The organism is Halobellus rufus, assembly GCF_000739575.1.
Taxonomy (GTDB): Archaea; Halobacteriota; Halobacteria; order Halobacteriales; family Haloferacaceae; genus Haloquadratum; species Haloquadratum rufum.
The window spans coordinates 1-55,879 of sequence record NZ_BBJO01000047.1 but is presented as its reverse complement, the minus strand read 5'-3'; the positions used below and the strand labels follow the sequence as shown (position 1 = coordinate 55,879).

Annotated in this window: 55 protein-coding genes, 1 tRNA gene and 4 pseudogenes (1 of these 60 cut by a window edge); 34 read left to right on the top strand and 26 right to left on the bottom strand. The window is 68.1% G+C overall.

What is annotated here, in order from left to right:
* Together ACP99_RS16505 and ACP99_RS16500 are read right to left on the bottom strand one after the other, a co-directional pair.
* A protein-coding gene (locus ACP99_RS16505; protein ID WP_081927548.1) for an MBL fold metallo-hydrolase crosses the window boundary here: on the bottom strand, positions 1–448 show its 5' portion. Its footprint begins 356 nt before the window's first position; only the first 448 of its 804 coding nucleotides appear in the window; the start codon lies at positions 446–448; the stop codon falls past the left edge of the window.
* Positions 449–599: 151 nt separating this feature from the next.
* On the bottom strand, positions 600–872 hold the full coding sequence (locus ACP99_RS16500) for a winged helix-turn-helix domain-containing protein (RefSeq protein ID WP_049987647.1): 273 nt from the start codon (positions 870–872) through the stop codon (positions 600–602).
* A gap of 211 nt (positions 873–1,083) precedes the next feature.
* Between ACP99_RS16500 and ACP99_RS16495 the strand changes: the two genes are divergently transcribed.
* Positions 1,084–1,806, top strand: a complete 723-nt coding sequence (locus tag ACP99_RS16495; RefSeq protein WP_049987646.1) for a class I SAM-dependent methyltransferase — start codon at positions 1,084–1,086, stop codon at positions 1,804–1,806.
* A gap of 104 nt (positions 1,807–1,910) precedes the next feature.
* Complete coding sequence (locus ACP99_RS16490; RefSeq protein ID WP_049987645.1) at positions 1,911–2,813, top strand: glycosyltransferase family 2 protein; 903 nt, start codon at positions 1,911–1,913, stop codon at positions 2,811–2,813.
* Positions 2,814–2,948: 135 nt separating this feature from the next.
* Here ACP99_RS16490 and ACP99_RS16485 read toward each other — a convergent pair whose 3' ends face one another.
* Complete coding sequence (locus ACP99_RS16485) at positions 2,949–3,779, bottom strand: amidohydrolase family protein (RefSeq protein WP_049987644.1); 831 nt, start codon at positions 3,777–3,779, stop codon at positions 2,949–2,951.
* 213 nt (positions 3,780–3,992) lie between these two features.
* Here ACP99_RS16485 and thsA point away from each other — a divergent pair, with 213 nt between their 5' ends.
* Positions 3,993–5,561: a thermosome subunit alpha gene (thsA, locus tag ACP99_RS16480; RefSeq protein ID WP_049987643.1), complete on the top strand. Its 1,569-nt coding sequence runs from the start codon at positions 3,993–3,995 to the stop codon at positions 5,559–5,561.
* A 96-nt stretch (positions 5,562–5,657) separates the two neighbouring features.
* The gene (locus ACP99_RS16475) at positions 5,658–7,016 is read left to right on the top strand and encodes an APC family permease (RefSeq protein ID WP_049987642.1); all 1,359 of its coding nucleotides are present in this window, start codon (positions 5,658–5,660) and stop codon (positions 7,014–7,016) included.
* Between the two features lie 25 nt (positions 7,017–7,041).
* Here the strand turns inward: ACP99_RS16475 and ACP99_RS16470 are convergent, their stop codons facing one another.
* Positions 7,042–7,851, bottom strand: coding sequence for an SAM hydrolase/SAM-dependent halogenase family protein (locus tag ACP99_RS16470; RefSeq protein ID WP_049987641.1), 810 nt, complete (start codon positions 7,849–7,851; stop codon positions 7,042–7,044).
* A gap of 10 nt (positions 7,852–7,861) precedes the next feature.
* On the bottom strand, positions 7,862–8,389 hold the full coding sequence (locus ACP99_RS16465; RefSeq protein WP_049987640.1) for a nicotinamide-nucleotide adenylyltransferase: 528 nt from the start codon (positions 8,387–8,389) through the stop codon (positions 7,862–7,864).
* A gap of 166 nt (positions 8,390–8,555) precedes the next feature.
* Here ACP99_RS16465 and lonB point away from each other — a divergent pair, with 166 nt between their 5' ends.
* The 3 genes from lonB to ACP99_RS16450 all read left to right on the top strand — a co-directional run bounded on the left by lonB (position 8,556) and on the right by ACP99_RS16450 (position 12,071).
* Positions 8,556–10,721 (top strand): ATP-dependent protease LonB, encoded by a 2,166-nt coding sequence (gene lonB, locus ACP99_RS16460; protein WP_049987639.1) that lies wholly within the window; start codon positions 8,556–8,558, stop codon positions 10,719–10,721.
* Between the two features lie 6 nt (positions 10,722–10,727).
* Positions 10,728–11,654 carry a CPBP family intramembrane glutamic endopeptidase gene (locus ACP99_RS16455; RefSeq protein WP_049987638.1) on the top strand — a complete coding sequence of 309 codons (927 nt, stop codon included), beginning with the start codon at positions 10,728–10,730 and terminating at the stop codon, positions 11,652–11,654.
* Positions 11,655–11,723: 69 nt separating this feature from the next.
* A complete protein-coding gene (locus tag ACP99_RS16450) occupies positions 11,724–12,071 on the top strand; it encodes a hypothetical protein (protein ID WP_049987637.1) in 348 nt (115 codons plus the stop codon).
* Positions 12,072–12,123: 52 nt separating this feature from the next.
* On the opposite strand, the gene ACP99_RS16445 is transcribed toward ACP99_RS16450, so the two are convergent.
* Complete coding sequence (locus tag ACP99_RS16445) at positions 12,124–12,585, bottom strand: MGMT family protein (protein ID WP_049987636.1); 462 nt, start codon at positions 12,583–12,585, stop codon at positions 12,124–12,126.
* A 114-nt stretch (positions 12,586–12,699) separates the two neighbouring features.
* Between ACP99_RS16445 and trpC the strand changes: the two genes are divergently transcribed.
* The 6 genes and pseudogenes from trpC to ACP99_RS16415 form a co-directional block, all read left to right on the top strand.
* Positions 12,700–13,515 carry an indole-3-glycerol phosphate synthase gene (gene trpC, locus ACP99_RS16440; protein WP_049987635.1) on the top strand — a complete coding sequence of 272 codons (816 nt, stop codon included), beginning with the start codon at positions 12,700–12,702 and terminating at the stop codon, positions 13,513–13,515.
* Positions 13,512–14,759, top strand: a complete 1,248-nt coding sequence (gene trpB / locus ACP99_RS16435; protein WP_049987634.1) for a tryptophan synthase subunit beta — start codon at positions 13,512–13,514, stop codon at positions 14,757–14,759. The genes trpC and trpB overlap by 4 nt, the downstream gene beginning before the upstream one ends.
* Position 14,760: 1 nt before the next feature.
* Entirely contained in the window at positions 14,761–15,630 is an 870-nt protein-coding gene (trpA, locus tag ACP99_RS16430) for a tryptophan synthase subunit alpha (protein ID WP_049987633.1), read from the top strand.
* Positions 15,631–15,657: 27 nt separating this feature from the next.
* A complete protein-coding gene (locus ACP99_RS16425) occupies positions 15,658–16,452 on the top strand; it encodes a 2-amino-3,7-dideoxy-D-threo-hept-6-ulosonate synthase (RefSeq protein WP_049987632.1) in 795 nt (264 codons plus the stop codon).
* A gap of 55 nt (positions 16,453–16,507) precedes the next feature.
* Complete coding sequence (locus ACP99_RS20675) at positions 16,508–16,666, top strand: DUF7559 family protein (RefSeq protein WP_197052501.1); 159 nt, start codon at positions 16,508–16,510, stop codon at positions 16,664–16,666.
* Positions 16,663–17,073 (top strand): annotated as a pseudogene (locus ACP99_RS16415) (Hsp20/alpha crystallin family protein); the annotation flags it as partial. The gene ACP99_RS20675 and the pseudogene ACP99_RS16415, both read left to right, overlap by 4 nt.
* A gap of 27 nt (positions 17,074–17,100) precedes the next feature.
* On the opposite strand, the gene ACP99_RS16410 reads toward ACP99_RS16415, so the two are convergent.
* The 4 genes from ACP99_RS16410 to ACP99_RS16395 form a co-directional block, all read right to left on the bottom strand.
* Positions 17,101–17,700 (bottom strand): NUDIX hydrolase, encoded by a 600-nt coding sequence (locus tag ACP99_RS16410; protein WP_049987629.1) that lies wholly within the window; start codon positions 17,698–17,700, stop codon positions 17,101–17,103.
* A gap of 76 nt (positions 17,701–17,776) precedes the next feature.
* The gene (locus ACP99_RS16405; protein WP_049987628.1) at positions 17,777–18,253 is read right to left on the bottom strand and encodes a DUF7109 family protein; all 477 of its coding nucleotides are present in this window, start codon (positions 18,251–18,253) and stop codon (positions 17,777–17,779) included.
* A complete protein-coding gene (locus ACP99_RS16400) occupies positions 18,250–19,392 on the bottom strand; it encodes a glycosyl transferase family 2 (RefSeq protein WP_049987627.1) in 1,143 nt (380 codons plus the stop codon). The genes ACP99_RS16405 and ACP99_RS16400 overlap by 4 nt, the downstream gene beginning before the upstream one ends.
* Before the next feature lie 348 nt (positions 19,393–19,740).
* Entirely contained in the window at positions 19,741–20,868 is a 1,128-nt protein-coding gene (locus ACP99_RS16395) for an MFS transporter (RefSeq protein WP_049987626.1), read from the bottom strand.
* Positions 20,869–21,034: 166 nt separating this feature from the next.
* Between ACP99_RS16395 and ACP99_RS20670 the strand changes: the two genes are divergently transcribed.
* Complete coding sequence (locus tag ACP99_RS20670) at positions 21,035–21,205, top strand: HVO_0758 family zinc finger protein (RefSeq protein WP_197052500.1); 171 nt, start codon at positions 21,035–21,037, stop codon at positions 21,203–21,205.
* 66 nt (positions 21,206–21,271) lie between these two features.
* Here the strand turns inward: ACP99_RS20670 and ACP99_RS16390 are convergent, their stop codons facing one another.
* The 4 genes and pseudogenes from ACP99_RS16390 to ACP99_RS16375 all read right to left on the bottom strand — a co-directional run bounded on the left by ACP99_RS16390 (position 21,272) and on the right by ACP99_RS16375 (position 25,126).
* Positions 21,272–22,366, bottom strand: a complete 1,095-nt coding sequence (locus tag ACP99_RS16390; protein WP_049987625.1) for an aldo/keto reductase — start codon at positions 22,364–22,366, stop codon at positions 21,272–21,274.
* A 75-nt stretch (positions 22,367–22,441) separates the two neighbouring features.
* Positions 22,442–23,633: pseudogene (locus ACP99_RS16385) on the bottom strand (DHH family phosphoesterase).
* 150 nt (positions 23,634–23,783) lie between these two features.
* On the bottom strand, positions 23,784–24,695 hold the full coding sequence (locus ACP99_RS16380) for an NAD-dependent epimerase/dehydratase family protein (protein ID WP_049987624.1): 912 nt from the start codon (positions 24,693–24,695) through the stop codon (positions 23,784–23,786).
* The gene (locus ACP99_RS16375) at positions 24,695–25,126 is read right to left on the bottom strand and encodes a DUF5791 family protein (protein WP_049987623.1); all 432 of its coding nucleotides are present in this window, start codon (positions 25,124–25,126) and stop codon (positions 24,695–24,697) included. The genes ACP99_RS16380 and ACP99_RS16375 overlap by 1 nt, the downstream gene beginning before the upstream one ends.
* Positions 25,127–25,281: 155 nt before the next feature.
* On the opposite strand from ACP99_RS16375, the gene ACP99_RS16370 reads away from it, so the two are divergent.
* The 4 genes from ACP99_RS16370 to ACP99_RS16355 all read left to right on the top strand — a co-directional run bounded on the left by ACP99_RS16370 (position 25,282) and on the right by ACP99_RS16355 (position 26,686).
* Positions 25,282–25,773, top strand: coding sequence for a rubrerythrin (locus ACP99_RS16370; RefSeq protein ID WP_049987670.1), 492 nt, complete (start codon positions 25,282–25,284; stop codon positions 25,771–25,773).
* A gap of 34 nt (positions 25,774–25,807) precedes the next feature.
* A complete protein-coding gene (locus ACP99_RS16365) occupies positions 25,808–26,257 on the top strand; it encodes a metal-dependent transcriptional regulator (RefSeq protein ID WP_049987622.1) in 450 nt (149 codons plus the stop codon).
* 67 nt (positions 26,258–26,324) lie between these two features.
* Positions 26,325–26,558 (top strand): hypothetical protein, encoded by a 234-nt coding sequence (locus ACP99_RS16360; protein WP_049987621.1) that lies wholly within the window; start codon positions 26,325–26,327, stop codon positions 26,556–26,558.
* Positions 26,559–26,613: 55 nt separating this feature from the next.
* A tRNA-Gln gene (locus ACP99_RS16355) sits at positions 26,614–26,686 on the top strand.
* 166 nt (positions 26,687–26,852) lie between these two features.
* Here ACP99_RS16355 and ACP99_RS16350 read toward each other — a convergent pair.
* Positions 26,853–27,251 (bottom strand): DUF7344 domain-containing protein, encoded by a 399-nt coding sequence (locus tag ACP99_RS16350; RefSeq protein WP_049987620.1) that lies wholly within the window; start codon positions 27,249–27,251, stop codon positions 26,853–26,855.
* Between the two features lie 1,105 nt (positions 27,252–28,356).
* Here ACP99_RS16350 and ACP99_RS16345 point away from each other — a divergent pair.
* The 4 genes from ACP99_RS16345 to ACP99_RS16330 all read left to right on the top strand — a co-directional run bounded on the left by ACP99_RS16345 (position 28,357) and on the right by ACP99_RS16330 (position 32,952).
* Positions 28,357–30,750 (top strand): DUF7827 domain-containing protein, encoded by a 2,394-nt coding sequence (locus tag ACP99_RS16345; RefSeq protein WP_049987619.1) that lies wholly within the window; start codon positions 28,357–28,359, stop codon positions 30,748–30,750.
* A gap of 232 nt (positions 30,751–30,982) precedes the next feature.
* Positions 30,983–31,693 carry an HD domain-containing protein gene (locus ACP99_RS16340; RefSeq protein WP_049987618.1) on the top strand — a complete coding sequence of 237 codons (711 nt, stop codon included), beginning with the start codon at positions 30,983–30,985 and terminating at the stop codon, positions 31,691–31,693.
* Positions 31,694–31,791: 98 nt separating this feature from the next.
* Complete coding sequence (locus ACP99_RS16335; RefSeq protein ID WP_049987617.1) at positions 31,792–32,163, top strand: ATP synthase subunit I; 372 nt, start codon at positions 31,792–31,794, stop codon at positions 32,161–32,163.
* 57 nt (positions 32,164–32,220) lie between these two features.
* A complete protein-coding gene (locus tag ACP99_RS16330) occupies positions 32,221–32,952 on the top strand; it encodes a diphthine--ammonia ligase (RefSeq protein ID WP_049987616.1) in 732 nt (243 codons plus the stop codon).
* 45 nt (positions 32,953–32,997) lie between these two features.
* Here ACP99_RS16330 and ACP99_RS16325 read toward each other — a convergent pair whose 3' ends face one another.
* Entirely contained in the window at positions 32,998–33,957 is a 960-nt protein-coding gene (locus ACP99_RS16325) for a sugar phosphate nucleotidyltransferase (RefSeq protein WP_049987615.1), read from the bottom strand.
* 130 nt (positions 33,958–34,087) lie between these two features.
* Here ACP99_RS16325 and ACP99_RS16320 point away from each other — a divergent pair, with 130 nt between their 5' ends.
* On the top strand, positions 34,088–34,390 hold the full coding sequence (locus ACP99_RS16320) for a transcriptional regulator (RefSeq protein WP_049987614.1): 303 nt from the start codon (positions 34,088–34,090) through the stop codon (positions 34,388–34,390).
* A gap of 35 nt (positions 34,391–34,425) precedes the next feature.
* Here the strand turns inward: ACP99_RS16320 and ACP99_RS16315 are convergent, their stop codons facing one another.
* From ACP99_RS16315 to ACP99_RS16275, 9 genes and pseudogenes are all read right to left on the bottom strand, one after another.
* The gene (locus ACP99_RS16315; RefSeq protein WP_049987613.1) at positions 34,426–35,253 is read right to left on the bottom strand and encodes an alpha/beta fold hydrolase; all 828 of its coding nucleotides are present in this window, start codon (positions 35,251–35,253) and stop codon (positions 34,426–34,428) included.
* Positions 35,254–35,320: 67 nt separating this feature from the next.
* Complete coding sequence (locus tag ACP99_RS16310; protein ID WP_049987612.1) at positions 35,321–36,694, bottom strand: ABC transporter ATP-binding protein; 1,374 nt, start codon at positions 36,692–36,694, stop codon at positions 35,321–35,323.
* An 8-nt stretch (positions 36,695–36,702) separates the two neighbouring features.
* Positions 36,703–37,635: pseudogene (locus tag ACP99_RS16305) on the bottom strand (ABC transporter ATP-binding protein); the annotation flags it as partial.
* A 3-nt stretch (positions 37,636–37,638) separates the two neighbouring features.
* Positions 37,639–38,877 carry an ABC transporter permease gene (locus ACP99_RS16300; RefSeq protein ID WP_049987610.1) on the bottom strand — a complete coding sequence of 413 codons (1,239 nt, stop codon included), beginning with the start codon at positions 38,875–38,877 and terminating at the stop codon, positions 37,639–37,641.
* Positions 38,877–39,860 (bottom strand): ABC transporter permease, encoded by a 984-nt coding sequence (locus ACP99_RS16295; RefSeq protein ID WP_049987609.1) that lies wholly within the window; start codon positions 39,858–39,860, stop codon positions 38,877–38,879. Before ACP99_RS16295 ends, ACP99_RS16300 begins: the two co-directional genes overlap by 1 nt.
* A gap of 33 nt (positions 39,861–39,893) precedes the next feature.
* The gene (locus ACP99_RS16290; protein WP_049987608.1) at positions 39,894–41,753 is read right to left on the bottom strand and encodes an ABC transporter substrate-binding protein; all 1,860 of its coding nucleotides are present in this window, start codon (positions 41,751–41,753) and stop codon (positions 39,894–39,896) included.
* Between the two features lie 167 nt (positions 41,754–41,920).
* On the bottom strand, positions 41,921–42,487 hold the full coding sequence (gene hpt, locus ACP99_RS16285) for a hypoxanthine/guanine phosphoribosyltransferase (protein WP_049987607.1): 567 nt from the start codon (positions 42,485–42,487) through the stop codon (positions 41,921–41,923).
* Positions 42,488–42,600: 113 nt separating this feature from the next.
* Positions 42,601–42,792, bottom strand: coding sequence for a hypothetical protein (locus ACP99_RS16280; RefSeq protein WP_049987606.1), 192 nt, complete (start codon positions 42,790–42,792; stop codon positions 42,601–42,603).
* 175 nt (positions 42,793–42,967) lie between these two features.
* Positions 42,968–43,396, bottom strand: a complete 429-nt coding sequence (locus ACP99_RS16275; RefSeq protein ID WP_049987605.1) for a type IV pilin — start codon at positions 43,394–43,396, stop codon at positions 42,968–42,970.
* A 245-nt stretch (positions 43,397–43,641) separates the two neighbouring features.
* On the opposite strand from ACP99_RS16275, the gene ACP99_RS16270 reads away from it, so the two are divergent.
* From ACP99_RS16270 to ACP99_RS16220, 11 genes and pseudogenes are all read left to right on the top strand, one after another.
* Positions 43,642–44,739: a monovalent cation/H+ antiporter subunit E gene (locus ACP99_RS16270; RefSeq protein ID WP_049987604.1), complete on the top strand. Its 1,098-nt coding sequence runs from the start codon at positions 43,642–43,644 to the stop codon at positions 44,737–44,739.
* Complete coding sequence (locus ACP99_RS16265; protein WP_049987603.1) at positions 44,739–45,023, top strand: cation:proton antiporter; 285 nt, start codon at positions 44,739–44,741, stop codon at positions 45,021–45,023. Before ACP99_RS16270 ends, ACP99_RS16265 begins: the two co-directional genes overlap by 1 nt.
* Positions 45,024–45,377, top strand: coding sequence for a monovalent cation/H(+) antiporter subunit G (gene mnhG / locus ACP99_RS16260; protein ID WP_049987602.1), 354 nt, complete (start codon positions 45,024–45,026; stop codon positions 45,375–45,377).
* Positions 45,374–45,916, top strand: a complete 543-nt coding sequence (locus ACP99_RS16255; RefSeq protein ID WP_049987601.1) for a DUF4040 domain-containing protein — start codon at positions 45,374–45,376, stop codon at positions 45,914–45,916. The genes mnhG and ACP99_RS16255 overlap by 4 nt, the downstream gene beginning before the upstream one ends.
* Positions 45,913–46,343: pseudogene (locus ACP99_RS21440) on the top strand (MnhB domain-containing protein); the annotation flags it as partial. The gene ACP99_RS16255 and the pseudogene ACP99_RS21440, both read left to right, overlap by 4 nt.
* A 119-nt stretch (positions 46,344–46,462) precedes the next feature.
* Positions 46,463–46,822 carry a cation:proton antiporter subunit C gene (locus ACP99_RS16245; protein ID WP_049987599.1) on the top strand — a complete coding sequence of 120 codons (360 nt, stop codon included), beginning with the start codon at positions 46,463–46,465 and terminating at the stop codon, positions 46,820–46,822.
* On the top strand, positions 46,815–48,416 hold the full coding sequence (locus ACP99_RS16240; protein ID WP_049987598.1) for a monovalent cation/H+ antiporter subunit D family protein: 1,602 nt from the start codon (positions 46,815–46,817) through the stop codon (positions 48,414–48,416). Before ACP99_RS16245 ends, ACP99_RS16240 begins: the two co-directional genes overlap by 8 nt.
* The gene (locus ACP99_RS16235) at positions 48,413–50,359 is read left to right on the top strand and encodes a proton-conducting transporter transmembrane domain-containing protein (RefSeq protein ID WP_049987597.1); all 1,947 of its coding nucleotides are present in this window, start codon (positions 48,413–48,415) and stop codon (positions 50,357–50,359) included. The genes ACP99_RS16240 and ACP99_RS16235 overlap by 4 nt, the downstream gene beginning before the upstream one ends.
* On the top strand, positions 50,359–52,176 hold the full coding sequence (locus tag ACP99_RS16230; RefSeq protein WP_081927547.1) for a Na(+)/H(+) antiporter subunit D: 1,818 nt from the start codon (positions 50,359–50,361) through the stop codon (positions 52,174–52,176). Before ACP99_RS16235 ends, ACP99_RS16230 begins: the two co-directional genes overlap by 1 nt.
* A 291-nt stretch (positions 52,177–52,467) precedes the next feature.
* Entirely contained in the window at positions 52,468–54,540 is a 2,073-nt protein-coding gene (locus tag ACP99_RS16225; protein WP_156105780.1) for an amino acid permease, read from the top strand.
* A gap of 253 nt (positions 54,541–54,793) precedes the next feature.
* Positions 54,794–55,276 (top strand): Lrp/AsnC family transcriptional regulator, encoded by a 483-nt coding sequence (locus tag ACP99_RS16220; protein WP_049987596.1) that lies wholly within the window; start codon positions 54,794–54,796, stop codon positions 55,274–55,276.
* 6 nt (positions 55,277–55,282) lie between these two features.
* Here ACP99_RS16220 and ACP99_RS16215 read toward each other — a convergent pair.
* Positions 55,283–55,879, bottom strand: a 597-nt coding sequence (locus tag ACP99_RS16215) for a phosphopantothenoylcysteine decarboxylase domain-containing protein (RefSeq protein WP_331280789.1), incomplete at its 5' end; no start/stop codon positions are given.

The window sequence follows — 55,879 nt, the reverse complement described above, 5'->3', positions numbered from 1 at the left end:
CCTGCCCGATGGCGACGTCGCCGCAGACCGTGCCGAAGTCGGCCTCGAAGGCGACGTGATCCGGGGCGTGGCCGGGGACGTCGAGGACGTCGAGTCCCCCCGCGACGGGGAGCGTCGACCCCTCGACGAACGTGCGGTCGGGTTCGATACCGGTGAACTCGGCGAAGCGGTCCTCGCGACCGCGCCGACACCAGACGGTCGCACCCGTCTCCTCGGCGTACGCGGCGACCCCGCCGACGTGGTCCGGGTGCGTGTGCGTGAGCGCGAGGTGTTCGACGTCGCGCTCGTCGACGGCCTCGTCGAGTTCGGCCGTCCGACCCGGTGGGTCGAGCAGGAGCGCCCCGTCGTCGCCGACGAGGTACGCGTTGGTCGAGCCGGTCGGGATCGGCTTGTCGAGCGGTACCGGAACGCGGCGTATCGGGACGAGATCAGCAGACGCGGCAGTCACATTCGGGATTCAGTTCGCGTGTAGAAAACGTTGCCGCAGACGCTGTCGGGTTGCGGGGATCGTCGGTCCGCCCGGACGAGCCGGCCGCGCTCCAATCCGTCATTCTGGGGACGATCCGTCGTCCGGGGTGCGATCGGTCGTGCAGACTCGATCAGGTGTGCAGGTAGTAGACCTGCTTGCGGGCGTCCTTGAAACTGTAGCGCGAGCCCACGAGTTCGGCGTCTTCGAGGCGGTTGAGCGCGTAGCGTACCGTCCGGTCCGGCAGCAGCGACTCTTCGGCGAGTTGACCCTGCGAGAGCGGCGCGTCGCTTTCGAGGACCTTCGCGACGAGTTTGGCGCTCGGCGGAAGCTCCCGGAGGCGGTCGCGGTACTCCGATTCCGTGAGGAGGTGATCCCCGTCTAACTCTGCGGTACTGGTGCTCATACTCCCGAAAACCGATTCGCGCTTGGTAAAGGTTGCCTACAAGTGTGTCAATACAATCCGTAGACCTTATACGCATACAAGGGTGCGGGGTATTCACATCGTCGCGCAGCGAGCGTAGCGGCGATCGGGCTTCGGTGACGTCGAGGGCGGACGCGGGGACCGGCACGCATCCAGTACGGTTTTAGTCTGCGAGCGAGGACGGGGAGATAGCGTGAAAGGAAAGGAGTGGTACCAGGCCGATGAGGTCGCCGAGGAGTACGACTCGAAGCGGTTCTCTCGGGGCGGGAGACTCATCGACGACCGCGAAAAGCGCGCGGTCCTCGAAGCGATCGGACCGGTCGAGGACAAGGAGATCCTCGAGATCGCCTGCGGCACGGGGCGGTTCACCGCGATGTTGGCCGAGCGCGGCGCGGACATCATCGGACTGGACATCTCCAACGCGATGCTGGCGCAGGGCCGCGAGAAGGCCCGACGGGCCGGGGTCGCTGACCACATCGAGTTCCTCCGCGGGGACGCGGCCCGACTGCCCTTCCCCGACGACCACTTCGACGCCGTCTTCGCGATGCGGTTTTTCCACCTCGCGGACACCCCGGCGAAGTTTATGGCCGAAATGGCCCGCGTCTCGAAGGACCTCGTCTTCTTCGACACGTTCAACGGCCGCAGCACGCGCGTGGTCTACAACTGGCTGCTGCCGATGGGGTCGCACCTGTACTCCGGATCGCAGGTCTCGCGGCTGGTCGAGGACGCCGGAATGCGACTCGTGAAGGGCGAGCACGACTTCCTCCTCCCGTACGGTTTCTACCGGAAGATCCCCAACGGGGTCGCGAGGGAGTTCCGCGACCTCGACACGTCGCTCGGCTCGACGTCCGTGGGGGACGCGCTGGCGTCGGTGTCCTACTGGACGGCGACGGTCGACGGCGACGAGGACCGCTGAGGGCCCGCGAGCCGCCGATCCGCCCGTGAGCGTCCGCTGAGACCGTTTCCGGGGCGATCGCTCCGAGGTGCGACATTTAAGTTCTCGTGTCGCAACCGACCGGTATGGAGCTCTCGGTAGTGATCCCGACGCTCAACGGCCGGGATCACCTCGGGGCCACGCTCGACGGAGTGGCCACGCACGCCCCGGACGCCGAAGTCGTCGTCGTCAACGGTCCCTCCGCCGACGGCACGACCGGGATGGTCCGAGAGCGCGGCGACGTCGACGTGTTAGTCGAGGTGTCGGACCGGACCCTCAACGTCTCGCGGAACGCCGGCATCCGCGCCGCCTCGGGCGACGCCGTCGCGTTCCTCCGGCACGACCTCGTCGTCGAGGAGACGTGGCGCGACGCCATCGAAACGGGGCTCGAACGCGACCCCGTCGTCACCGGGCCGGTCCACGAGACGCTACCGGCGGGGATGACGACGACGTCGCCGGAGACGCGCCGGATCCGGAACCGCGCGGTGACGTACTTCAACGGCGGCAACGTCGCGTTCCGGGCCGAGGTGTTGGACGACCTCGACGGCTTCGACGAGTACCTCGAAACCGGCGGCGCGCGCGACGCCGCCCACCGCTTGGCGGGGCTCGGCCACGACGTCGGCTGGGAACCGGAACTCTGCGTGCGGACCGAGTACGAGGCCGACGGCGGCATCGACACGCGGAGCCACGGCTGGAAGTACCGCGCGCTGACGTACCGACTGATCAAGAACTACGGGCTCCGGCCGACGATCGTTCGGCGGATCGCCTCGCACGCGGGCCGCGACGCGATCTCGGCCGCCCGCGACGTCCTCGGCGGCGAGGCGACGCCGTCGGGGTGGGTCGGAACGGGTCGGGACGTCGTCGGCGGCGTCGCGACCGGCTGGTCGGACGGCCTCGTCGCTCGCGCGAGAGACAGGACCCCGACGCGCAACCCGCACGGCTGCTCGAAGCGGGCCGACCGGGCGGTCGCGAAGTACGACTGGCGCTGAGTGGGACGAACACCGATCGGGAACCGGGCTTATAGTAGCGTTTGCAACTGATTGCGCAGCCGATCGCACGACTGCGTGCGATCGAGTGAGTGAAGACTTGCAAACGCTACTATATTGTTTCCGGGTATCACGCCCCTACGTCTCGCCGGGGGCGAGTTCCGGAACGACGCGCGCGGGGTTCGTCGAGAACGCCCGACGCATCGCGTCCTCGCTCACGTCGAGCGTCAGGATCTCCATCACGCCGACGTTCGGATGCGTCTCCGGCGCGCCGCTGCCGAACAGCACGCGGTCGGGGTGCTCCAACAGCGCGCGCTCCAGCACGCTCCGGAACCGGACGTAGCGCGTGTCCAGATACAGCTGGTCGTACTCGCCCAGCAGATCGATCGCTTGGGACATCAACTCGCGGTCGAGCGGATACCCGCCGAACCCCGCGAGCACGACGGGGAACGCTCGACCGAGCAGCGTCTCGGCCACCGCCGACGGCGGGAAGGACCGGCCGGCGCGCACGACGACCGGGAGGCCGACGTCGTCCAGTTGGTCCAGCGTCTCCGCGTCGGGGAGGCCGTCGCGCTCGGGCGCGAGGGTGAACCCGTGGAACCGGTCGTCGTAGGCGTACTGCTCGATGTCCTCCGGACTGGTGTGGTGGGGCGCGCGCGAAGCGGTGAGATTCCTGAGGCGGGACGTCGCGCGCGATCCGGGGTCCCGCGGCCCGTCGATCCGGGCGAACGCGAGGAACGGACGGTCGACGCTCAGCCGAGCGACGGCGTTGTTGGCGCGGAGGTAGCCCTCGCCCTCGGGGCGGCGACCCGGCGAGACCACGGCCCTGACGACGCCCGCCTGGTGAAGTTCGCGTTCGAGCGCCTCCGGCGTCGTCTCGCGGCCCCGGCTCGCGACCTCCGCCTGGTCGCTCGGGTCCAGTCGGGCGTGGAAGTCGACGACCCGGAACCCGTGGTTCAACTCCAGCATCGTCGAAGACTGACGCGTCGACCTAAATATACCTTGTCGACATCGGGGCGGCGCGGCCGAGACCGGCCCGCGACCGCCCTCCGGTTCGCGCTCATCAATTGCCAAAACACGGCCGTTTAGCGTGTTAGCGAAGCTCTATGGGCTTCTACGGGCGCCATTTCCGAAATCTATATATAGAACTGCTAACGTCAGTTTTCGTGAGGATTCATAACTATGTCGACACGTATGCAGCCACTGTACGTTCTTTCCGGAAACAGCGAGCGGACCCGCGGCGGCGACGCCCAGAGCTCGAACATCCGAGCGGGCAAGGCCGTCGCGAGCGCGGTACGCACCACGCTCGGGCCGCGCGGGATGGACAAGATGCTCGTCGACTCCAGCGGTAACGTCGTGGTCACCAACGACGGGGCGACGATCCTCGAGGAGATGGACATCGAGCATCCCGCCGCGCAGATGATCGTCGAAGTCGCCCAGACGCAGGAGGACAGCGTCGGCGACGGCACCACGACCGCCTCGGTCCTGACGGGCGAACTGCTCGCGTACGCCGAGGACCTGCTCGACGACGACCTCCACCCGACGGTCATCGTCGAGGGGTACAACGAGGCCGCGCGCTTGGCGCAGGAAGCGATCGACGAGCAGGTACTCGACGTCGAACTCGACGACGACGTGCTCGCCTCGGTCGCCGAGTCGTCGATGACCGGGAAGGGGACCGGCGACGTCACCGCCGACGTGCTGGCACACCACGTCGTCGACGCCGTCCGCGCGGTCCACGACGGCAGCGGCCGCTTCGATCCCGACGACGTCCGCATCCTGACGCGCACCGGCGCGTCCTCCTCGGCGACGGAACTGGTCGAGGGCGTCGTCATCGACAAAGAGCGCGTCAACGACGGGATGCCCCGAACCGTCGAGGACGCCGCCGTCGCCGTCCTCACGACGAAGCTCGACGTCCGCGAGGGCGAGGCCGACACGGAGTACACCATCTCCTCGGTCGACCAGCTCGAAGCGGCCATCGAGGCCGAGGACGCCGAGCTCCGCGGCTACGCCGACGCGCTCGCCGACGCGGGCGTCGACGTCCTCTTCTGCACGAAGAAGATCGCAGACCGCGTGCAGGACCGCCTCGCGAAGCACGGCATCGTCGCCTTCGAGAGCCTGAAGTCTTCGGACGCCCGCGCCATCGCCCGCGCGACCGGCGCGAAGCAACTCGGCGACGTGACAGACCTCGAAGCGGCGGACTTCGGTCACGCCGAGCGCGTCTCGATCCGCCGCTTCGGCGAGGACGAACTCACCTTCGTCGAGGGCGGCGAGGCCGCGAAGACGGTCACGCTCCTGCTTCGCGGCGGCACCGAGCACGTCGTCGACGAACTCGAACGCGCGATCAACGACGCCGTCGACGTGACCGTCGCCGCCATCGATTCCGGCGGCGTCGTCCCCGGCGCGGGCGCGACCGAGGTCGCCATCGCCGAGTACGTCCGCTCGCACGCTGGCGGCGTCGAGGGGCGGAAGCAACTCGCCGTCGAGGCGTTCGCCGACGCCGTCGAGGCGATCCCCCGCACGCTCGCGACGAACACCGGGATGGACCCGATCGACGCCGTCGTCGAACTCCGCTCGACGTTCGACCGCGAGGGGATCGCAGGCATCATCTCGGAGGGCCGCACCGGGACCATCGGCGACCCGATCGAGGCCGGCGTCTTCGATCCCGCAGCGGTCAAGCGCGAGGCCGTCACGGCGGCGACCGAGGCCGCGACGATGATCGTCCGCATCGACGACGTCATCGCCGCGAAGTGAGGCGACTGGTCGAGGCCGGATCGGCTGCACCCGGCCGCGACGGGGGCTGACCTCCGGGAACAAGACACTTCATCCTCGATCGTCGATGCCCGAGAGATGGCAGAGAGCCTCGGGTTCACCGAAGCCGTCTCCATCGCGCTCGGCGGGATGATCGGCGGGGGCATCTACGCCGTCCTCGGCGTCGTGACGAGAATCACCGGCGCGGCCACGTGGGCGGCGTTCGTCCTCGCGGGCGTCGTCGCTCTGTGCGCCGGATACTCGTACGCGCGGCTGAACGAACTCGCCGATCAGGGCGGCGGTTCGGTCACGTACATCCAGTGTTTCACCGGCAACGACACGCTCGCCGGGATGGCGGGCTGGACGCTGCTCTTCGGGTACATCGGCTCGATGTCGATGTACGCCTTCGCGTTCGCGGAGTTCGCGATCTCGGTTCCGACGGTCCCGGCGTCGATCGCCGGCCTGCCGCTCCGCCCGGTCGTCTCGGTGATCGCGATCGGCGGGTTCGTCGCGCTGAACCTCCTCGGCGCGCGGGCGACCGGAACCACCGAGAACGTGCTCGTGGTCGCGAAAGTGGGCGTGCTCGTGCTGTTCGGCATCGGCGGCGTCGCCTTCGCTCGGTTCGTCGCCCCCGGCACCGTCGACGTCGGCACGGAACGGTTGCTCACGACGGGGCCGCTGATGGCGGCGGGCGTCTCCTTCGTGGCGTTCCAGGGCTGGCAACTGCTCTTCTACGACCAAGAGCGGATCGAGGACCCGACGCGGACCGTCCGGCGGGCGGTCGCGCTTTCGATACCCGCGGCGGTCGCGATCTACGTGATCGTCGCGCTCGCGACCGTGAACCTCGCGCCGGAGGCGTTGACGAACCAGCCGCACACCGCACTGAAGGTCGCCGCCGAGCGGATCCTCTCGCCGGTCGGCTTCGGGTGGGTCGGGGGGCTCGTGATCGCGCTGTCGGCGCTGTTCTCCACGGGCAGCGCGATCAACGCCACGCTCTTTTCGTCGGGGTACTTCGCGAAGGGGCTCCTCTCGAAGGGGTACCTCCCCGACCGAGTGTCAGATCCCGACGCCGAGGACGACGGCGTGCCGTCGCGCCTGATCCTCGGAATCGGCGCGGTCACGGCCGCGTTCTCGGCGTGGGGGAGCCTGGACGCGGTGACGAGTTTCGCCTCGGTGGCGTTCATCGTGGTGTTCGGCGGGGTGAGCTACCTCGCGTTGCGGCAGCGTTCCCGGGAGGAGGTCCACCCGCTCCCGCCCGCGGTCGGCCTCCTCGGAACGGCGGGATTCCTGCCGGTGATGCTGTACCACCTCTATTCGGCCGAGCGCGGTACGTTCTACGCCGTCTGCGCGCTTGCGCTCGGCGTCCTCGCCGTCGAACTGCTCTACTTCGAGCGGGAGGTCCTCCGCGAGGAGATCACGGAGTTCGAGGAGGTCGTCGGCCTCGAAGGGCGCGAGTGACCGCGCTCGCGACGAGTCGGCGGGATCACACCGAAATGACGACCTCGTCGCCCGTCGCGAGGCCGAAGGCGTCGTCGCCGCGACCCCGATTGACGTCGCACTCGACGTAGCCGTGACTGCCGACGGTGAGCAGGCGCTCGCCCGGACCGACCGCCGCGAACGCCGTCACGACCGGTGCCGGCGCGCCGTTCACGTCGAGCGTCTCGCCCTCGCGTCCGTCGAGGAAGGAGCCCGGAACGTTCGTGATCGCGTTCCCGAAGTCGTCGACGACCAGCACCTCACCGCGGGCCGTTCCGGCGTCGGAGTCGATCGTCGGCTCCGGGAAGCGGCAGTCGACGACGGACTCCGCAAAACCATCGGCACCGAACGACTCGACCGGAGAGACGGCGTACAGCGACTCGACCGCGTCGACGCCGACCTCGTGGACCGCAGCGGCCGCGGGCGCGAACACGTCCCGGCCGTGGAACGTCGACGACGCGGGGTCGTCGTACTCGTAGGCGAAGCACTCGACTGTCGGGGACGTCCCCGCCGCCTCCGCGGCGATCCGGCGGGCGGCCGGGAGCAACACGCCGTTGTCGGGACCGACGAGGGCGTGCTCGCCCGCGCGGACGACGAGCGCGTCGCGGTCGGTGCCGACGCCGGGATCGACGACGACGAGGTGGGTGGCGGGCGGGAAGTACGGGAGCGTCTCGCGGCACCAGAACGCGGCCGCGCGGACGTCCTGACGAGGGAGGTCGTGGGCGACGTCGACGAGGCGCGCGTCCGAGCGGCGCAGGATGACGCCCTTCATCGCGGCAGGGTACGGCGAGCCGAAGTCGGAGGCGAGCGTGATCATCGGCGTTCGCTCACTCGTCGGACGCGTCGCCGTTGGCGTCCGTCGCGCTGACGCGCTGGATGCGCTCGATGCCGCCGATCTCCTCGACGACGTCGACGACCGCGTCCGGGACGAGATGCCGCCAGTCGTCGTCGCGGATCATCCGCGCGCGCAACTCGGTGCCTTCGAGAACGTCGCGGTTGAACATCGGCGACTGTCGGACGTCGACGCCCGCCTCCGAGAACAGTTGGATGACGAGCGGGTTGTTCGAGTAGGCGACGTCGAACGCCGGGGACATACTCTGGACGTGGCTCACCCACACGGAGTTCCGATCGAGGTCCTCGATCGGCACGGCGTAGGTGGTGACGTCGAGGTCGGCGACGGACTTCGTGACCATCATCACGCGCTCGCCGGCGGTGAACGGATTCCGGGGGCTGTGTGAGTCGCCCGCCGATCCGATGCCGAGGACGAGTTCGTCGACCTCGTCTGCGATCTCCTCGACCATCCGGTGGTGCCCGTTGTGGTAGGGCTGAAACCGGCCGATGTAGAACCCCCGCATACCTCACCGGTCGGTCGCGTCGCTTATAAATACCCCGAGATACCCGTAGTCGAGAGAACGGGTTATAAACCGGCCCAAGTGCTCGATTTCGGCGATGCAGGGGGAACACACGCGAGGAGAAAGTATATCAGTCGCGCGACCCTCCGTTGCGGTAGCGAACAATTCTATGAGTAACGACACGGAAGCCGACGAGAACGCCCCCGAAGAGGGGGGCGGCGCCGCCGACGAGGGCCGCGAGTCGCCGCCGTCAGACGGCGGTGACGAGACGCCCCGCGGCGTCGCCGACGAACCGTCCGACAGCCCCGTCGGACCCGACGAGCGCGGCGACCTGCCCGGGGGGCAGAACGGGCAGGTCGAAGAGCCCGCCGAACGGACCATCGACGACCTCGGCAGCGACGTCGAAGTCGACGCGGAGGTCGCAGAGGACGTCGACGAGGACGACCTCCTCGGCGGGCTGCGGATCGACTCCACCGAGGAGATCGACGTCCCCGACCGGCTCGTCGACCAAGTCATCGGGCAGGAACACGCTCGCGACGTGGTGATGAAAGCCGCCAAGCAGCGGCGGCACGTGATGATGATCGGTTCGCCCGGGACGGGCAAGTCGATGCTGGCGAAGGCGATGTCCGAGCTCCTCCCGCCGGAGGAGCTACAGGACGTCCTCGTCTATCACAACCCCGACGACGGTAACAACCCGAAGGTCCGGACCGTCCCGGCCGGAAAGGGAGATCAGATCGTCGAGGCCCACAAGGAGGAAGCCAGAAAGCGCAATCAGATGCGCTCGTTCCTCATGTGGATCATCATCGCGATCGTCATCGGCTACTCCTTCATCATCGCCGGGCAGGTCCTCCTCGGGATACTGGCGGCCGGCGTGATCTACCTCGCGTTCCGCTACGGCTCCCGCGGCGGCGACGCGATGGTGCCGAACCTCATCGTCAACAACGCCGAGACGACGACCGCGCCGTTCGAGGACGCGACGGGCGCGCACGCCGGTGCACTGCTCGGCGACGTCCGCCACGACCCGTTCCAGTCCGGTGGGATGGAGACGCCGAGCCACGATCGCGTCGAACCCGGCGCGATCCACAAGGCGAACAAGGGCGTGCTGTTCATCGACGAGATCAACACGCTCGACATCCGCAGCCAGCAGCACCTGATGACGGCGATCCAGGAGGGCGAGTTCCACATCACGGGCCAGTCCGAGCGCTCCTCGGGCGCGATGGTCCAGACCGAGCCCGTCCCGACGGACTTCATTATGATCGCGGCGGGGAACCTCGACGCGATGGAGAACATGCACCCCGCGCTGCGCTCCCGTATCAAGGGCTACGGGTACGAGGTGTACATGGACGACACCATCGAGGACACGCCCGAGATGCGCCGGAAGTACGCCCGCTTCGTGGCCCAGGAGGTCGCGAAGGACGGCCGACTGCCGGAGTACTCCGCGGAGGCCATCGAGGAGGTCATCCTCGAGGCGCGGCGGCGCGCCGGCCGCAAGGGCCACCTGACGCTCAAACTGCGTAACCTGGGCGGACTGGTCCGCGTCGCGGGCGACATCGCCCGCTCCGACGACGCCGACTTCGTCACGCGCGATCACGTCCTGCAGGCGAAGGGTCGGAGCCGCTCGATCGAACAGCAGCTCGCGGACGACTACATCGAGCGCCGCAAGGACTACGAACTGCAGGTCTCGGAGGGCTACCAGGTCGGCCGCGTCAACGGGCTCGCCGTGATGGGCGAGGACTCGGGCATCATGCTCCCCGTGATGGCCGAAGTGACGCCCTCGCAGGGGCCCGGTGAGGTCATCGCCACCGGCCAGCTGAAGGAGATGGCCCAGGAGGCCGTCTCGAACGTCTCGGCGATCATCAAGAAGTTCTCCGACGAGAACATCTCCGAGAAGGACATCCACATCCAGTTCGTCCAGACCGGCCAGCAGGGCGTCGACGGCGACTCCGCGTCGATCACGGTCGCGACCGCGGTCATCTCCGCGCTCGAAGACGTCGGCGTCGACCAGTCGCTGGCGATGACCGGCTCGCTGTCGGTCCGCGGCGACGTCCTCCCGGTCGGCGGCGTCACCCACAAGATCGAGGCCGCCGCGAAGTCCGGCTGCACCCGCGTCATCATCCCTGCGGCCAATATGCAGGACGTGATGATCGAAGAGGAGTACGAGGAGATGGTCGAGATCATTCCGGTCTCGCACATCAGCGAGGTCCTCGACATCGCCCTCGAAGGCGAGCCGGAGAAGGACTCGCTGGTCGACCGCCTCAAGAGCATCACCGGCTCGGCGCTCTCGGGCACCCAGAGCGAGAACGTCTCCGGCCCGTCCAGCCCGAGCCCACAGTAGTCTCGAATGCCCCAGTGGGCGACGTTCGCGGGGTTCGCGATCGTCGTCACCGCGGGCTTGCTGCTTCTTTCGCACGCGTCTCGCGCCGTCATCGACGAACGAAAAGCCGATAGCGACGGGTTCGACGACGGGGACGACGGGCCCCGACCGGACCGCGAGGAGACGATCGTGCTCCCGAAATCCGGCGTCGAAGTCCGCGTTCGCGATTCGAGCGGCGTCGACGGCGACGGTTCGTCCACGGGAGACGACGCCCATTCACCGGATCCGTCGGAACCGACGACAGCGGCGTCGACGCCGACGGAGCCATCCGCGACAGCAGCGGCGGCGGCGGAACCGACACCCGAACTCTCGACGGCGTCGCTGCTCGCGAACGTCGTCGTCTCGCAGGGGCTGTTCGGCGTCCTCCTCCTCGTTGGGGCGTGGTACGCCGAGATTCCCGCGTGGGCCTTCGGCGTCGCCGGCGACGCGCTCGCGCCCGAGACGCTGCTGCTCGGCGTCGGCCTCGGGCTCGCGCTCTACGTCGCGAACGAGGCGGGTGCGACCGTCGGCGCGCGGTTCGGGCTCGGTGACGGCGAGCGGCTGCGGAGCGCGCTCGCCCCCGACTCGCTCCCCGGATGGGCGGCGCTGCTGTTCGTCGTGCTGCCGATCATCGCCGGGTTCGAGGAACTCCTCTTCCGCGGGGCCCTGATCGGGGCGCTGGCGGCCGGATACGACGTCTCGCCGTGGCTACTCGCACTCGGCTCCTCGGCGGCGTTCGGCGTCGGCCACGGCGCGCAGGGACGGATCGGCGTGCTGGTGACCGGCGCGCTCGGGTTCGCCCTCGCGGCGGCGTTCGTCGTAACGGAGAGCCTGCTCGTCGTCGTGATCGCGCACTACCTCGTGAACGCCCTGGAGTTCGTCGTCCACGAGGGACTCGACGTCGAGTTGACGTGAGCCGGTGTCCGGAGACGACGCACGGTGAGAACACCGATACTTTTTGTCGCTCGGGGGGTCTGAGAGCGTATGGAATTCCGTTCGCGCTCGCTCCTTCAGTCGGTCCTGCTCGGCTATCTCGTGTTGCTCGTCCTGTCGATCCTCACCGGGAACCCGATCGTCTCGCGGGCCACCGACTTCGGCTTCGCGATCGTCTCCGCGCTCTTCGGATACGTCATCTACACGAGCCGTTCGCCCGGGGACGACGAACGCGTCGTCCGACTCACCGCGGGGGCGTTCGCCATCGCGGCCGTCGCGCAGGTGATCGGGCTGCTCCCCGGATTCGGCACCGCCGCGCTGGCGGCGACGGCGTTCTTCGTCGTGGGGTTCGTCGGGTACTTCTACCTGCGTCGTAGCTCCCGGCGGCGACCGATCTGAGCCCCCGCGTTCGATCGGCGTGCGGCGAAGCGTCGGCGTCGACCCGGACCGGTCAGCCGGATTCCAGCGCCCGCAACCGCCGCGCGATCGAGTCCGGCGTCGCGCCGGGCGCGCCGGTGACGCGGTGATCCGGGACGAAGATCGGAGCCGGATTCTCCGCGAGCGCCGACCGCGCGGTTTCGAGGTCGTCCGCGTCCTCGGGGTCCATCCCAGCCATTCGGGCCACCCGATCGATCGAGACCGTCTCGCCGTGCGGGACGTTGCGAGCGGCCTCCAGCACGCGCCGCCGGTCGGTCGGTACCGTCAGCGCCACGTCGACGTCTGCGAAGTGGTCGGCCTCGCCGTCCAGATACGCGAAGACGCGGTCGAGCAGCGGGTGATCGGTCTCGGCGTCGTCCGGAAGCGACGACGGGAACGACACGCCGACGACGCGGCCGCTGGCGATGCCGATTTCGACCGCACGCTCCAACAGTTCCGACTCGCGAGCGAAGATGCCGACGTCCGAAGCGTCCATACCCGCGAGTTCTGCCGGGCCGGACTTCAACCCTTCTCAGCGCGCGCTGTGGAGTCCCGAGTCCGGCCTCGACGCGCAAGCCTTATGTGCAAAAGCGTCCGTTAATGAACATAGATGAACGCTAGTGAGGACAAACTTGCCCCCGAGGTGCGATCGATCCTCGCGGCGGCGCGCGAGCGGCCCGGCGGCGAGACGCGCGTCGACGTGGACGCGCGCTCGTTCCCCGAGGCGGTCGCGGCGACCGAAGCGGCGGATCGCGTGCCGGTCGTCGCGGAAGTGAAGCCGACGAGCCCGACGACCGACGGCGAGCGGACCGACGACGCGGTCGATCTCGCCGAACAGATGGTCGCCGGCGGCGCGACCGCGCTCTCGGTTCTGACCGAGCCGGAGCACTTCGGCGGGTCGACGGAGAACCTTCGGCGGGTCAGAGAGGCGGTCGACGTCCCCGTCCTGCGGAAAGATTTCGTCGTTCGCGAGGCGCAACTCGACGCCGTCGAGTCCGACCTGGTCCTGCTCATCGCGCGCTTCCTCGACGAGGACGGCACCGACTCGCTCGCGACGCTGTACGAGGCCGCGCGCGATCGAGGATTCCAGCCGCTCGTCGAGGTCCACACCCGCGAGGAACTGGAACGCGCCCTCGACGTCGGCGCGGAGATCGTCGGCGTGAACAACCGCGATCTGGGGCAGTTGGAAGTCGACCTCGGCACGTTCGAGGCGATCGCCCCGCACGTCCCCGACGACGTGACCCTCCTCGCCGAGAGCGGCGTCTCGACGGTCGCGGACGTAGAGCGGATGCGCGCGGCGGGCGCGGACGCGATCCTGATCGGGACCGCGATCATGGACGGCGACGTCGAATCGAACACCGAACGACTCACGGCGGAGGCGACCGACACGGAACCACAGGCGGAACACACCGACTCAACACGATGACACAGACATACGCGGACGGCAAGTTCGGCGAGTACGGCGGACAGTACGTTCCGGAGGCGTTGATGCCGGCGATCGAGGAGCTGACGGACGCCTACCAGCGGTACGTACTGGAGAACGAGGACGGATTTATGGACGACTTCCGGGCGCGACTGCGGGACTTCGGCGGGCGACCGACGCCGACGCAGTACGCCGAGCGGCTCTCGGAGCGCTACGACCGGGAGGTATACCTCAAGCGCGAGGACCTGCTGCACGGCGGCGCGCACAAGCTCAACAACGCGCTCGGGCAGGTACTGCTCGCGAAGTATATGGGCAAAGAGCGGATCGTCGCCGAGACGGGCGCGGGCCAGCACGGCACCGCGACCGCGATGGCGGCGGCCCACCTCGATATGCCCTGTGAGATCTACATGGGCGAGACCGACATCAACCGCCAGCGTCCCAACGTCTTCCGGATGCGGCTCAACGGCTCGGAAGTGAACCCGGTGACGACGGGGCGCGGAACCCTCAAAGAGGCCATCTCGGAGACGATGCGCGACTGGGCGACGAACGTCGAGGACACCCACTACGTCATCGGCTCGGTCGTCGGGCCGCACCCCTTCCCCGCGATGGTCCGGGACTTCCAGGCCGTCATCTCGGAGGAGGCCCGCCGGCAGGTACGGGAGAAGACGGGCGGCCTCCCCGATTCCGTCCTCGCGTGCGCGGGCGGCGGCTCGAACACGATGGGCGCGTTCGCGAACTTCGTCGACGACGAGGGCGTCGGCCTCTACGCCGTCGAGGCGGGCGGCTCCAGCCTCGACGTCGACGAGGAGGCCGGCGTCGCGCCGAACTCGGCGTCGCTGTCGACGGGCGAGGAGGGCGTGCTCCACGGCGCGCGGACCAAGATCCTCCAGGACACCGACGGCCAGATCATGGAGAGTCACAGCGTCTCCGCCGGACTCGACTACGCGGGCGTCGGCCCGGAGCTCGCGCGACTCGTCGACGACGGCCGGGTGAACGCGGTCAATGTCGACGACGACGGCGCGTTGGAAGCGTTCCACCGGCTCTCCCAACTCGAAGGGATCATCCCCGCGCTGGAGTCGGCGCACGCGTTCGGGTACCTCGAAGAGAACTACGACGACCTCGGCGACGTCGTGCTCGTGAACGTCTCGGGGCGCGGCGACAAGGACCTCGAAACCGTGATCGAGGAGACCGAGAAACGCGACATCGACGCGGCGCCGTCGCTCGCGGAGTTCTCGGGGGGGTTCTGAGATGGGTGACGAGAGCGAGAATACGACGGCCGCGAACCCGGAGCTCGCGGCGGCGTTCGCCGACGGCCCGGCGTTCGTCCCGTACCTCGCGGCGGGCGACCCCGACTACGAGTCGTCGCTGCAATACGTCGAGGCGCTCGAACGCGGCGGCGCGGACGTCATCGAACTCGGTCTGCCGTTCTCGGAGCCGATCGCCGAGGGGCCGACGATCCAGAGCGCCGTCGTGCGTGCGCTGGAGGGCGGGATGACCCCCGATCGGTTCTTCGAGTTCGTTGAGGACCTCGCTGTCGACGTGCCGCTGGTCTGTATGACCTACTACAACCTCATCTACCAGTACGGAGACGAACCCGGCCCGCGCCCGTTCGTCGAGCGCGCCGCCGAGGTCGGCCTCTCGGGCTTCGTCGTCCCAGACCTCCCCGCCGAGGAGGCGGACCCGCTCCGGGAGGCCTGCGACGAGTTCGGCCTCGACCTGGTGTTCATCGTCGCGCCGACGACGCGCGGGGAGCGGCTGGAGCGGATCATGTCGCAGGTCTCGGGGTACGTCTACGTGCAGGCGCGGCTGGGCGTCACGGGCGCGCAGGACGACGTCTCCGGACAGACCGAACAGAGCCTGGACCGACTCGCAGACTACGACGTCCCGAAGGCGGTCGGCTTCGGGATCAAGACGGGCGAGCACGCCGAGCGGATCGTCGCCGGCGGCGCGGACGGCATCATCGTCGGGAGCGCGCTCGTTGACATCGTCGCCGACGGGGCCAAAGACGGAGAATCGGCCGACGCCGTCGCCGAGCGCCTCGAATCGAAGGCCCGAGAGCTGAAGCAGGGGGCGCTGCGCGGATACGATCAACGTGTGCCCCAAGCGGAAGGCAAATAACCACCGGTTGCCACAGGATAACACACGATGAACGCAGGACTCTCCGCGCGGCTCAGCCGCATCTCGACAGGGGGGCGATACCTCGTCGTCCCGATGGACCACGGCATCACACTCGGGCCCGTCGCCGGGCTCGTCGACATCGAATCGACCGTCGACGCGATCACTCGCGGCGGCGCGGACGCCGTCCTCACGCAGAAGGGTATCGCGCCGCGCGTGCACCCGAACAAGAACGGGAAGGGCTACATCGTCCACCTGAACGGGTCGACCTCGATCGGCCCCGACTCCAACGACAAGCGGCGGACCGGAACCGTAGAGGAGGCGCTTCGGGCGGGCGCGGACGCCGTCTCGTTCCACATCAACGTCGGCAGCGACCACGAGCCCGACCAGTTGACCGAACTCGGCGATCTGACCGAGACGGCCCATCAACTCGGGATCCCCGTGCTCGCGATGAGCTACGCGCGGGGGCCGGGCGTCGACGAGCACGACGCCGACAGCCTCGCGCACGCCGTCCGCATCGCCGAGGAACTCGGCGCGGACGTCGTCAAGACCGCCTATTCCGGCGACGCCGACTCCTTCGAGCGGGTCTGTGAGGCGACGCGACTGCCGGTCGTCATCGCCGGCGGCAGCCGCGGGACCGACCGCGAGACCGTCGAGATGGTCCGCGGCGCGATGGACGCCGGCGCGGCCGGCGTCTCGATGGGCCGGTCGATCTTCCAGCACGAAGAGCCCGAGTCGATCACCCGCGCGGTCAGCGCCATCGTTCACGACGACGACGGCGTCGACGCCGCGATCGCGGCCGCCGGACTCGGACTCGAAGCCTAGTTCTCTCTTTCCCCGAGCCCGCGCGCTTATGAGCGTGGCGGGCCAACCCGCGGATATGCCCACGACGCTCGAAGTTCGCTGCACCGACGACGAGTGCGAGCTGGATATGTTCGAGTTGCACTACACCTACGACATGCCCGAATCGGTCGGCGTCGCGGACTTCGTCTGCCCGTACTGCCGGGGGAGCGACTGTCTGGAGGCGATCGAGCTATGACCGAACACGACCAAATCACCGCGCCGGAGGACGCGCCGCGCCGACTGAAGGAACTCGGCGAGTCGATCGCTACCAACGCGCTCGAACGCGTCGGTCGCGGCGTCGCGCGGTTCCACGAGCGGACGCCGCTGCCGTCCGACCTGTTGGAGAGCGACGACGCGTTCCTCGTCGTCTTCGACGCGCCCGGCGCGCGGCAGAAAGACGTGCAGGTGCGGTTCGTCGACAACGAGGTGCGCGTGGCGATCGATCGCTTCCGCGACTTCCACGAGGGGTACGAGATGCGGTTCCCGGGCCGCGGGCTCTCCTTGGACGGCGCGGTCGCCCTTCCCGAGGGCGTCGCGGTCGACCCCGAGGGCGCGACGGCGACGGTCACCCGGTCGGGAACGCTCGAAGTGGTCGTTCCCAAACGCGGCGGCGGCGAGTAAAGCTCTCTTTCACACCGGAAGTTCCGCGTCGGGGTCGACCACGCGGTCGGGTTCCTCCGGAACGGTCCAGTCGGTCGTCAGTTCGAGCAGTTGCAGCAGCATCACGCCCGTCGCCCCCCAGACCGTGTATCCGTCGACGTGGAAGAAGTGGATCCGGCGCGCGCCGTAGGTCGGGTGCTCGCGTCGCTCGGACTCGTAGTTGTCGAGGTCGGTGAGCCCCGACACCGGGAGCGCGACGACCTCGGCGACCTCGCGTTCGTCGGGATCGTACTCGCGGTCGGGGACGCGCGCGACGTACGGGCGCACCGAGTAATCGGTGACCGTCTCGATGTCGTCGATGCGGCCGACGACCCGCGTCTCCTCGGCCCGCAGTCCGATCTCCTCGTCGGCTTCGCGGAGGGCCGTCGCGCGCAGATCGGGGTCGACGGGCTCGCGCGACCCGCCCGGGAAGCTCATCTGCCCCGGGTGCTCGCCGAGGTGATCCGCGCGCCGCGTAAAGAGGACGTGCGGCTCACCGCCCCGATCGAGGATGGGCGCGAGCACCGCCGCCTGCTGGCCCGCACCGTCGACCGCGTCGGGTGCGTGGGCCGCCACCCGCGAGAGATCCATATTCGCGGACACGTACGATCTGAAGGGGCTTATACTGTGTGCTGAGGATTGATGAAGAATTCCATCAGATCGCGGGTCACTCCGAGAGCGCGTCGTCGAGCCGCGCCCGCACGTCGTCGACGGCGACCGCGTCGGACCACACCGCCACGTCGTACGTCACGTCGAGGAGTTCCCGCATCGTCGACTCCTCGCCCGCGTCGACGGCCCGCGCCGCCTCCGCTCTGAGCCGCGACGCGACCGCCTCGCCCGCGGCCTCCCGATCGACGTCGCGCTCCGGAACGTCGAGGATGTGCGGCAGATCTTCGGCGTTCTCGGGGAGCGTGGGAAACGCCGTCGGGCCGGGGGCGAGGAGCGCCTGTCCGTCGCGTTCGTAGCGAACGAGCGCGTAGGCGTCGAGGGCGTCTTCGACGGCGGCCTCCGCCGCCGACGCCTCGATCTCCCCGCCCTGCTTGAACGCCAGTTCGTCGAGCGCGCGGGTCGTTTCCGCGGGCGTGAGCGCGCCGAAGAGATCGACGACGCCCGCCAGTTCGTCGATCTGAAGCTCCGTCGTCATTCGCCGAACCCCCGCGCGTCCGCGGCGGCGACGTCGCGGCTCCCGGTCGTCGCCTCCTCGACGTCGGCGGCGGCCGCCTCCGCCAGCGCGTCCGTCGACAGCGACGTCTCCGTCCAGGCGGGCAGGCGGTCGTCGGTCGGAGACGGCTCTGCGACCGCGTCGGCGTACTGCGACACCTGCGAGCGCTCGTGCTCCCGGTCGAAGGGGAGGTCGTTGAACGCCGCGTCCATCGCGTACTGCTCGACGAGCGTCTCCGCGGTTGCCACGTAGCGCTCCCGGAGCGTCGCGAAGTCGACGTCGACGCCGCGTTCGACGACGCTCCGCAGCAGCGTTTCGCCGACCGACCGGCTCATGTCCGAGAGCCCGGTCGAACCGCCGACCGCCCGGTGGTCGTGTTCGTAGCGGCCGAGGTCGACCTGAGCGGTCCCGTCGAACCCGGCGACGTCGAACACGTCCGCCAGCGTCCCGACTTCGAGCCCCCACTTTCGAGGGGGTCGGAGCCGCCGGGCCATCTCGGCGGTCGCGGCGAACTCGCCGGCGAGCGCGTACCGGAAGGCGTCGAGGTACCGGAGGTACGGCTCCGAGTGGGCGTCGGCGAGCGTCCGCACCAGCGGGACGTAGAAGAGCCGGAAGAGCCGCCCGTAGAGGCCGTCGTCTTCGACCCGAGCGTAGTAGCCCTTCGCGAAGTCGTAGCCGTGCGTGAGCGGGAACAACAGCCTGCGGACGAACGACTCGTCGTACGTCGTCGTGTCGGCGTCGTGGACGACGACGAACTCCTCCTCGGCGGCGCGCCCGAGGCCGAGCCACACGTCGCGGCCCTTCCCGCGCGCGCCGTCGACGCCGGCCGCAGACAGCAACGACGCGACCCGCGGGCCGTCACACCACAGCAGTTCGAGGCGGAGGTCGAACCCCGAGAGCCACTCCCGAACTTCGCCGACGCGGTCGGGAGCGGCGCGCAGCGGCACGACGACGCGAGCGGGATCGAGTCCCTCGAGCACCCGGAAGACCCGAGTCGCGGCGGGAGCCCCGCACTCCCGCTCCGCCATCGGGACCAGGACTGCCGCCCGGTCGGTCGGGGCGACCGGGAACGGATCGACGAGGTCGTGAAGCGTCGTCACCCGCGATTGCACGTACTCCATCGAAGTCCCCTCAGGACGGCACGAGCAAAAGCGCGGGGGTTCCGGTGACCCGCTTCCGGGACCGTCGGCCGTCGAGATCGGACGCGATTGCTCGTCGTTGGGTGCGGGTGCAGGTCGACGATCGTTTATATACTAGGGCGGGGCCAGCACCCCCGTGACGTGAGGATCACTCCGCGTCGGGCCGCGGTCGCTCGGCACGTCGACGCGGATCGAACGGCCATACGGACTGCGGATCGGGCGACGACAGTCCGTAGCGATACGTGATCGGGAGTGTCGCGGCCGTCGCGGGTGCCGACTGCACGCAACAGAGAACGGACCGAAACCGGGACGGAGGCGGCGGTCGATCCGTTACTGCGGAAGCCGTCCGGTGCGCTGGAGCACGAGGAGGCCGGCGACGACGGCGAGCAGGCCGAGTGACAACTGTGTGAAGATGGCGTCGTACGCCAGCCCCGTCTCGCGGAGCGCGCCGACGGCCGAGGAGCCCGTGGCTTGGATCACCATCATCCCCCCGGAGTACCAGGCGTAGGCGCTCGCGCGCGACTCGTCCGGGAGCGAGTCGAGCAGGTAGGTGTCGACCGCCGGAAACAGGCTGTGGAGGACGTAGCCGATCACCGCCGTCAGGGCGACGATCGGGACGAGCCCGGTGGTGACCGTCAGCGCGAGGACGCACGCGGTGAAGCCGGTGATGATCGCGAGGATGTAGGGGACGCGAGGGAGCGCGTCCACCAGCCGACCGGAGACGAAGAACGCCGGGACGCCGGCGGCGAAGATCACCGTCAGGAGGTTCTTCGCGGTCGGTTCCGAGAGCCCCTTCGTGACCATATACAGCTCGTAGAAGTTGAACAGCCCCTGCCAGACGAAGCCGGTCGCGCCCACGACGACGACGCCGAGCCCGACGACGCGCCACTCCGAGCGGATCGCGGCGATCACGTCGCGGTCGGCAGCGCCCGCGTCGGGCAGCGTCGTCGACCGCGCCACGAAGAACAGCGTGAGCGTGACGGCGGCGGCGGCGACGGCGATCGTCACGAACACGATCCGCCAGTCGAGAAAGAGGGTCAAGACGAGCGTGACCAACGGCGCGGCGGCCGCGGCGGCGATCTGGCTCGTCATCCCGTGGATACCGATCGCCCAGCCGACGCGCTCGGGGTAGAGTTCGCTCACCAGCGGGTTGGCGGCGACGAAGTAGACGCCGGAGGCGAGGCCCATCGAAAGCGCGCCGACGGCGACCATCGCGACCGACGTCGCGCTGGCGATGAACAGCGACGCGGCCGTGAGGATCGCGCCCGTGGCGAGGATCACGCGGTGCCGCGGAACGCGTGTGAGCAGCCACCCCGTCGGGACTCGCGGGATCGCGCTGCCGAGCCACGCGAGCGTCGCGATCATCCCGACCGTCCCCTCGCCGATCCGGAACACGGTGATGAACTCGCCGAGCAGGGGCGCGAAGACGACGCGCCCCAGGTTGACGAGGAAGATCATCGAGCAGAGCGTACCGAAGAGGCGGCGCCGGGACACGGAGGCGCTTCGCCGTCGGGGGACTTCATACTGAGTATTGTCGATGCCCGTCAGGGGCACGCGAATCGATCGACGCGAGGGATGCTCGGACATACCGATCTTTTTACCCCGTGGGCACCAGTGGGCGAGTATGAAGACGACGCGGAAGGGGCTTCGAGCGGGGGAGTTGGAGAAAGACACCTACGGTCGGTTGAACTGCAAGGAGTGCGGAGAGTCGCTGAAGACGAAGAACGATCCCGACGAGGTATACACGGTGCGGCGCTGCCCCGACTGCGAACAGGAGTGGAAGGAGCTTCGATAGCGTCCGGATTCGAGGGCGCGTCGGCGTCCGCCCGCGAACGGTAGCGTCGGTTGCGACGATACCCGCTCACTCGAACACGGCGTCGAACGCCCGCGCGCCGAGCGGTTCGAACGTCCCCGCGGCGACGTTTTCCGGAACGTGCGCGGGCGAACTCGTGCCCACGAGCGCCGTCGTGACGCCCGGGGCGCTCCGCGCGAAGTTGATCGCCCGCTGGGCGGGCGTGTCGCCCCTCAACTCCGCGTCGACGGCCTCCGGAATCGACGCCGCCAACTCACCCTGTGCGAGCGCCGCGCTCGCGACGACGTCGAGCCCCACCGCCTGCGCGTATTCGAGCGCGCTTACGTCCCGCTCTTCGGTCGGATGTCGGTGCGCCGACACGGTGAACGCGTCCGCCATCGCGACGTTGAACGGGAGCTGAACCGCGAGGAGCCCGACGTCGTCGACGCCGACGGTTTCGGCCGCGGCCTCCGCGCGGGCGACGACTTCGGGGAGCGACAGGTACGCGTCGTGACCGCGCGGCACCCGAAACGCCTCCCACGTGGCGACGCCGTAGCCGCCGACGTCGCCCACGGCGCGGCGTCGTTCGAGGCGCTCGAACGCGGCTTCGAGGGCGTCGTACACCGCTTCACGGCTTCGCGCGTGAAGCTGCGTCTCCGGGTTGTGAACGTAGTAGCAGTCGACGGTGTCGACGCCGAGATTCGAGAGCGATCGGTCGAGCATCGCGTCCAGAAAGTCGGGTGCGATCGCGTGGCTTCCGCGCGCGAGGTCCTCGGAGTCGAGGAGGCCGGCGTCGAGGAACTGCTCGCGGACGTACGCGGCGGGGTCCTCGGGGCGGGAGCCGTCGAACGGGAGGAAGCCGCCCTTCGTCGCGACGACCACTTCCTCGCGGTCGACCGACGCCCGTCGGAGCGCGTCGCCGACGGCCCGCTCGCTGCGCTGACAGCGGTAGTTGATCGCCGTGTCGACGACGTTGATTCCCGATTCGAGCGCCTCCGCGATGCACTCGCGGTAGCGGTCGTCTCGCTCGTCCGTCGGCTCGCCGAGATACGTCCCGAGGCCCACGCTGGACGCGACGCCGGGACCGAACCGTCGGAAGTACGTCCGCGCGAAGGCGTCACCGAAGCGGTCGCGGTAGCCCCACGTCCCCTGACTCGTCGCCATAGCGGCCCTTCGTGTTCGTCGGGTAAACGGGCGTCGGATCCTGGGCCGCGGGAACCGACGCGGGACCGGGCGAACTCAGACGTCGCCCGACAGCGACTCGAAGAGGCGCTCGCGGAGGTCGTCGCGGGAGATCGTTCCGCCGAACGCGGTGTGGATCGATCCGTTCGACAGCGAGAGCTGTCCGCCGCCCATCCGCGCGTGGCCGCCGCCCGAGGCGTCGCGGAGTTCTTCGAGCGCCGACCCGAGCGCCCGTCCCATATGCACGCGGTCGTCGCGAGAGCGACCCGAGAGGTGGATCGTGCCGTTCCGCTCGCCGAGGACGACGACGGCGGTGACGCCCTCCAACTGGACGAGTTCGTCGGCCGCCTGCGGGATCGCGTCCGCGTTCGAGACGCGGCCCACGTCGCTGACGGCGAACGCACCACGGACGTCGCGACCGGCGATCGCGCGGGCTTTGAGCTCTAACACCTCGGTCGACACCTCGGGGTTGGCGATCCGATCCAGCCGGTCCTCGTCGACGCCGGTGTACAGATAGCCCGCGGCGGCGAAGTCCGCCGCCGAGCAGCCGGCGGTGAGCCGCTTGGTGTCCGTCAGGATTCCGTACAGCAACCCCGTCGCGATCGCCGAGGGCACGGTGTAGGGCGCCTCGATCTCGCTGGCGTGCTTCGCGGGGGGGACCGGCTCGCCGTTCACGTCCTCGAAGTACTCGGCGACGATGCTCGAAGCGGCCCCGTAGTCGGTTCTGACGTCCGTGACGCCTCGCCCGTGCCGTCCCCGGGGTGGTGATCGATGACGGCGAACGGGAGGACGCTGTCGGACCCGGCGAACCCACGAGGCCGATTGTGGTCGACCAAGACGACGTGCTCGGCGGCGACGTCGCTCACGTGGTCGATCTGCTCGACGTCGAGTTCGAGCACGTTGTGAAACGCCCGGTTCTCCTGATGGCGGATCTGTCCGGAGTACTGCACCGACGCGACGTGCCGGCCTGTTCGACGAGGCTCGCGACGGCGACGCCAGTCGCCATCGCGTCCGGATCGGGATTGGGGTGCAGCAGCACGGCGACCTCGTCGAGCCCCGCGACCGATTCGAGGAACCGCGTCCCCATCGGCCGTTTGAAGCGTCGAAGCGCGTACAGCCCGACGGCGCTGGCGAACAGGCCGACGAGGATCGCCAGCGTGAGCGCCGGATACGTCATCACGAGCGAGGAGAGGGAATCGAGAAGCTCCGTGCCGGAGAGCTGCGCGAGACCGGAGCGTGAGAGACCCATACGTCCCGAGTGAGAGTGCACCCTCAAGAAGATTCCCCGGGAACTGTCGGCGGATCGAGAACAGAATAGCCCGGTGAGAGACCACGATCCCTCCGGAGGTGGCGGTCCTCACACAGAGGTGGCGATCCCCACACAGAATCTCCGTCAGTCTCAGATCTCGTTGGGGTCTGCACCTGCGAGGAACGCGTCGATCGCCGCGCGGTATCCCTCACGGAAGGTCGGGTACCGGAGTTCGTAGCCCAGTTCGCGAAGCCGGGCGTTCGAGCAGCGCTTGCTGGTCTGGAGCCGGCGCTTCGCGGCCGCCGAGAGGTCAGACTCGGCGAGCCGCTCCTCGATCGTCCGCTTCGGCGGCGACGGGAGGTCGCACTCCGCCGCCAGCCAGTCGGCGAACGCCCACTTGTCCGCGGGTTCGTCGTCGGCGACGAGGACGACCTCGCCGCGCGCGAGGTCGGATTCGAGGAGGAAGGCGACCGCGCCGGCGGCGTCGTCGCGGTGGACCATGTTCAGGTAGCCCTCGGTGACCGGACCTTCGATGTAGCGACCGAGTCGGTAGCGGTCGGGGCCGTACAGCCCGGCGAAGCGCGCGACCGTGCCGTCGATTCCGGCGGCGGCCGCCTCCTCGACGGCGACGCGTTCGGCCGCCGCGAGGACGCGCGTCTTCTCGGTGGTCGGCTCGATCGGCGTCTCCTCGTCGACGAAGTCGCCGCCGTGGTCCCCGTAGACGCCCGTCGAGGAGGTGTAGACGAGTCTGTCCGGGGACGACGACCGCTCGGCGTACTCCTCGACGACGTTCCGGAGGCCCTCGACGTACACCCGGCGGGCGGCGTCGGCACCGCGGCCGCCGGAACTCGCAGCGAAGACGACCCAGTCCGCGTCGGGCAGCGCCGCGAGCGAGTCCGGGTCGGTCGCGTCCGCCCGACAGGGTTCGAGACCCGCGTCGGCGACGGCGTCGAGCCCCGAGTCCGACCGGCGGACGCCGGTGACCGCGTGGTCGGCCTCGCGGAGCTGCCGGCCGAGTTCGAGGCCGACGTAGCCGCAACCGACGATGACGGCTCGGGCCATCAGCGGTCGTTCCGTTCGGCGAGGTACTGCTGGATCTCCGCGAGCTGCTGCAGCGTCATCGCCGTCCGTCCTTCGAGCGCCTGCTGGATCTCCTGCCCGGTGAGACCGAGGTCGACGTTCGAGGCGATGGCGTCGACGTCGACGACGCCGGTGGTCATCGCCATCAGGAGGTGATCGCGGAGTTCGAGCACGATCGATTCCGCGTCCGGTCGGCTCCCGTCGAGCGCGAGAATCGACGCCGCGTCCTCGACGCGAAGCTGTGGGGCCGGGCCGTCGGCGAGCGCTTCGATCGTCTCGGAATCGACGCCGGTGTCGGCCGCGACGGCGTCGACGCCGAGATCCGTCACGACGGCTCTGAGTTGGGCTTCGTACGCCTCGCGGAGCTCCGCGGGCGTCAGCGATGCGGGCTCTCCGGCCGCGTCGTACAACATACCCGTACTCGGGAGGCTGCGGGCAAAACGGTTTCCGAAGCGACGGAACCCTGCAGCCGGGGTCGGCTCCGGAGCACGAGGGAACCGCTTAAGTCGGTCACTACCTACCGAACGAGTATGAACCGCGTGTCGCTCGCAAACCGGGAGGTGTGCCCGTGAGCGTCGGTCACCGCGTCACCTCCGATCACCAGCTCGCGCGGCTCCTCCAGATCGGGATCGTCCTCGAGGAGGTCGTCGAGGCTCGGTCGTACCACCACTACCAGTCGCTGGACGACGCGCCGGCCCTGGACTCCGAGATCGAGTCGCTCTTGGAGCACGCAGCCGCGGAATCGGCGAGACACCGCAAACGACTCGAAGAACTCGTCGACGAACTCGACGCCGAGAGCGTCCCGTTCGAGGAGATCGAGACGCTCGTCGAAGCGCAGTACGGGAGCACCGAACCCGAGGACTTCGACGACATACTCTACGACCAACTGTGCAACGAGGAGACCGCCTACAAGTTCTACGACGATCTCATCGGCGCGTTGCGCGCGTCGGATGCGACGTTCGGGATCGACCGCGACCGCCTCATCGACGTGCTCGTCGAGATCCGCGAGGAGGAGGCAGAGGGCGTCGAGGAGGTCACGAAGCTGATGAACAACCGCTAATGAGACGAGATACGATGCATCACGGAGGACGGAGATGAACACCGCAGACCAGTACGTCAAGGCGATCTATCTCCTCCAGCAGGTGGAGAACGGTCCCGCGTCGACGGGTGCGCTGGCCGACCGACTGGACGTCAGTCCGGCGAGCGCGAACGAGATGATTGGGAAGCTCGAATCGCGGGGACTCGCCGAACACGAGAAGTACAAGGGCGTCAGCCTCACCGACGAGGGGATCATTCAAGCCCGCGACGCACTGCAGACGTACTGCATCATCGAGCGCTTCCTCGCGAACGTCCTGTCGGTCTCGGAGTTCCGCGCGGAGGCCCGCGAACTCGAACCGGTCATAGACGACTTGGTCGCGGAACGACTGGACACCATCATCGACCGGGAGGACGACTGCCCGGACTGCTTCGACCCCGAGACCGACGCCTGCTGCCACCTCAAAATCGGTGCCGAAAGCACCGAAACCGAGCAGCGCGCGGACTGAGCGAGCCGTCAGTCGCTGATTGGCTCGAAGCCCACATCTTCAAGACCCTGCCGTAATTGGAGCGCGTATGGATGGGACAGCGGCGATCAGCCGTCTCCTAGAGTTCGCGGGATTGGGACCTCGCGAACCGACGGACGCAGCCGACGAACAGGTCCAGTACCACTGTCTGGGCTGTGGATCGGTGTACGAAGTTCAGTACCACGTCTGCCCGGAGTGCGGCGGATTCTCCGTCGAGCTATGCGGAATCGCCGGCGACTCCGCATCAACCGAGCAGGACCCGAACGACGCCGCGGTCGACTGACGCCGCCGTCGGAACCCGATGGGTTTTCAAGCGCTGCGACGAGAGTACCGTGTGCAGTCCCGTGGTGTAGTGGCCAATCATATGGGCCTTTGGAGCCCATGACGGCGGTTCGAATCCGCCCGGGACTATCCTACGGAGAGCATCCTCGCGAGCGGTAGGTCTCGCGTCGGCTCTGAGCCCGGAGGGTCGAATCCGCCATCTCCTTGTTCGATCCCTCTCCGAACGGGGAATCGAGTAGAGGTCGAAAAGCGTCGATTCCGCAGGGAACGTTCGGGGTACGCCGTTCGGAACCGTTCAGCCCGACGGTGGCTGCCGTTCGGTTTCGAGGCGGTGACAGCCCTCAACGAGTTGGTCGGGCAGTTCTTCGACGTTTGCGAGTGCCGCCTCGAACAACGCTCGGACTTCCTCGAACCGAGGCCCGTGGGTCGCGGTCAGCGGGTCGGTCTCCCATTCGACGAATCCCATCTCAGCCATCAGCGGCAGGTGCAGGTGGCAGAGTTCGACTCGGAGCGAATCGAGGTCCTCCTGACTTTTCGGATCGATCGTCGCCTCCGGGAGCGCCACCGGCTCCCCCGGCGCGGTGTCCAAAAGGGACCAGATCACCTGTCGGCGTGGTTCCGCAGCGAGACACCTGAAGATACGGTCCCACCGTTCAGCGATCTCCCGTCCCCCCTCTCCTCCGTCGAGAGTCATAGACGCGTAGTGATTACGGGACTACATAACTGTGGTACACCGTCTATCCGAATCATCCCGAATTATTGTGTAGGAACAGGCATATAAGTTCAATAAATTGATAAATATTCAGCAGTCCGTATCGCGGTATAATTCCACCAATAAATATATTAAAATAGTATTATATTTCGATAGATTATCTTCTTTGAGAATCGAAGAGAAGGATATTAATATCAAATTTTGATCGTCATACGTAGGTTGAAGATCGGTAGACTGCGACGGATTCATCCGCAGACGTACCGCCGGCACACCCGGCGTCGAGTCACGACGATCTGGGAACTCGATTCGGCGGACGATAATTCGATCCGTGTACTGCTGGTTTTCTCCCGGTTGTTCTATGATAGACGACACGAACTCCGTTCGGGCGGTCTCTCTCGTAGCGCTTCTCGCACTCAGTCTCCTCACGGGCGTCGGATTCGAACCGGCAGTTGCCACCCAAGGGACGATCGCTCTCGATTCGTCCACCTACGAGGAGGAAGATACGATCACCGTTACCGTCGACGACGGTGACCTCGCGGCGAGCGAGGATTACGTTGTCAATATTGAATCGGATACGGAACCTCAGCAAGAGGTTCGCTCAGAAGATATTGATGACAAAAGTATTCAAATAACAACTGATTACCCAGTAGCAGATGTCAATGGAGACAATAAAATAACATACTACGATATCGTATACAACAATTCACGTGATGGGTCCGGAGGTATTGAAAGTGTATCACGAAATAGCGATGGAACTGTCGAAATTAATTTGTTTTCGGAATCGGACTCAGATGATACAATCGGTTATACTCGCGGAGAATCTGTAAAGATATCACACAAAGTGGACTCTGAGTTCTCTGGTTCTATTGACGCCAGCACGTCAAATGCTAAGGGCAAACTCCACGTTTCAAAAGGAGACGAGGTGGTCACACAATATTCCGATGAGAGTGAAAATGAAGATCGAATAGCAACAGCATCAATAAATGATGAAGAGTCAGAGCAAAAATCCGAACCACTCACTCTCGGTCCAGTAACGGAATTCGAGGCTGACGCGATTTCAGGAACGACGCTGACACACACCAAGAGCGTGATCGAAATCCCGTTCAGCGAAGACGTCTCGAAAGCGGGCGGTGAGTCCGGTGGGCTGACGCTTACGGAGAACCTCACCATCTCGGTCGACGGCGAGGACGTGGCCGGGCGCTACGCCCTCGATTCGGACGGGTCCGACGACGGGCAGGTACTGGCGAGTTCGTCGACCGCCGTCGACCCCCGATCGACGGTCAGCGTCGAGATCGACGCCGTCAACGACTCGCTCGACACCGAAACGATCGAACCGGGCGTCGTCGACGTGACCGTGACGAGCGCGACCGTCTCCGAGGACGAGGGCGCTGCGAACGTCTACGAGAACGAGACGATCGCCTTTCTCGCCACCGACGGATCGGGCGACCGCGATCAGGCCTTCGAGGTCGAAGACGGGTCGGGATCGTTCGTCTTCGCCGGGACCACCGGCCCGGGAAGTCAGGTGTTCTCCGTCGATACGGACGCGCGAGACTGGAGCGGCGAGTACGCCTTCACGACGCTCTTAGACGACGGGAGTCCCGATCGAACGCTCGACGTCGTGCTTCGCGAACTGGAGTTGGGCGTGGATATCGCGGATCGGAACGTCACGACCGCAGACGAGATCGAGGGCACGATCACCGCGAACACGGGCGGTCGGACCGTCGAGACGATGCTCCGTGACGTCGAGGGCTCGATCGTCGAGCGACGGAACCGAACGCTCAGCGGGAACGGCGAGACGCCGTTCGCGTTCGACGCGGAGACCGTCGCGGCGGCCGGCCCCGGAAACTACACGATCGGCGTCACCGACGCGGGGAGCGGTTCGACCGCCGACTCTCGCCGAGTTCGCGTCGTCGACGCCGACGAGCGGAGCGCGTCGTTCCACCGGTCGACCCTCGACGAGCACGCGGGGGACGTCGTCGAACTCGGGATCGACCTCCGGTACGCCGACACGGCCACCGTGACCATCGGGAGCCCCGACGCGGGGTTCCGCGCGAACGTGACGGTCGCGGATGACGACGGCGACGGCGTCGTCGACCTCTGGTTCAACACCGCCGCAGCGGTCGGCGCTGGCGACGTGCCGGACGACGGGGGAGACGTCTTCGGCGTCGGCACCGCCCACAGCCGCGACGGAGGGTCCGCCGACGAGGTCCTCGCGGCCGATATCGACGAGAACCTTCGGCTCGCGGGGACGATCGATCCCGGCGAGTACCCGCTCGCCGTCCGCCCCGGCGAGGATCCGGCCGCTCCGACCGAGCAGACGGGGACGCTCGTCGTCGAACCGGCCGCACCGGTCGCGATGACCAACTGGGTCGCGCCGGCCGGGACAGACCTATCGACGCGGGCGGCCCTGTCCGAAGCGACGGACACAGAGCGGCTGACGGCGGCCTCCGAGGTCGCCGTCGGGGACGTCGTCGTCCACCGGATCGTGAGCCCCGGACTCGCGGGCGCGTTCGCCGAGCAGTCCGGAACGCCGACGGAGGCGTTCTTCGCGCTGGCCGGAACGGGACCCGAATCCCGGTACGCGCTCAACCTCACGAGCGAAGCGCCGACCGCCAACGGGGAGCGTCACCGGGTCGAACTCACCGCCGAAAACGCGACGGTCGTCGCCGACCCCGGAAACGACACCTACGTCGTCGCGTACGACAGCGACCGCGTCGGCGGGTTCGAGACGGGAGACGCGCTCATCGCGTCTTTCACCGTGAACGGGACGCGTGCCTACGCGGGGCTCGACCACGAGGAACGATCGCTCACGGACGACTACGCGCTCGTCTCGGGCAGTATCTCGACGGACGTCGACCCCGTCGTCGTCGCGAACGCGACCAACCAGTCGATCACCGGGACGACGAACGCCGCCCCCGGCACGGAGGTGGAACTCCGGATCCGCTCGGCCGACGGAACCGATCCGGCGTTCCTCAAGACGGTCACCGCTGTCGTGACGCCCGAGGGTCGCTGGACCGCAATCGCGGATTTCGGCGCTCAGCGCGTCGACGACGAGTTCCTCGTGAGCTCCGCCGTCGACGTCGTGCCTGCCGTCGACGAACTCCTCGTCGAGGGAACCGTCCGCGCGGTCCGACCGGCTTCGCCGACCGAAAGCGGGAACGGAACGGCCGCGACAGCTATCGGAGGCGGGGGCCAACAAGCCGGATCGGCCGGTCGAAGCGGTACGGGAGGCAGCGCCGGAGGCGGCGCTGACGGTTCGGATCCCGATCCCACTCGGACCGCGACGGATACCCCGGATGCAGACGACGAGTCCGACGAGTCCGTGCTCGACTCGACGCGGGACTTCGTCGGCGGCGTCCTCGGCACGTTCGTCGACGAGTCGGGCGAGGAATCGCTCCGGAGCCGACTGCTCGGATTCGACGTGCTGGTCTCGCTGAGCGCGCTGACCACCGTCGCGTTCTTCGCCGCTCGGCGCGAGTGACTCGACGGGTAACTCTCGACAGGGGTGCCCTCGGAAGGCTTCCGACGGGGCCTCGTGCGACGTTCTCGTCGGACAGCAGGGCAACTGGAGCGCACGTCCGAAGTGCTATCCGGATCCCCGTCTCGCTCGTCGTAACGCCTAAGAACCGGAGAACCATTTTATTCGGTAATGAACTCGAAGTCGAATGCGGACGTCGTTGGGCCTCCCACCGGCGCGAACGAGGGGTGGTTCCGTGGGCGTTGAGATCAAAGAGTCCACCGTCGACGACGCGGAGTTCGAGGAGATGAAGCGGTTCGTCCGCGACTACCTCGCCGCGAGCGTGGAGGGTGAGGAGGACGGCGGTCGGATGCGCTGGTACCCCTGGCACAGCGCCGAGTACCGGTTCAACCACATCCTGAACGTCGTCGAACTCGCCACGGACATCGCAGCACGGGAGGGCGCTGACACGGACGTCGTTCGCGTCGCCGCGCTCTTTCACGACATCTCGAAGCTCGAAGCCGACCAGGAAGTTCACGCCGAAGAAGGTGCCCGCGTCGCCCGCGAGTACCTCACCGCCCACGGCGACTTCCCGCAGTCGTTCGTCGAACAGGTGTGTCAGGTCATCGCCGATCACTCCTATCAGGGACCGCTCTCGGACGTCTCCCTCGAGACCCAGAGCCTCATCGAGGCCGACATCCTCGACAAGGTCGGCGCGAACGGCACGGCGCTGATGCTGCTCCGGATGGGCTACGAGGCGCGGACGCACATGGACGCCGCCGAGATGGTCGAGCGCGTGCTCGAACGCGGCCGCGACGCTGCGGAGCGGGTCAACTCCGACGCCGCCGAGACCATCGCGCACAAGCGGCTCACCCGCGTCAAGTGGTTCCGCGAGTGGCTGGAGAGCGAGGTCCCCGAGATGGACCACGCGATCGAAGACGAGCGACACGTCCCCCGAGACAAGTAGCGGGCACGGCGCGTCTTCGGGCCGCCGAACGCCGCCGTCGGCAGTTCATCGGAACGCGCCGTCGACAGAGTTACAACGCTCGCTCGGGAGATACGTCTGTGTCCGCAGACCGCCCTCCAGCCCTCTCGCGCCGGACGAAGCTGCTCGTCGGCGTCGTGCTCGCCGTGACCCTCGTGTACAGTTTCGTGATCGCCGGTCAGATCCTCCTGTGGTTCCTCTTCGCGGGGCTCGTCGCCGGCGTCTACGTCGCGTGGCTGCTCGTCCTCGCGGCGTTCCGACTGGTCGAGGCGGTCGAACGCCTCGCCGAGACGAGAGAGGCCGAAACCGCCGGCGACGCTCGCCCGAGTGGGGTCGAAGTCGACGACGCTGACCGAGCGACAGAACCGGAATCCGACGACGAGGGCGTTTCCGTCGAAGGGCGAGGAGTCCGCGACGACGACGAACGAACCGGTTCTGCCGACGACGGCTGATCTCACACTGGCTTCGGAACCGGTGTCCGTTTGTACGGCGACCGCGTGGTGTCACCAATGACGGACACCGGTTCGTGGGTGAGCCTCTTCTCCGGCGGCAAGGACTCCTCGTGGGCGCTCTACCGCGCCCAGGAGCAGGGACTCGACGTCTCGCACCTCCTGACGGTCCACCCCGGCGACGACTCGTATATGTACCACGTCCCCGAGACGCGGCTGGCCGGCCTCGCCGCGGAGAGTCTCGGCATCGACCTCGTCGAAGTCGAACCCGACGACCTCGGGGCCGACGACGTCGAAGACGCGGGCGCGCAGGGCGACCGCGAACTGGAACCGCTGGAGGCCGCACTCACCGAGTTGCAGTCGGACCTCGACGGGAGTCTCGCGGGTGTGACGGCCGGAGCCGTCGAGAGCGAGTTCCAGACCTCGCGGATTCAGGCGATGTGCGACCGACTGGGAATCGAGCTCTTCGCGCCGCTGTGGCAGCGCGACTCCCGCGCGCTAGCCGAGGAGATGCTCGACGCGGGCTTCGAGATCACGATCGTGCAGGTCGCCGCGCGCGGGCTCGACGAGTCGTGGCTCGGGCGGACGCTCGACGCCGACGCCCTCGCGGAGCTGTCGGCGCTCAACGAGGAGTACGGCGTCCACGTCCTCGGCGAGGGCGGAGAGTTCGAGACGCTCGTCACCGACGGGCCGCACATGGCCCGTCCGATCGAGTTAGCGTACGAGACGGTGTGGGAGGGAACGCGAGGCCACATCCGCGTGACCGACGCACGACTCGGGGACGGCACGTAGAAACGCCGAAACCGTCGTGGGGTCTGCCCCCGAGCTCAGGGTCCGCTATTCGAGGTGCGAGTGCGCGCCGATCAGGGCGTTCGAGAGGTCGAGGTTCTCGACGTGGGTGTCCTCGTCGACGATCGTGTTCCGGATGTCGGCGTCGCGGATCACCGCGTCGGCGAAGACGACCGACCGTTCGAGCCGGGAGTTCGAGACCGACGCGTCGGCCATCACGTGGACGTTCGCGCCCAGTTCGGAGTTCTCGACGGTCGCGTCCTCGTGGACGTACGTCTCGCCCTCGAGGTACCACGAGACGGCGTCGAGGTAGCTCTCCGGCGTGCCGATGTCGAACCACGCGCCGTCGAAGGTGAAGGCGTGGACGTCGCCGCGTTCCTGGAGCCACTGCATGAACCACCCCGGCTCGTCGGGGTTGTTGCCGTCGGCCAGGTACGTCTCGAAGTCCGGGAGCGTCGCCGCGGGGAACGCGTAACAGGCGATCGAGACGAGCGTGCTCTGGGGGTCGTCGGGCTTCTCCTGGAAGTCGACGACGCGGTCACCGTCCAACTGCACGAGGCCGTAGGACTTCGCGCGCTCTCTGGACCCGACGTCGTAGGCCGCCAGACACGCCGTCCCCTTCGACTCGAAGAAGTCGACGAACTCCGCGACGTCGAAGGAGAGGAGGTTGTCTCCGGCGATGACGACGAGGTCGTCCTCGACGCCCTCGCGGTCGATGAGCTGTGCGAGCGCGCCGACGACGCCGAACTTCTCGTCCTCCTCGACGGTCTCCTCGACCGAGAGCGTCGGCTTCTCGTAGGGCGCGTCCGCGAGGAACGTCTCGAACGTCTCCGCGAAGCGCTCGTTGGTGCTCACGAACACCTCGTCGATCCGGTCGTCGGCCTCGAGATCCTCGAAGATGACGTCGATGACGGTTCCCTCCCCGACGGGGAGGAACATCTTGGGCCGGTGTTTGGTTATCGGCCACATCCGCGTCGCGTACCCGCCAGCGAGGACGACTGCCTTCATACTACCTCAGTCTGGCCCGACTCTCAAGTGTGTTTCCCAACGGCGCAGTGCCGGGTCCCCGCGCGGCTGCTCCTCACCCGGCCGACGTCTCGAACAGACAGTATATACGCCCCCGATACCTGAAACTGGTATGTCCGATTCGGGTTCGGAATCGACGACACGGCAGCGGATCACCGACGCGTTGCGGACGGAACCGCACGACGCGGCCGAGCTCTCGACGGCGGTCGGAATCCCGCGGACGGCGGTGTACCGGCACCTCGAACACGTCGCACGGACAGTTCGCGGCGACGACGCGGACGAGCAGTTTCTGGTCGCCCCGCCGGAGTGCCGCGCGTGCGGGTTCGACGGCTTCGACGACCCGCTGAACGACCCCTCGCGGTGTCCGGAGTGTCGCTCCGAGCGGATCGCCGAACCGCAGTTCCTGATCGAGTAGCCGCTGGACTCGACGAAGCCTGCCGGGCGTGCGGTTCACCGCTCGGAGACGACGCGCTCGGCGAGGAACCGGCGGAGCGCCGCGGTCACGAACGCGGGTTTGTCGAGGTTCGACGCGTGCGCGCCCCCCGGGACCTCGAGGACGCTCGCGTCGTCGATCTGGGCGGCGAGGTCAGCGGCGTGGCGCCTGACGAACCCCATCTCGTGCTCGCCGTAGAGGATCAGCGTCGGCACCGAGAGCGCGGTGAAGTCGACCCGCATCTCGGGAACGGCTCGGAGCGCCCGGATCACTTTCGCGAACTCCTCGGTCGACATCGTCGGACCCGTCGCTCGGAGCTCCCGGATCGCCTCGTAGTCACCGCTGGCCTCGTCGCCTCGGACCCGCTCTTGGGCCCACACCATCGCTCGTTCGATCCGCTGGTATCCGAAGAGCCGGGCGAACGGAATCGTCGCGCCCAACAGCGCCCACTGCAGCCGCTCGGGCCAGCGCCAGTCGCCGGACGTGAACGTGTCCGCGAGGACCAACCCCGAGAGCCGATCGGGGTAGCTCGTCGCGTACGCCTGTGCGATACAGCCGCCCAGCGAGAGCCCGCACAACACGGGGTCGGAGAGATCCAGCGCGTCGAGGAGCGCGTCGAGGTCCTCGACGAACAGGTCGAACGTGTATCGCTCGATCGGCGATCCCCCCGTCCGCCCGTGGCCGCGGAGATCGTAGACGACAATCGTGTACGCGTCGCTCAACGCCTCGGCTTGGGGGAGCCACTGGCCGTGGTCGACCACCGCACCGTGGACGAACACGATCGGCGGCCCCTCTCCACGGCGCTCGTAGTACGTCTCGATGCCGTTGGTCCTGACAGTCGGCATACCCGTACCTACGCGAGCGAGAGGGATAGCTCATCCGCGCGGGCGGGTGCACAGCCCGCCGTTCGTCCTAATCCGTCTCCGACGTCGGTTCCGCACCGAGAGAGCGATCCGCACCGGCGTCTGCCTCTCCGACGAGGTGACAGGCCGCCTCGCGGTCGGCACCGGTCCGCCGCTTCGCGGGTGACTCAGACTCGCAGACCGTCCGAAATTCTGATTCGAGCAGTTCGACCGCCGCGTCCTGTTCGCCGTCGACGAGCAGCCCCACCGCCCGTTCGAGGACCGACTCGGCCGCCAGATCCGAGAGCCGCTCGGGGAGGTCGAACGCGCGCCTGACCGCGGCTCGGAGCGCGTCGTCCTCGACGTCCTCGGGCGCGACAGCGGGATCGAGTTCCGTCGACGCGAGCGCGACGATGTCGTCTCGATCGGCGGGCGACTCCCCCGAGACACGCAGTCGGAACCGGAAGAGCCGTCGCCAGACGTCACCTTCGAGGTCGTACTCGTCCGGCGGGATCACCTCGGGACATCGCGTGTGGAACCGACAGCCCGACGGCGGATCGGCGGCGTCCGGAACGTCGCCGACGAGACCGGTCGGCTCGCGCGCCACGCCCGGATCCGGGACTGGGACGGACCCGAGAAGCGCGCGGGTGTAGGGGTGCCCCGGGTCACTGAATACGGCCTCGACGGGGCCAGATTCGACGATCTCGCCGAGGTACATCACCGCGACGCGGTCGCAGAACTCGGCGACGACGCCGAGGTCGTGCGTGATGAGGAGGACGCCGAGTCCGAGTTCGTCGCGGAGCCGCGCCAGCAACTCGAGGATGTCCGCTTTGACCGACGTATCGAGCGCGGAGACCGGCTCGTCGGCGACGAGCAGGTCGGGATCGGTGACGAGCGCGCGGGCGAGTGCGGCGCGCTGTTTCTCCCCGCCCGAGAGTTCGTGCGGGAAGCGATCGGCGTCGCTCGCGTCGAGGCCGACGCGTTCGAGCGTCCCCTCGACGAGTCGGCGGCGACGGTTCCTGTCGTCCATCCCGTGGACCGAGAGCGGTTCCGCCACCGACTCGCCGATCGACAGCCGCGGGTCGAAGCTGGAATCGGGGTCCTGAAAGATCAGCCGCGCGCGTCGACGGAACCGTTTCAGCGCGCCTCGGTCGTACGCCGTGACGTCCTCGCCGTCGAAGCGCACGGTCCCGTCTGTCGGCTCGTCGAGCCGGAGCGCCGCGCGGGCCGCCGTGGACTTCCCGCACCCCGACTCGCCCACCAGCGCGACCGCCTCACCGCGCTCGACGGTGAGGTCGATCCCGTCGACCGCGCGCACGCGGCCGACGTCCCGGTTCCACAGCCCCTCGGTGAGCGGATAGTGCTTCACCAGCCCGCGAACGTCGAGGAGCGGCGGGTCGGGGTTCGGGGGCGAGACCGCACCGGGACGGGAACCGTCGGTCATCGCTTCCCGCCTCCCGAACCGGAGTCGAAGTCCGCGTCCCGCCCCGGAATCGACTCGACGAGGTGCCGCGTGTACGGGTGCGACGGTCGCTCGAAGACGTCGGCGACGTCGCCGCGTTCGACCACCCGGCCCTCGCGCAGGACGACGACGCGGTCCGCCACGCTCGCGACGACGCCGAGGTCGTGCGTCACGAAGAGCACGCCCATCTCGAACGCCGACTGCACGTCGTCGAGGAGCTCAAGCACCTGCGCCTGAATCGTCACGTCGAGGGCGGTCGTCGGCTCGTCGGCGATCAGCAGGTCCGGCTCTCCCGCCAGCGCCATCGCGACCGCGACGCGCTGCTTCTGTCCGCCCGAGAGTTCGTGCGGGTGGTCGTCGATTCGGCTCCCGGGGTTCGGAATTCCCACGCGGTCGAGGAGGTCGACCGCGCGCGCCCGCGCCGCCGACTTCGAGTAGTCGCCGTGGAGGCGGACCGCCTCGATCAGTTGCCAGCCGACGGAGTAGACGGGGTTGAACGCGCTCTGTGGGTTCTGGAACACGTGGGCGATACGGCTCCCGCGAACCGCCCGGAGCGCGGAATCGGAGAGCGACAGCAGGTCGCGGCCGTCGAAGACGACGGACCCGCCGGCGACCTCGCCCGGCGGTTCCCGAATCAACCGCGTGATCGACTCGCAGGCGGCGGTTTTCCCGCTCCCCGACTCACCGACGAGACAGACCGTCTCGCCGCGGTCGACCGCGAAGGAGACCCCGTCGACCGCACGGACCGTGCCGCCGTCGGTGTGAAATCGGGTCCGCAAGTCATCGACGCGGAGCAGCGGTTCCCCGGGTGTCGAAGCGTCCCCCGGGCCGCCGAGAGTCGACGCGCTCCCCACGTCTTCGGTCGAAACGTCCGCCCCGTCGTCGATCGAGGCCTCCGTCCCGTCGTCGTCTCTGTTCTCCATCGATCACACCTCCTGTCTCGGATCGAGCGCGTCTCGGAGCGCGTCGCCGAGGAAGTTGAACGCGAGGATCGTCGCGAACAGGAACAGCCCCGGGACCGTCGAGATCCACCACGCGGTCGCGAGGTCGCCGCGGCCCGCCGCGATCGTCTGCCCCCACGAGGGCAGCGTCACGTCGCCGAGACCGATGAACGACAGCGCGGCCTCCGAGAGCACGAGGAAGGGGATGTTCAGCGTCGCCGCCGTGACGATCGAGTTCGAGACGTTCGGGACGACGTGTCGCCGGACGATCGACAGACCCGACGCGCCCGACGCCCGCGCGGCCTCGACGTACAGTTCCTCGCGCCGCTGGAGCGCCTCGCTGCGGACGATCCGGGCGATCCCGCCCCAGCCGGTCACCCCGAAGATGACGACGAGGACGAACAGGCTCCCGCCGTAGAGATACGCGAGGAAGAGAAAGAGGAAGAACGTCGGAAACGTCTGCTGGACGTCGACGTAGCGCATCAGCGCCTCGTCGACCCAGCCGCCGGCGTAGGCGGCCGTCGTGCCCACGAGCGTCGCGATTGCGATCGACAGCGACGTGGCGATCAACCCGACCTGCATACTGACCCGCATCCCGAAGATCGCGAGCGCGAGGAGCCCCTTGCCCTCGCCCGTGGTTCCCAGCGGATACTTCCACGTGCCGTGGCAGCGCCCGTCGACGACGGGGCCGACGCACTCGGCCGGGATGGAGGCGTCGACGCTCGCGAAGATCGGCGGCTGGTAGGTGGCCGCGAGGTTCAGACTCGGCTGGTCGATGAACAGCGTGCCGACCGTCCCCAACAGGAAGATCGCGAGGAGGTACCAGAGGCCGATCACGGCCGGCGTGTGTCGACGGAAGCGCCGCCAGTAGTACCCGCGCAGTCGCCTGTTGCGCGCGAGCGGAACGAGCGCGAACCCGCCGGCGAGCAGCGTCGCGGCGAACAGCCAGTCGACGGCCGTCGCGTCCCAGACGACGGTCGCCGGGGCGGATCGCCACGGGACGTCGACCGCGGCGTCCAGCGTCGGATCGCCGCCGGCGACAGCGAGGTCGTACGCCAGCGCGAGGGCGTACCCGATACCGGCGGCCACCGCGGCGAGTCCGGTGTTCGTCAGTCGTCGTCCATCCGCGTCGATCGCGTCCCAGTCGACGTCCTCGAATCGCTCTCGCGGCTCGTCGGGTCGGCCTCCCTCTGATCCGTCAGAGAGCACGTCGTCTCCCGCCATCAGCGATCACCGTAGTCGATTCGGGGATCGAGGACCGCGTACGCGAGGTCCTGCAGGAGGTTTCCGATCACGGCGACGAACACCGGCACGAGCGTCGTACCGAGCACGAGGGCGGTGTCCTGTCGCCGGATGGCTTCGAGGCTGAGGCGTCCGAGTCCGGGGATCCCGAAGACCACCTCGACGAGGTACGACGCCGAGAGCACGACGCCGAGGAGGTCGCCGACGAGGATCGTCGACAGCGGGACGAGCGTCGGCCGGAGGACGTGCCGAGTGAGGATGCGGCGCTCGCTGACGCCCTTCGCGCGGGCGGTCTTGACGAACGTCGCGCGGACGTACTCCAGCGCCTCCGCGCGCGTGTACCGCATCGTCCCGGCGATGGCGCTCGTCCCGAGGACGAACACCGGGAGAACGAGCTGTCGGGCGTTCGCGAGCGAGAACGGTCGCGTCCGCGCCAGTTCCGCGTCGAACAGGACGGGGACCCAGCCGAGGTGGACCGCAAAGACGAGCAGCAGGACGATCCCGAACCAGAAGTTCGGAACGCTGATCCCGAAGAACGCGACGAACGTCGCGGCGTAGTCCGTCTTCGTGTACTGATTGAACGCCGAGTACAGGCCGATCGCGACGCCGAGGACCGTCGACGCGACGACGGCCGGAACCGTGTACATCAGCGAGTACGGCAGCGCGGTCAGGATCGCCTCACTCACGGGTTGTGAACGGGTGTCCGACCAGCCCCAGTCGCCGGTCGCGAGGTTCCCGAGGTAGTCGAGGTAGCGCTCCCAGAGCGGCCCCTCGAGGCCGCGCCGACGTGCGTAGGCCTCCGCCGCTGCCTCGGCGCTGCCGCCGCTGGCCGCCGCTTGAAACTGCACCTGCGCCAACTGCGCGTCGGGAGCGAGGTCCAAGAGGACGAACGTGATCGTGAGGATCACCCCGGCGACGACGCCGGCCCACGCGATCCGCCGTGCGGTGTATCGTTTCAGACCCATTCTCGTGCGACTCCGTTGGATGCTGCCGGCGGTTCAGGGCGTGCCGAGCCGCCACGTGTTCCGGTCCCACGTGTACCCGAACACCTCTTCGGGACCGCGGACCGCGCTGTCGTAACCGACGATCTCGACGCCCATATTGAGGAAGTTGAACGGCTGTTCCGCCGAGAGCGCCCCGAATATCTCCGAGAGCGTCTCCCTGCGTTCGGCGTCGTCGACGGTGCTCGTCGCGCGCTCGAACAGGGAGGCGAAGTCGGTCTCGGGGACGTAGCCGTAGAAGTTGGTGCCGCCGCGTTCGACCGTGAACCCCCGGATCGACGACGGCGTCCGCGGGTACGTGTTGAACGTGACGCCCAGAATCAGGTCCCACGGCTCCTGACTGAGCGACCCGTCCCGCGGGCCGCCGTTGTACGGGCCGGCGTTCCACGGCGGGTCGTCATCGCCCTGCCAGCCGTTGTAGAGGTGGTGCTCGACGAGCGTCGCGTACTCTTTCCCGGTCAGTTCGACGTCGAGTCCGACCGCGTCGTACTCCTGGGCGACGAGCTGTGCGGTCGTCCGCACGGACTGAGAGCCCTGCGCGAAGACGAGCTTCAGAGTGACCTGCTCGCCGTCGTCGTCGACGACGCGCTCGCCGTCGTAACGGTACGGCGTCGCGTCGAGCCCCGATTCGAGGAATTCGCGCGCCCGCTCGTGGCTGTAGGCGTCGCCGACGCCGTACTCGGTCACCTCGCCGTCGGCGTACCACTTCGAGAACGTCGGCTGGAACGTGTGGGCGACGTTCCCGTACCCGCGGAGGATCTCGTCGACGATTGCCCGCTTGTCGACGGCGTGCGCCAGCGCCCGGCGGACTGACGGCTCGCGCAGCGCCTCGTAGAACGACCCGTTGGCCCGCTGATTGTAGATGAGCGAGGTCATATACGCCTGCGGGAACACCTTCACGTCGATGTCGTCGCGGTCCTCGAACTGCTCGACTCTCGTCTCCGGAACGTCTGTCGCCGTGAGTTCGCCCGTCCGAAGCGCGGAGAGCCGCGTGCTTTCCTCGGGGACGACCTCGTAGGTGTAGGAGTCGAAGTACGGCGCGTCCCGCCACGCCTCGGGGACGTCGTCGGCCTCGCGGAGGTAGTACTCGTCGTTCCTGACGGCGACGAACTCGGACTCGCGGTTCCACCGCTCGAAGCGATAGGGTCCGAGGTTCCCGGCGTACGCCAGCGTCTGAACGTCCTCGTCCTGTTGGAGCCCTTCCTGGTCCTCGTCGGGACGGTAGCGCTCGATGAGCGCCTTCGGCATACAGGGTTGGCCCCACATAACCGGCCGCAGCGGAAACGCCGGATCGACCGACTGCAGTCGGATCTCGAACGATCGCGGCCCGGTCTTTTCGACCGGGATCGGCTCCCCGTTCTGCCGCCACTGGCCCGCGTTCGGAAACCCCGCCCAGTTGGGATCAGCCTGAAAGACCTCGGTGATCGTGTAGATCCAGTCGTCGGCCGTCATCGGTCCGTACCCCGCCCCCCACTCGAGGCCGTCTCTGAGTTCGACCGTGTAGACCCGCCCCTCGTCGGTGGACATATCGGCCCACAGCGGGAAGATCTCCTGTTCGGGCGTGACCGCGTACGGCCCGTCGAGCGCCAACTGAACCCGGTTCAGGGACGGTTCGTCGTCGACGCTCAGGAAGTTCAACGTCCGCGTTCCCGTCGCCGTACCTTCGACGTAGTCGGGTCTGTCGTCGACACCGTCGCCGTCAGGAGAGCCCTCGGTCGAAGCAGACGCGTCGGTCCCCGAGGAACCACAGCCCGCGAGAGACGCCGCCCCGCCGAGGCCGAGAAGCGAGAGAAACGACCGACGGGACCGACCGCGCGGGGTCGACCCGAGGTCGTCGAGATTGGTACCGGATGGCATAGCGTCTACGTGCGACTATCCGCTGAAATACTCTTCGATCACGTAGTGAAAATCCCGGGTTCTGTCGGGCGTATTACCCGAATGCCGACGGATGACCGGAGGGATTCGTTCGCAGATCTGATACCGACCCCGATCGTGCGCCCCCGCCGTCGGCGTCCGAGCGGATCTCAGTCGTCGCCGTGTTCGTCGACGATGACGACCTCGCCGTCCTCGACGCGGACGTTGATCAGCGTCTTGACGTGGTGGCCGCTGTCGTCGAGTTCGTTGGGACCGGCCTTCTTGATGACGGCGACGGTGTCGACGATGTCCGCGCCGATGTGGTCGAGGGCGTCGAGGACGGCGCGCATCGTGCCGCCCGTCGAGAGCACGTCGTCGAGGACGAGCACGCGGTCGCCCGGTTCGACGTCGTTGATGTACATCTCGTTCTCGGAGTAGCCGGTCTGCTGGCTCAGCGGCTGTTCGCCCTCCAGCCCGTACTGCCGCTTGCGGATGACGACCAGCGGGATGTCGGTCATCAGCGAGACGGCGGTCGAAATGTGAATCCCCATCGCCGCGGGGGTGACGATCTTGTCGACGTCGTCGATCTCGGCCTTCCGGATGATCTTGATGACGATCTCGCGCAGGAGTTCGGGGCGGAGCATCGGCACGCCGTCGCTGATCGGGTGCACGAAGTACTCGTACTCGCCCTTCTCGATGATCGGCGCTTCGAGGAGCGACTGCCGCAGTTGATCCATGTCGACGGTTCTCCGGGTCGAAAATAAAAACTGGCGGTTCGACCCGGGGCTGTACAGAGCGCCGCACGGTGTGCGTCAGCGGGTTGCACGCGAGGCGTCGACCTGAGGCGCCCTCACCGCGGATCCTCGACCGTCTCCGTCCACCCGATGAGTCGCTCGAATCCGTACGTGAACCCGAGAAAGACGGCGACGAACACGATCCACCGGAACACGTCGAACGTCCCGGTAAAGGCGAGGACGTTGAAGACGTACGACAGTGACGCGCCGATGAACGCGGCAACGTACAGATTTCGTCGGACTTCCATAGCAGGGCTCACCACTCGGCCGAGTATAATGATTGGTCCCAGAAACCCCGGATGCCGGGCGATGGAACCGTCTTGCACCGACCCGTACGATCGAAACACCGAGGAGGTCCGCTTCGCCTCGTACAGGAGACGCCGAACAGCGAAAAATCAGGTAGCGATCAGCCGCCCGTCACGATCAGTTGACCGTGGGCGCGGTCGATCGGCTCAGCGTCGCCGAGGACGATCCGTCGGCGGACTCCCAGACGACGCGGACGGTCTCGCCCTGCCAGTTCTGGGTGTTGTTGAACTCCGCACTCGTTCCGGCCGACACCGTACCGGTCAGGCCGTTGTGACCGTCCCAGTTGACTGGGTCAACCGCGAGTCCGGTCGTGGTCAGTCGCTCGGCGTCGATCGAATCACCGCTTTCGTGGGTGATCGTGACGTTGGTGTCCGTGTAGTCGAAGCCGAAACTCGCCTGCGGCGCGGTCTGCTGGAGCCCCTGTCCGAGATTCAGCACGAACGCCCCGATGACGGCCGCGAGGATGACGGTTATCGCCACCATCAGGATGACACCGATGACGGGCGAGACGGCTTTTTCGTCGTTGAATAATTGTATTATTTTCATAGTAAGTTATACGATACACAAGTATATAATATTATTTAGAAGTACAGTAGCACGGCGCACGCGCGGATCAGCAGCGACCGATCCGGACGGATCCGCACTTTCAGTTAAAAACTGCGTGACAGTTCGAGAACCGATCGGCGGGAGAGCGGAAGACGTATTTGACCCCCTTAGTAACAGATACAGTAACGTATGAGTCGTGAGTCCGACGGGTATCGGTCGGCGTTTATCGGGACGGGTGGTGGGTGATGGGAGCCGAACAGTCCCGCATTCTCGTTCCGGTGGGCGAATCCTCCACGTTCCGCAACACGGTGGCGTACGCCTTGCGAGAGGCACAGGCTGGTGCGGAGGGTGGTGAATCGGCCGCCGTTCACTTCGTCTACCCCGCACGGTGGCGCGCACTCGACGGGAACGATCTCGATGATTCCGCCGCCGCTGATCTCCTCGAACGGGTCACGGTGTGGGCCGAAGAGGATCTCGACACCGACGGCGACGACGAACCGGACGTCGCGGTCGACGTCGAGACGTCGATCGTCGGCGCGGACCGCTACCTGTTCAGCCCCCGAGATTTCGCCGACGAACTGGTCGAGTACGCGCGGCGGAACGACCTCGGTCGCGTCGTCGTCGACCCGGAGTTCCAACCGGGCGGCAGCGCGCCGATGCTCCGGCCCTTCGAGGTCGAGCTGACGCGGTCCGATCTCGCCGTCGAGGAGGCCCCCGTCGAGCGGCAGACGACGCGGACCGGGCTCGTCTCGCGCGTGACGTTCTCGAAGAGCGTTCTGACGTTCGGGGCGACGTACGCGTTCTATCTCGCCGTCGCCGGCTCGCTGGCCCCGTTCGAGCTCGCGACCGGCGGCCTGACGGCGCTGCTCGCGACCGTCGCATTCGCGAACGTCTCGTTCGTCACGTCGCCCTCGCTTCGCCGGACAGGCCGCCGGGCCGTGCGGCTGCTCGTCTTCGTGCCGTATCTCGTCTGGGAGATCACGAAAGCCAACGTCGCGATCGCGTACATCATCCTCCATCCCGACCTCCCGATCGACCCCGAGATGCGGCGGTTCCGCGGGGCGGTCTGGGGGAATCTCCCGGTCACGACGCTCGGAAACAGCATCACGCTGACGCCCGGCACGCTGACGGTCGACGTCGGCCGCGACGGGCTCGTCATCCACACGCTGACGGCGAGCGCTCGCGACGACCTCGCGGCGGGAGGCTTAGAGCGCGCGGTCCGGTTCATCTTCTACGGGCGCGCCGGCGCGCGGATCCCGACGCCGAGCGAGCGCGGGAGCGTTTCGCTGCTCGGCGACGACCAGGAGCGCGAGCCGCCGGAGCTGCGGGAGGGCGGTGAGTGATGGCGGTCTCCGGCGTCGTCGACACGGTGCTTCTGGCCGCCGCGAGCGCGTTCGTCCTGTTCGCGATCGTGTTGGTCTACCGGATCGTCGCGGGACCGACGATGCAGGACCGCGTGATCGCGGTCAACGCCATCGGCACGAACGCGGTCGTGGTCCTCGCGCTCTTGGCCGCGGCGCTCGACCAGCCCGGCTTCCTCGACATCGCGCTCGTCTACGGGATGTTGAACTTCCTGATGAGCATCGCCATCTCGAAGTTCACCGTCGAGCGCGGAGGGGTGATCTGAGTGACGCCACTCGAACTGCTGGCGATCGCTCTCGTGGCCGCGGGGACGTTCTTCGGGTTCGTCGCCGTGGTCGGTATCGTCCGCCTCCCCGACCTCTACGCGCGGGCGCACGCGACATCCAAGAGCGACACGCTCGGCATCATCCTGACGCTCGGCGGCGTCGCGCTGGTACTCGGCGCGGACGTCTCGGTCGCGAAGACGGTCCTCCTCGGGGCGTTCCTGTTCGTGACCAACCCGACGGCCGCCCACGCGATCACCCGGGCGGCCCACGACCAGGGCATCGAACCGTGGACGACCGAGGACGAAGCGAGCGCCGCGGGCGACGGAGCGAAACCGACGGAGGGCGAGGAATGACGACCGTCACGACCGCGCTCGCCGTCGTCCTCACGTTCGCCGTGCTGGCGGCCCTCGCGGCCATCTTGCTTCGAGACGTCCTGAACGCGATCATCGCCTTCGGGGCGTTCAGCTTCGGTATCTCCGTCGCGTGGGTTCTCCTCGCCGCCCCCGACGTCGCGCTCACGGAGGCGGCCGTCGGCGCGGGCATCACGACGGTGCTGTTCCTCGTGACGATCGCGAAGACCGTCCGCCCGGCCGGCGAGCGCCTGCTCGAAACCGTCGAGTGGCGCTCGGTCGCGGTCGTCGCGGTCCTCGTCGGCGCGCTCTTGACCACCGTCCGGTCGCTTCCGGCGGTCGGCGCGGCCGACGCCCCCGTCGCGACCTCGCGAATCACGGAGTATTACCTGCAGAACGCCTATCCCGAGACCGGCGTCGAGAACGTCGTGACCGCCGTGTTGGCCGCCTACCGTGGCTTCGACACCCTCGGGGAGGCGACGGTGGTCATCGCCGCCGGCGTCGCGGTCGTTCTCGTTCTCAGACAGGAGGCCTACGTATGAGCGAATCTGATCCGGACCGAACCTACGTCGAGAGCACGATAATCATGACGACCGTCCGCGTGGTGGTGCCGTTCGTCTTCACGTTCGGCGTGTTCGTGATGTTCCACGGCGCGTCGTCGGCCGGCGGCGGCTTCCAAGGCGGCGTCCTCGTCGCCGCGGCCGTCCTCCTCTTGGCGTTCGCGTTCGGCATCGAACCGACGCGCGCGTGGCTCGAAGGCCCGCTGGTGAAGACGTCGATCGCCGTCGGCGGCGCGACGTTCGCGGGCGTCGGACTCGGCGCGCTGGTCGCGAACGGCGCGTTCCTCGAGTACGAGCCTACGGCTTCGGGAGCTACGGCGTCAAGTACGGCATCGAACTCGTCGAGCTCGCGATCGGCGCGATCGTCTCCGGCGTCCTCGTCAGCCTCTTTTTCGGCCTCGGGAGCGGGGACTTCCAACGGAGAGCACCGGCAGACGCGAACGGCGGCGCCAACGCTGAAAACGGCGCGGACGCCGACACCGCCGACGATGGCGGGACAGCCGTCGGGGCCGCGGGAGGTGAGAGCGCGTGATCGACCTCCTCTCGACGCACTACAACTACCTCGTGTTCGTCGCGCTCGTCGGGATCGGCCTCTACGGCGTGACCGCCAGCTCGAACCTGGTGAAGAAGATCATCGGACTGAACGTCTTTCAGGTCGGTATCTTCCTGTTTTTCGTCACCAGCGGCTACGTCGACGGCGCGGCCCCGCCGGTCGTCGGCCACGGCTCCGGACCGTTCGCGAGCCCGCTGCCGCACGTGCTCATCCTGACGGCCATCGTCGTCGGGGTCAGCCTGACGGCGGTCGCGCTCGCGCTCGTCGTCCGGATCTACGACGCCTACGGGACGCTCGACGAAGAGGCGATCCGGGAGGTGCAGCTGAATGACTGACGCGATCGCGCTGCTCGTCGTCGTCCCGATCGTGCTGGCGCTCGCACCGATCGCGTTCGGCCGTCTGTGGGACCGGACCGGCTGGCTCGCGGCGCTCCTTGCCGGCTTGGCACACCTCGGGCTCGCGCTCGTCGTCGCCGCGACGGTGTTCTCCACCGGGCGGTTCACCTACGCCGTCGGCAACTACCGGCCGCCGTTCGGTATCGAACTCGTCGCCGACGGCGTCAGCGCGACGCTCGCGCTCCTCGTATCGATCGTGACGCTCGCGGTCGTCGTCTACGCTCGTCGGGCCGGCCCCGACACCAACGAGTTCTACAGCGGGCTGTTGATCCTGACGGCGGGGATCTCGGGCGTGTTCGTCACCGGCGACCTGTTCAACCTCTACGTGTTCATCGAGATCACCGGGCTCGCGACGTACGCGCTGGTCGCGACCGGCCGCTCGCCCGCCGCGGCGCTGTCGAGCCTGAAGTACCTCCTCGTGGGGACGATCGGCGCGTCGCTGTACCTGCTCGGCGTCGGCTACCTGTACATCTCGACGGGGACGCTGAACATGGCCGATCTGGCGGCGACGATCCCCGAGGTCGGCTACGACTCGCCGCTGATTCTGACCGGCTTCGGCCTCATCGTCGTCGGCCTCGCCGTGAAGGCCGCGCTGTTCCCGCTGCACACGTGGCAGCCCGACGCGTACGCCGACTCGCCCGACAGCGTCACCGCGTACATCTCCGCGCTCGTCTCGACGGCCGCGGCGTACGCGCTGTTCCGCGTGATCTACGCAGTCTTCACGCCGGCATTCGACGCCGCGACGCCGTTCGCGCTCGACGCGCTCGTGATCCTCGCGTCCGTGAGCGTCGTCGTCGGCTCCGTGCTGGCGGTGCTGCAGTCGGATCTCAAACGGATGCTCGCGTACTCCTCGGTGGCGCAGTTCGGACTCATCGTCGCCGGGTTCGCGGTCGCGAACGCGACGGCGGTGACCGGCGGGCTGATCCACCTCGTCGGCCACGCGATAATGAAGGCCGGCCTCTTCGTCGGCGTCGGCGCGCTCGCGGGCGTCGCGGGCGGCCGCACCGTCGACGACTTCGCCGGAGTCGCCGACCGCGCGCCGGTAACGAGCGCCGCCTTCGCGATCCTCGCGTTCGCGCTCGTCGGCGTCCCGCCGGCCGTCGGTTTCGCCGGCAAGTGGCACATCGTCCTCGGCGCGGTCGAGGGCGGCCGCTGGGGCGTCGCGGTCGTCGCCGTCGTGAGCACGCTCCTGACGCTGGCGTACTTCGCGCGGGTCGTCGAGCGGATGTACTTCCGCGACGCGGCCGCCGAACCGGCGGGTGACGCCGACGGACCGCCGGTCGACGCTCCGGCGACCGACGGCGCGCTCGCCTCCGACGGCGGGTCGGGCGGTTCCGGCGTGGACGTCGACCCTGACGACGATGCGTCCGTAACTCCCGAGGACGGCGACGGATCCGCGCCGGACGCGTCCGCAGTCTCGATCGAAGCGAAAGCGGTGGTCGTCGCCGCCGCGGTCGGAGCCGTCGTCCTCGGGCTGTTCGCGACCGATCTCGTCTCCGTCTTCGAGCCGGTTCTGGAGGTGTACTTCGAATGAGCGAAATCGACTCTCTCAGACCGCTGGCGGCGGTGCTGCTCCCCGCCCTCGGCATTCTCACGATCGTCGCATCGCACCGGAGACCCAACGTCCGCGAGGGCTTCACGATCCTCACCGCGCTCGCGACGTTCGGCGTCGTCGCCAGCCTCGTGCCGGCGGCGCTGTCCGGAACGGTTCACGTCTCTCGGCTAGGCACGTTCGTTCCCGGTATCGAACTGACGCTGCGGGCGGACCCGCTCGGGATGATCTTCGCGCTCCTGGCCAGCACGCTCTGGCTCGTCACGAGTTTCTACAGCATCGGATACATGCGCGGGCTCGACGAGCACTCCCAGACGCGCTACTTCGCGGCGTTCGCGGGCAGCGTCGGCGCGGCCCTCGGCGTCGCGTTCGCGTCGAACCTCGTCGCGCTCTACGTCTTCTACGAGCTCCTGACGGTCGCGACGTACCCGCTCGTCGCCCACGACGAGAGCGACGAGGCGCGCGCGGCCGGCCGCAAGTACCTCACGTACACCTTCGGCGGCGGCGTGGCGGTGCTGGCGGGGACGGTCCTCGTCTTCTGGACGACCGGCACCGTCGCGTTCACCCCCGGCGGCATCGCCGATCTGGCGACGACCGACCCGATGGTGGCCCGTGCCGCGTTCGCGCTGCTCGCGGGCGGCTTCGGTGTGAAAGCCGCGCTCATCCCGGTGCACTCGTGGCTGCCGGACGCGATGGTCGCGCCGACGCCCGTCTCGGGCCTGCTGCACGCGGTGGCGGTCGTCAAGAGCGGCGTCTTCGGCATCGCGCGCGTCGTCCTCGACGTCTTCGGCCCCGAGACGGTCTCCCAACTCGGCGTCGGGCTGCCGCTGGCGTCGATCGCCGCGGTGACGATCGTCGTGTCCAGCGTCATCGCGCTCCGGCAGGACAACCTCAAGCGCCGGCTGGCGTACTCGACGATCAGCCAGCTCTCCTACATCGTGCTCGGGTTGGGGCTGCTCTCTCCCGCCGCGCTGATCGGCGGCCTGCTCCACATCCCGGCGCACGCGTTCATGAAGCTCACGCTGTTCTTCTGCGCGGGCGCGATCCACGTCGAGACCCACACCGACGACATCAGCGACATGGCCGGCATCGGAAGGCGGATGCCGCTCACGATGGCCGCCTTCGGCGTCGCAAGCCTGGGGATGGCCGGGCTGCCGCTCCTGGCCGGGTTCGTCAGCAAGTGGTACCTCCTGATCGGGAGCATCGACGGCGGGAACGCGATCTTCGCGCTCGTCTTGCTCACCTCCGGCCTGCTGAACATCGGGTACTTCTGGCCTGTCGTCTACCAGGCGTTCTTCCAGACGCCGGAGGACTCCGACGCCAAACCGCTCGTCGAGTTCCCGCTCGGCGGGGCGCGCCTCGCGGCCGACGGCGGCGAGCGGGTCGACGAGGCCGAGGGCGACGACGCCGCAGCAGACGGCGAGACGGAGGGCGCGGCCGCTGAGTCCTCCGAAGACGAGATCGACCCTGACGTCCCGATCGACACCGCGGGACGGGTCGAACCCGACGTCGAACCCTCCGAGAGCGAGGGACAAGTCGAGATCGACGCCCGCGTCGAGGGCGACTACGCGGTCGACCGGAACCCGAGCGACCACCTGGGTTCGGACGTCGGCGAGGCCGTGGACGAGCAGACGGAGAGCGCTCACAGCGACGACTCCGGCCGCGGCGTCGACGAACACGACCACGGCGAACACGGTGAGCACGACGAGCACGGTGAGCACGACGGGCACGACCACCACCACGGCGGTCCGCCGGCCTCCGGCTGGGAGCGCCGCGGGTTCGGCGAGGAGAGCACGTGGTTCATGCTCGGCCCCATCACGGTCGCGGTCGCCGGCGCGGTCGCGCTCGGCATCGCGCCGCGGGCGATGGTGTTTCTCGCCCTCGTCCAGCGCGTCGTCGCCGACGCGACGGGGGTGGTGTTCTGATGAGCCTCTCGCTCGCCGCGTCGGCGATCGCCTCGGCGACCGTCCTCGCCAGCGAGCCGTCCGTATCGATCCCCACGGCCGACGTTCCGACCGCGATACCGCCGGCGTTCGTCGTCCTCGCGGTCGCGCTCGTGCTGCCGGTGCTCTCGCGGAAACTCGGCCACGCGCTGGGCGTGCTCGCCACCGGCGGCGTCGCCGTCTGGGCGCTCCTCGCGCCCGCCGGGACGTACCTCCCCGTCACCTTCCTCGGCTTCGACGCGGTGCTGTTCCACGTCGACGCCTTCTCGAAGCTGATGGGCGTCATCTTCGGCTTCATCGGCGCGGCCGCCGTGCTGTACTCGTACTCCTCGGAGGCGCGGAACCGACAGACGGCGTTCGCGCTCGGCTACGTGGGGACCAGCATCGGCGCGGTCTTCGCCGGCGACTGGCTGACGATGGTGTTCTTCTGGGAGCTGATGGCCGTCACTAGCACCCTCCTCGTGTGGGACTACGGCGGCGAGGCGGTCCGCGCGGGCTTCCGGTACGCCATCTACCACGGCCTCGGCGGCAGCCTGCTGATGGCCGCGGTCGTCTGGCACTACACCAGCGTCGGCTCGTTCCTCTTCAGCGCGAGCGACGGCATCGTCGCGGGCGTGCCGGCCGTCCTCGCGGCCGTCGGCATCGGCGTCAACGTCGGCTTCGTCGGCCTGCACACGTGGCTGCCCGACACCTACCCGCGCCCGCACGTCGCCGCGAGCGTCTTCCTCTCGGTGTACACGACCAAGACCGGCGTCTACGGGCTGGCGCGCGCCTTCCCCGACGGCAACCTCGCGATCGCGTACATGGGCTCAGCGATGGCGCTCGTCGGCGTCGTCTACGCGCTCTTGCAGGACGACATGCGCCGGCTCCTCTCGTATCACATCCAGTCGCAGGTCGGCTACATGGTCGCCGGCGTCGGCGTCGGCACCGCGCTCGCGACGGCCGGCGCGTTCGCGCACGTGTTCAACCACATCCTCTACAAGGCGCTGCTGTTCATGACCGCGGGCGTCGTGATCGCGCGGACGAGTGAGAACCGCCTGAAATACCTCGGCGGCCTCGGTCGGACGCTCCCCGTCACGGCGCTCGCCTTCACCGTCGCGGCGCTGTCGATCAGCGGCTTCCCGGGCTTCAACGGCTTCGTGAGCAAGGGAATGATCACCGCGGCCGCGCACAAAGAGCACCTCGACGGGATCTTCTACATCCTACTCGCCGCGGGGGTGGGGACGTTTATGTCGTTCATCAAGTTCGGCTACTACGCGTTCCTCAAGGAGAGCAAGGGGTCGTGGAACGTGCGACGGTCGGTCACCGGCCAGCGCGTCGCGATGCTGAGCGTCGCCGCGCTCTGTGTCGCGCTCGGGCTCTACCCCGACGCGCTGTTCGCGCTGCTGCCCGGCAGCACCGCCGACGCCCATCCGTTCACGCTGAGCCACCTCGGCGAGGGCTTCCTGCTCGCGGCGCTCGGCGTCGCCGGCTTCGCCGCTCTGAAAAAGCCGCTCTCGAAAGTCGGCCCCGGCGTCGACGTCGACCGGGTGATCGAACCGCTGACGTTCTACGGGATGCGCGGCCTCGTCCGAGGCGTCACCGAACTGTTCGCGGCGGTCGACCGGATGGCCGTCGGCGCGGCGAACGCCGCGATCGACGCTGCGGGCGACCCGTACGGGACGATCCGCGGACCGCTCGGATCGCTCGTCGGGAGCGACGACGACCGGCTTCGAGACGGCAGCCTCCGGGCGGGCATCGCGACGAGCGTACTCCTCGTCGTGGCGGTGCTGGCGGCGACGCTCCTCGGCCTGCTGTAACCGCGGATAGTCTCGCTTTTTTGTACTATCACCGTCACGAGTCACGACGACCCGACAGCGCGTCCGTCACGGTTAACGATTCGAGAACTGAATCGCATTTCGTGGACGGATTCGCATCCTATTCGAAGTTCTTATTTCGTTCTGTCCGGAATATCTAGCACGTGACTGCCGCGCGTGCCGTCCCGTGACACGACACGATGAGAGGACACACACTCGTTGACGACGGTCGATCGGACGCTGGAACGGGCTCGACGTCGAGGAACGCGACTTCGCCGTGGAGGTCGAACTGACGTGACGAAGGAACTCGAACGCGACCTCGGTCTCTACGCGGTGCTCGCGATCAGCATCGGCGCGATGGTCGGCAGCGGCATCTTCATCCTGCCGGCGCTCGCGGTCGACATCGCCGGGCCGGCGGTCATCCTCGCCTATATCGTCGCGGGCGCGCTGGTGCTCCCGGCGGCGGTCTCGAAGTCAGAGATGGCGACCGCGATGCCGGAGGCCGGCGGGACGTACCTGTTCATCGAGCGCGGGATGGGACCGCTCCTCGGCACGGTTGCCGGGATCGGCACGTGGTTCGCGCTGTCGTTCAAGGGCGCGCTCGCGCTCGTCGGCGGCGTGCCGTACCTGCTGCTCCTGTTCGACGTCCCCCCGAGCGTCACGACGCCGGTCGCGCTCGCGCTGGCGACGCTGCTCGTCCTCGTGAACCTGCTCGGCGCGAAGCAGACCGGTCGGTTGCAGGTCGGCATCGTGATCGTCATGCTCGCCGCGCTCGTGTGGTTCGTGATCGGCGGCGTCCCCTCGGTGCAGGGGTCGAACTACACGCCGTTCTTCGGCGGCGGCGTGGCCGGACTGCTGGAGGCGACGGGGCTCGTCTTCGTCTCCTACGCCGGCGTGACGAAGGTCGCGAGCGTCGCCGAGGAGGTCTCGGACCCGGACCGGAACATTCCGATCGGGATCCTCGGCTCGCTGATCTTCACCACGGTCCTGTACGCGCTGATCGTGACGGTGATGATCGGCGTCACGGACCCCGCGACCATCGCCGACAGCGAGACGCCGATGGCGCTGGCCGCCGACGCGACGCTCGGGACCGCCGGCGTGATCGCGGTCGTCCTCGCGGCGATCCTCGCGCTGGTGAGCACGGCGAACGCCGGCATCCTCTCCTCGTCGCGCTACCCCTTCGCGATGGCCCGCGACGACCTCGTGCCGGACCTCATGGCCTCGATCAGCGACCGGTTCGGCACGCCGTCGAACTCGATCACGCTCACCGGCGTCGTCTTACTGCTCCTCATCGCGTTCGTCCCGCTCCTAGAGATCGCGAAACTCGCGAGCGCCTTCCAGATCCTGGTGTTCGTCCTGATCAATCTCGCCGTCGTCGCGTTCCGCGAGGGCAGCGCCGAGTACGAACCGAGCTACACCGCGCCGCTGTACCCGTGGATGCAGATCGTCGGGGCGATCGGCGGCGCGGTCCTGCTGACGCAGATGGGAACCGTCCCGCTCGTCGGCGCGGTGGTGCTGACGGCCGCGGGAGTCGGCTGGTTCGCCGTCTACGGTCGAAACCGAGTCGATCGCGAGGGCGCGGCCGTCGACGCGGTCCGCCGGCAGGTCGGCCGCAACGCGGTCGACCGGACGCGCGAGACGATCGACGAGACCCGCCGCGACCACCGCGTGCTCGTCGCGCTCGATCACGAACTCTCGAAGGCCGAAGAGCGCTGGTACGTCCGCGTCGCCGCGGCCGTCGCCCGCGCGAACGACGGCGAGGTCGTCGTCGCGCGGTTCGAGCAGGTCCCCGATCAGGTCTCGCTGACGTACGCCTCCGAGACCGAATCGCCCGCCGACGTCCAGTTCGAGGCGCAGACGAGCGAACTCGACGCGGAGTTCGACGTCCCGATCAGCAGCGGGACGATCGTCTGTCACGACGTCCGCCACGCGGTCGTCAACTACGCCGACCACGAGGGCGCGGACCTCCTCCTGATGGAAGAGGCCGCCTCGCCGTCCGGGCTCCGCGGGCTGCTCTTCGGCTCCGACGTCGAGTGGGTGCTCCGTCACGCGCCCTGCGACGTCGCCCTGTTGAATCCGGGCGCGAACGGCCTCGGCGAGTGCGACGTGGTGGGCGTCCTCTCCGACGAGGGACCGTACGACCCGGCGAAGATCGCCGTCGCCGACGCCATCGCGGTGGCGGCCGGTGGCTCGATCACGCTGGCGTACGCGGGGCGGGCTGACGCATCCGATATCGAAGGCAAGACGCTCCAAGATTACCACGCGGAGGTCGCGGCACTCTGCTCGGTGCCCGTCGAGAGCTGCGTCCCGTTCGGCGACCGCGGGCGGAACAGCACGGAAGCGACGGCCTCTCGGAGGCCGACCTGATCGTCGTCAGCGCCGCCGAACGGACGAACGACGCGATCACCGCGTACCTCACGGGGACCGACAGGCCCGTGCTCGTCGTTCATCAGCAAGAGTCGGAGCTTCGGGGCCGCCTCGCCCGCGCGGTTCAACGCCGCCTGTTCTAGGTCGTCGGTCCGGCGCGGGCGCTTCCCCGTCGGCACCCCAGTCGTCGATCGGCCGGATTCGACCGCCGGCGAGCACAACACCTATCTATGGTTCGATTTGCACACAGTGTATGGCCGCAGTCGACCTCGACGACCTCGATCGGTACATCGTCTACGCGCTTCAGAAGGACGCCAGACACACATCGAGCAGCGACATCGCCGAAGCGAAGGGCGTCTCCGCTAGCACCGTCAGAAACCGCATCTCGAAGCTCGAATCGGCGGGCATCATCCGCGGGACGCACGTCGACGTCGACTACGAGCGGATGGGCTATCAGCTCTACACGATCATCTTCTGTACGGCTCCGATCCCCGAACGCGAGCGGCTCGCCGAGGAGGCGCTCACCGTCGAGGGCGTGCTCTCCGTCCGCGAGATTATGACCGGCGAGGAGAACGTCCACATCACGGCGGTCGGTCGCGACAGCGACGACCTGAGTCGGATCGGAAGAGAGCTCAACTCCTTGGGGTTCGAGATCGTCGAGGAGGAGATCATCCGCAACGAGTACACGAACCCCTACAGCGCGTTCGACACCTGTCTCGCGGACGACGACGAGTAGCGACCCTCAGCCTCCGAGCACCGCGGCGAGTCGGTCGGCGATCTCGCCGCCGAGCGCCGTCTTCGCGCCCCGGAACTCCACGGTGTCGTCGCCGTCGACGAACAGCGTCCGCGTCTCGTCGTCGCCCATCACGGAGGCGTCGTTGGCGACGACGAACGCGAGGCCCGAGCGCGTCAAAATCTCCCGGGCGGCGTCGATCATCGCCTCGTCGTCGCCGGACGTTTCGGCCTTGAAGCCGACGATCGGCAGCGTCGGGTGCGCCTCGCGAACGTCGTCGATGAGCTTCGGCGTCGGTTCGAGTTCCAGCGTGCGCGGGTCGCCCGAACGGAGCTTCTCGTCGGCCGTCGAGACGGTGTAATCCGAGATCGCGGCCGCGGAGACGAGCGCGTCTGCCTCCGTGTCTGCCCCGTCTCCTCCGTCGCTGACGTCACCGCCGCCGACCGCCGCCAACACCGCCTCGCGCATCTCGGCGGCGGATTCGACGGTCACCGCGTCGGCGTAGTGGACGTCGCCGCCGTCGTGAACGAGCGTGACGTCGGCACCGCGGACGTGACAGGCGCGAGCGACCGCGCGGCCGGTCTTCCCGGAGGCGCGGTTCGTGAG

Coding starts and splice junctions, on each gene's coding strand:
- ACP99_RS16500 (WP_049987647.1), bottom strand. CDS start 872: ATGAGCACCAGTACCGCAGAGTTAGACGGGGATCACCTCCTCACGGAA.
- ACP99_RS16490 (WP_049987645.1), top strand. CDS start 1,911: ATGGAGCTCTCGGTAGTGATCCCGACGCTCAACGGCCGGGATCACCTC.
- ACP99_RS16485 (WP_049987644.1), bottom strand. CDS start 3,779: ATGCTGGAGTTGAACCACGGGTTCCGGGTCGTCGACTTCCACGCCCGA.
- thsA (WP_049987643.1), top strand. CDS start 3,993: ATGTCGACACGTATGCAGCCACTGTACGTTCTTTCCGGAAACAGCGAG.
- ACP99_RS16475 (WP_049987642.1), top strand. CDS start 5,658: ATGGCAGAGAGCCTCGGGTTCACCGAAGCCGTCTCCATCGCGCTCGGC.
- ACP99_RS16470 (WP_049987641.1), bottom strand. CDS start 7,851: ATGATCACGCTCGCCTCCGACTTCGGCTCGCCGTACCCTGCCGCGATG.
- ACP99_RS16465 (WP_049987640.1), bottom strand. CDS start 8,389: ATGCGGGGGTTCTACATCGGCCGGTTTCAGCCCTACCACAACGGGCAC.
- lonB (WP_049987639.1), top strand. CDS start 8,556: ATGAGTAACGACACGGAAGCCGACGAGAACGCCCCCGAAGAGGGGGGC.
- ACP99_RS16455 (WP_049987638.1), top strand. CDS start 10,728: ATGCCCCAGTGGGCGACGTTCGCGGGGTTCGCGATCGTCGTCACCGCG.
- ACP99_RS16450 (WP_049987637.1), top strand. CDS start 11,724: ATGGAATTCCGTTCGCGCTCGCTCCTTCAGTCGGTCCTGCTCGGCTAT.
- ACP99_RS16445 (WP_049987636.1), bottom strand. CDS start 12,585: ATGGACGCTTCGGACGTCGGCATCTTCGCTCGCGAGTCGGAACTGTTG.
- trpC (WP_049987635.1), top strand. CDS start 12,700: ATGAACGCTAGTGAGGACAAACTTGCCCCCGAGGTGCGATCGATCCTC.
- trpB (WP_049987634.1), top strand. CDS start 13,512: ATGACACAGACATACGCGGACGGCAAGTTCGGCGAGTACGGCGGACAG.
- trpA (WP_049987633.1), top strand. CDS start 14,761: ATGGGTGACGAGAGCGAGAATACGACGGCCGCGAACCCGGAGCTCGCG.
- ACP99_RS16425 (WP_049987632.1), top strand. CDS start 15,658: ATGAACGCAGGACTCTCCGCGCGGCTCAGCCGCATCTCGACAGGGGGG.
- ACP99_RS20675 (WP_197052501.1), top strand. CDS start 16,508: ATGCCCACGACGCTCGAAGTTCGCTGCACCGACGACGAGTGCGAGCTG.
- ACP99_RS16410 (WP_049987629.1), bottom strand. CDS start 17,700: ATGGATCTCTCGCGGGTGGCGGCCCACGCACCCGACGCGGTCGACGGT.
- ACP99_RS16405 (WP_049987628.1), bottom strand. CDS start 18,253: ATGACGACGGAGCTTCAGATCGACGAACTGGCGGGCGTCGTCGATCTC.
- ACP99_RS16400 (WP_049987627.1), bottom strand. CDS start 19,392: ATGGAGTACGTGCAATCGCGGGTGACGACGCTTCACGACCTCGTCGAT.
- ACP99_RS16395 (WP_049987626.1), bottom strand. CDS start 20,868: ATGATCTTCCTCGTCAACCTGGGGCGCGTCGTCTTCGCGCCCCTGCTC.
- ACP99_RS20670 (WP_197052500.1), top strand. CDS start 21,035: ATGAAGACGACGCGGAAGGGGCTTCGAGCGGGGGAGTTGGAGAAAGAC.
- ACP99_RS16390 (WP_049987625.1), bottom strand. CDS start 22,366: ATGGCGACGAGTCAGGGGACGTGGGGCTACCGCGACCGCTTCGGTGAC.
- ACP99_RS16380 (WP_049987624.1), bottom strand. CDS start 24,695: ATGGCCCGAGCCGTCATCGTCGGTTGCGGCTACGTCGGCCTCGAACTC.
- ACP99_RS16375 (WP_049987623.1), bottom strand. CDS start 25,126: ATGTTGTACGACGCGGCCGGAGAGCCCGCATCGCTGACGCCCGCGGAG.
- ACP99_RS16365 (WP_049987622.1), top strand. CDS start 25,808: ATGAACACCGCAGACCAGTACGTCAAGGCGATCTATCTCCTCCAGCAG.
- ACP99_RS16360 (WP_049987621.1), top strand. CDS start 26,325: ATGGATGGGACAGCGGCGATCAGCCGTCTCCTAGAGTTCGCGGGATTG.
- ACP99_RS16350 (WP_049987620.1), bottom strand. CDS start 27,251: ATGACTCTCGACGGAGGAGAGGGGGGACGGGAGATCGCTGAACGGTGG.
- ACP99_RS16330 (WP_049987616.1), top strand. CDS start 32,221: ATGACGGACACCGGTTCGTGGGTGAGCCTCTTCTCCGGCGGCAAGGAC.
- ACP99_RS16325 (WP_049987615.1), bottom strand. CDS start 33,957: ATGAAGGCAGTCGTCCTCGCTGGCGGGTACGCGACGCGGATGTGGCCG.
- ACP99_RS16320 (WP_049987614.1), top strand. CDS start 34,088: ATGTCCGATTCGGGTTCGGAATCGACGACACGGCAGCGGATCACCGAC.
- ACP99_RS16315 (WP_049987613.1), bottom strand. CDS start 35,253: ATGCCGACTGTCAGGACCAACGGCATCGAGACGTACTACGAGCGCCGT.
- ACP99_RS16310 (WP_049987612.1), bottom strand. CDS start 36,694: ATGACCGACGGTTCCCGTCCCGGTGCGGTCTCGCCCCCGAACCCCGAC.
- ACP99_RS16300 (WP_049987610.1), bottom strand. CDS start 38,877: ATGGCGGGAGACGACGTGCTCTCTGACGGATCAGAGGGAGGCCGACCC.
- ACP99_RS16295 (WP_049987609.1), bottom strand. CDS start 39,860: ATGGGTCTGAAACGATACACCGCACGGCGGATCGCGTGGGCCGGCGTC.
- ACP99_RS16290 (WP_049987608.1), bottom strand. CDS start 41,753: ATGCCATCCGGTACCAATCTCGACGACCTCGGGTCGACCCCGCGCGGT.
- hpt (WP_049987607.1), bottom strand. CDS start 42,487: ATGGATCAACTGCGGCAGTCGCTCCTCGAAGCGCCGATCATCGAGAAG.
- ACP99_RS16280 (WP_049987606.1), bottom strand. CDS start 42,792: ATGGAAGTCCGACGAAATCTGTACGTTGCCGCGTTCATCGGCGCGTCA.
- ACP99_RS16275 (WP_049987605.1), bottom strand. CDS start 43,396: ATGAAAATAATACAATTATTCAACGACGAAAAAGCCGTCTCGCCCGTC.
- ACP99_RS16270 (WP_049987604.1), top strand. CDS start 43,642: ATGGGAGCCGAACAGTCCCGCATTCTCGTTCCGGTGGGCGAATCCTCC.
- ACP99_RS16265 (WP_049987603.1), top strand. CDS start 44,739: ATGGCGGTCTCCGGCGTCGTCGACACGGTGCTTCTGGCCGCCGCGAGC.
- ACP99_RS16255 (WP_049987601.1), top strand. CDS start 45,374: ATGACGACCGTCACGACCGCGCTCGCCGTCGTCCTCACGTTCGCCGTG.
- ACP99_RS16240 (WP_049987598.1), top strand. CDS start 46,815: ATGACTGACGCGATCGCGCTGCTCGTCGTCGTCCCGATCGTGCTGGCG.
- ACP99_RS16235 (WP_049987597.1), top strand. CDS start 48,413: ATGAGCGAAATCGACTCTCTCAGACCGCTGGCGGCGGTGCTGCTCCCC.
- ACP99_RS16230 (WP_081927547.1), top strand. CDS start 50,359: ATGAGCCTCTCGCTCGCCGCGTCGGCGATCGCCTCGGCGACCGTCCTC.
- ACP99_RS16220 (WP_049987596.1), top strand. CDS start 54,794: ATGGCCGCAGTCGACCTCGACGACCTCGATCGGTACATCGTCTACGCG.